61 protein-coding genes and 1 tRNA gene (2 of these 62 only partly in view) are annotated in these 55,127 nt (G+C 65.7%); 30 read left to right on the top strand and 32 right to left on the bottom strand.

Going from position 1 to position 55,127, the window contains the following annotated elements:
• Positions 1-398, bottom strand: partial view of an extensin-like domain-containing protein gene (locus HG718_RS14040; RefSeq protein WP_205345647.1) — the 5' portion only. 349 nt of this gene lie to the left of the window's left edge; the window shows 398 of its 747 coding nt (coding positions 1-398); the start codon lies at positions 396-398; its stop codon lies beyond the left edge, outside the window.
• A 2-nt stretch (positions 399-400) separates the two neighbouring features.
• Positions 401-661: a DUF1674 domain-containing protein gene (locus HG718_RS14035; protein ID WP_160587223.1), complete on the bottom strand. Its 261-nt coding sequence runs from the start codon at positions 659-661 to the stop codon at positions 401-403.
• Positions 662-813: 152 nt separating this feature from the next.
• On the opposite strand from HG718_RS14035, the gene htpX reads away from it, so the two are divergent.
• A complete protein-coding gene (gene htpX, locus HG718_RS14030; RefSeq protein ID WP_280521617.1) occupies positions 814-1,686 on the top strand; it encodes a zinc metalloprotease HtpX in 873 nt (290 codons plus the stop codon).
• 30 nt (positions 1,687-1,716) lie between these two features.
• Here the strand turns inward: htpX and HG718_RS14025 are convergent, their stop codons facing one another.
• A complete protein-coding gene (locus HG718_RS14025; protein ID WP_160587221.1) occupies positions 1,717-2,010 on the bottom strand; it encodes a hypothetical protein in 294 nt (97 codons plus the stop codon).
• Between the two features lie 100 nt (positions 2,011-2,110).
• Here HG718_RS14025 and HG718_RS14020 point away from each other — a divergent pair, with 100 nt between their 5' ends.
• The 5 genes from HG718_RS14020 to HG718_RS14000 all read left to right on the top strand — a co-directional run bounded on the left by HG718_RS14020 (position 2,111) and on the right by HG718_RS14000 (position 8,366).
• Entirely contained in the window at positions 2,111-3,568 is a 1,458-nt protein-coding gene (locus HG718_RS14020) for an RsmB/NOP family class I SAM-dependent RNA methyltransferase (protein WP_160587220.1), read from the top strand.
• A 91-nt stretch (positions 3,569-3,659) separates the two neighbouring features.
• Positions 3,660-4,322: a ribulose-phosphate 3-epimerase gene (rpe, locus tag HG718_RS14015; RefSeq protein ID WP_160587219.1), complete on the top strand. Its 663-nt coding sequence runs from the start codon at positions 3,660-3,662 to the stop codon at positions 4,320-4,322.
• Between the two features lie 50 nt (positions 4,323-4,372).
• A complete protein-coding gene (locus HG718_RS14010; RefSeq protein WP_160587218.1) occupies positions 4,373-6,268 on the top strand; it encodes a heparinase II/III family protein in 1,896 nt (631 codons plus the stop codon).
• A 136-nt stretch (positions 6,269-6,404) separates the two neighbouring features.
• Positions 6,405-8,018 (top strand): bifunctional phosphoribosylaminoimidazolecarboxamide formyltransferase/IMP cyclohydrolase, encoded by a 1,614-nt coding sequence (gene purH / locus HG718_RS14005; RefSeq protein ID WP_160587217.1) that lies wholly within the window; start codon positions 6,405-6,407, stop codon positions 8,016-8,018.
• Positions 8,019-8,045: 27 nt separating this feature from the next.
• Entirely contained in the window at positions 8,046-8,366 is a 321-nt protein-coding gene (locus HG718_RS14000; protein ID WP_027840713.1) for a heavy metal-binding domain-containing protein, read from the top strand.
• 4 nt (positions 8,367-8,370) lie between these two features.
• Here HG718_RS14000 and HG718_RS13995 read toward each other — a convergent pair whose 3' ends face one another.
• From HG718_RS13995 to HG718_RS13980, 4 genes are all read right to left on the bottom strand, one after another.
• Entirely contained in the window at positions 8,371-9,828 is a 1,458-nt protein-coding gene (locus tag HG718_RS13995; protein ID WP_160587216.1) for an MFS transporter, read from the bottom strand.
• A gap of 12 nt (positions 9,829-9,840) precedes the next feature.
• Entirely contained in the window at positions 9,841-11,316 is a 1,476-nt protein-coding gene (locus HG718_RS13990; protein ID WP_160587215.1) for an MFS transporter, read from the bottom strand.
• Positions 11,317-11,411: 95 nt separating this feature from the next.
• Complete coding sequence (locus HG718_RS13985) at positions 11,412-12,836, bottom strand: MFS transporter (protein ID WP_160587214.1); 1,425 nt, start codon at positions 12,834-12,836, stop codon at positions 11,412-11,414.
• A 107-nt stretch (positions 12,837-12,943) separates the two neighbouring features.
• Positions 12,944-13,549, bottom strand: a complete 606-nt coding sequence (locus HG718_RS13980; RefSeq protein WP_160587213.1) for a TetR/AcrR family transcriptional regulator — start codon at positions 13,547-13,549, stop codon at positions 12,944-12,946.
• A gap of 107 nt (positions 13,550-13,656) precedes the next feature.
• On the opposite strand from HG718_RS13980, the gene HG718_RS13975 reads away from it, so the two are divergent.
• Both HG718_RS13975 and bioB read left to right on the top strand, forming a co-directional pair.
• Positions 13,657-15,090 carry an NAD(P)/FAD-dependent oxidoreductase gene (locus tag HG718_RS13975; RefSeq protein WP_160587212.1) on the top strand — a complete coding sequence of 478 codons (1,434 nt, stop codon included), beginning with the start codon at positions 13,657-13,659 and terminating at the stop codon, positions 15,088-15,090.
• Positions 15,091-15,214: 124 nt separating this feature from the next.
• Positions 15,215-16,255: a biotin synthase BioB gene (gene bioB / locus HG718_RS13970; protein ID WP_160587211.1), complete on the top strand. Its 1,041-nt coding sequence runs from the start codon at positions 15,215-15,217 to the stop codon at positions 16,253-16,255.
• A gap of 403 nt (positions 16,256-16,658) precedes the next feature.
• On the opposite strand, the gene HG718_RS13965 is transcribed toward bioB, so the two are convergent.
• From HG718_RS13965 to HG718_RS13950, 4 genes are all read right to left on the bottom strand, one after another.
• The gene (locus tag HG718_RS13965) at positions 16,659-17,426 is read right to left on the bottom strand and encodes a TVP38/TMEM64 family protein (protein WP_160587210.1); all 768 of its coding nucleotides are present in this window, start codon (positions 17,424-17,426) and stop codon (positions 16,659-16,661) included.
• A 14-nt stretch (positions 17,427-17,440) separates the two neighbouring features.
• Entirely contained in the window at positions 17,441-18,175 is a 735-nt protein-coding gene (locus HG718_RS13960) for a glycosyltransferase family 2 protein (RefSeq protein WP_160587209.1), read from the bottom strand.
• A gap of 116 nt (positions 18,176-18,291) precedes the next feature.
• Complete coding sequence (locus HG718_RS13955; RefSeq protein ID WP_160587208.1) at positions 18,292-19,110, bottom strand: FkbM family methyltransferase; 819 nt, start codon at positions 19,108-19,110, stop codon at positions 18,292-18,294.
• On the bottom strand, positions 19,100-20,407 hold the full coding sequence (locus HG718_RS13950) for an MFS transporter (RefSeq protein ID WP_160587207.1): 1,308 nt from the start codon (positions 20,405-20,407) through the stop codon (positions 19,100-19,102). The genes HG718_RS13955 and HG718_RS13950 overlap by 11 nt, the downstream gene beginning before the upstream one ends.
• A 228-nt stretch (positions 20,408-20,635) precedes the next feature.
• Here HG718_RS13950 and HG718_RS13945 point away from each other — a divergent pair, with 228 nt between their 5' ends.
• Positions 20,636-21,895 carry a cytochrome P450 gene (locus HG718_RS13945; RefSeq protein WP_160587206.1) on the top strand — a complete coding sequence of 420 codons (1,260 nt, stop codon included), beginning with the start codon at positions 20,636-20,638 and terminating at the stop codon, positions 21,893-21,895.
• A gap of 109 nt (positions 21,896-22,004) precedes the next feature.
• Here HG718_RS13945 and HG718_RS13940 read toward each other — a convergent pair whose 3' ends face one another.
• Genes HG718_RS13940 through HG718_RS13930 form a run of 3 tightly spaced genes read right to left on the bottom strand, consistent with a single transcriptional unit; the run spans position 22,005 to position 23,711 of the window.
• Positions 22,005-22,799, bottom strand: a complete 795-nt coding sequence (locus HG718_RS13940; protein ID WP_160587205.1) for a sulfite exporter TauE/SafE family protein — start codon at positions 22,797-22,799, stop codon at positions 22,005-22,007.
• Between the two features lie 6 nt (positions 22,800-22,805).
• Positions 22,806-23,330 carry a rhodanese family protein gene (locus HG718_RS13935; RefSeq protein WP_160587204.1) on the bottom strand — a complete coding sequence of 175 codons (525 nt, stop codon included), beginning with the start codon at positions 23,328-23,330 and terminating at the stop codon, positions 22,806-22,808.
• Between the two features lie 33 nt (positions 23,331-23,363).
• On the bottom strand, positions 23,364-23,711 hold the full coding sequence (locus tag HG718_RS13930; RefSeq protein ID WP_244617637.1) for an ArsR/SmtB family transcription factor: 348 nt from the start codon (positions 23,709-23,711) through the stop codon (positions 23,364-23,366).
• Between the two features lie 95 nt (positions 23,712-23,806).
• Here HG718_RS13930 and HG718_RS13925 point away from each other — a divergent pair, with 95 nt between their 5' ends.
• A complete protein-coding gene (locus tag HG718_RS13925) occupies positions 23,807-24,709 on the top strand; it encodes an MBL fold metallo-hydrolase (protein ID WP_160587203.1) in 903 nt (300 codons plus the stop codon).
• On the opposite strand, the gene HG718_RS13920 is transcribed toward HG718_RS13925, so the two are convergent.
• The gene (locus HG718_RS13920; protein ID WP_160587202.1) at positions 24,710-25,300 is read right to left on the bottom strand and encodes a DUF427 domain-containing protein; all 591 of its coding nucleotides are present in this window, start codon (positions 25,298-25,300) and stop codon (positions 24,710-24,712) included.
• Between the two features lie 18 nt (positions 25,301-25,318).
• A complete protein-coding gene (locus HG718_RS13915; protein WP_160587201.1) occupies positions 25,319-26,116 on the bottom strand; it encodes an acyl-CoA thioesterase in 798 nt (265 codons plus the stop codon).
• A gap of 94 nt (positions 26,117-26,210) precedes the next feature.
• On the opposite strand from HG718_RS13915, the gene HG718_RS13910 reads away from it, so the two are divergent.
• The 4 genes from HG718_RS13910 (at position 26,211) to HG718_RS13895 (ending at position 29,262) form a co-directional block, all read left to right on the top strand.
• Complete coding sequence (locus HG718_RS13910; RefSeq protein ID WP_160587200.1) at positions 26,211-27,431, top strand: metal-dependent hydrolase family protein; 1,221 nt, start codon at positions 26,211-26,213, stop codon at positions 27,429-27,431.
• 117 nt (positions 27,432-27,548) lie between these two features.
• Complete coding sequence (locus HG718_RS13905; RefSeq protein ID WP_160587199.1) at positions 27,549-28,163, top strand: TetR/AcrR family transcriptional regulator; 615 nt, start codon at positions 27,549-27,551, stop codon at positions 28,161-28,163.
• A 14-nt stretch (positions 28,164-28,177) separates the two neighbouring features.
• Positions 28,178-28,384, top strand: coding sequence for a hypothetical protein (locus HG718_RS13900; RefSeq protein WP_036264256.1), 207 nt, complete (start codon positions 28,178-28,180; stop codon positions 28,382-28,384).
• Positions 28,381-29,262, top strand: coding sequence for a fatty acid desaturase (locus HG718_RS13895; protein ID WP_160587198.1), 882 nt, complete (start codon positions 28,381-28,383; stop codon positions 29,260-29,262). The genes HG718_RS13900 and HG718_RS13895 overlap by 4 nt, the downstream gene beginning before the upstream one ends.
• Before the next feature lie 12 nt (positions 29,263-29,274).
• On the opposite strand, the gene HG718_RS13890 is transcribed toward HG718_RS13895, so the two are convergent.
• The 3 genes from HG718_RS13890 to HG718_RS13880 form a co-directional block, all read right to left on the bottom strand.
• Positions 29,275-29,745 (bottom strand): group III truncated hemoglobin, encoded by a 471-nt coding sequence (locus HG718_RS13890; RefSeq protein ID WP_160587197.1) that lies wholly within the window; start codon positions 29,743-29,745, stop codon positions 29,275-29,277.
• 64 nt (positions 29,746-29,809) lie between these two features.
• On the bottom strand, positions 29,810-30,649 hold the full coding sequence (locus tag HG718_RS13885; RefSeq protein ID WP_160587196.1) for a class I SAM-dependent methyltransferase: 840 nt from the start codon (positions 30,647-30,649) through the stop codon (positions 29,810-29,812).
• Between the two features lie 36 nt (positions 30,650-30,685).
• Positions 30,686-31,465 carry an SDR family NAD(P)-dependent oxidoreductase gene (locus tag HG718_RS13880; RefSeq protein WP_160587195.1) on the bottom strand — a complete coding sequence of 260 codons (780 nt, stop codon included), beginning with the start codon at positions 31,463-31,465 and terminating at the stop codon, positions 30,686-30,688.
• 243 nt (positions 31,466-31,708) lie between these two features.
• On the opposite strand from HG718_RS13880, the gene HG718_RS13875 reads away from it, so the two are divergent.
• Positions 31,709-32,572: a fatty acid desaturase family protein gene (locus HG718_RS13875; RefSeq protein WP_160587194.1), complete on the top strand. Its 864-nt coding sequence runs from the start codon at positions 31,709-31,711 to the stop codon at positions 32,570-32,572.
• Positions 32,573-32,587: 15 nt separating this feature from the next.
• Here the strand turns inward: HG718_RS13875 and HG718_RS13870 are convergent, their stop codons facing one another.
• Positions 32,588-33,481, bottom strand: coding sequence for a LysR family transcriptional regulator (locus tag HG718_RS13870; RefSeq protein ID WP_160587193.1), 894 nt, complete (start codon positions 33,479-33,481; stop codon positions 32,588-32,590).
• Between the two features lie 140 nt (positions 33,482-33,621).
• Between HG718_RS13870 and HG718_RS13865 the strand changes: the two genes are divergently transcribed.
• The 3 genes from HG718_RS13865 to HG718_RS13855 all read left to right on the top strand — a co-directional run bounded on the left by HG718_RS13865 (position 33,622) and on the right by HG718_RS13855 (position 36,272).
• Positions 33,622-34,233, top strand: coding sequence for a glutathione S-transferase family protein (locus tag HG718_RS13865; protein ID WP_205345754.1), 612 nt, complete (start codon positions 33,622-33,624; stop codon positions 34,231-34,233).
• An 86-nt stretch (positions 34,234-34,319) separates the two neighbouring features.
• Positions 34,320-35,297 (top strand): pyridoxamine 5'-phosphate oxidase family protein, encoded by a 978-nt coding sequence (locus HG718_RS13860; protein ID WP_160587191.1) that lies wholly within the window; start codon positions 34,320-34,322, stop codon positions 35,295-35,297.
• Positions 35,298-35,381: 84 nt separating this feature from the next.
• Complete coding sequence (locus HG718_RS13855; RefSeq protein ID WP_160587190.1) at positions 35,382-36,272, top strand: mechanosensitive ion channel family protein; 891 nt, start codon at positions 35,382-35,384, stop codon at positions 36,270-36,272.
• Here HG718_RS13855 and HG718_RS13850 read toward each other — a convergent pair.
• The 5 genes from HG718_RS13850 to HG718_RS13830 form a co-directional block, all read right to left on the bottom strand.
• Entirely contained in the window at positions 36,269-36,937 is a 669-nt protein-coding gene (locus HG718_RS13850; RefSeq protein WP_160587189.1) for a crotonase/enoyl-CoA hydratase family protein, read from the bottom strand. The genes HG718_RS13855 and HG718_RS13850 overlap by 4 nt on opposite strands.
• A gap of 104 nt (positions 36,938-37,041) precedes the next feature.
• The gene (gene yghU / locus HG718_RS13845; protein ID WP_027840734.1) at positions 37,042-37,914 is read right to left on the bottom strand and encodes a glutathione-dependent disulfide-bond oxidoreductase; all 873 of its coding nucleotides are present in this window, start codon (positions 37,912-37,914) and stop codon (positions 37,042-37,044) included.
• A gap of 186 nt (positions 37,915-38,100) precedes the next feature.
• A complete protein-coding gene (locus tag HG718_RS13840) occupies positions 38,101-38,529 on the bottom strand; it encodes a c-type cytochrome (RefSeq protein ID WP_160587188.1) in 429 nt (142 codons plus the stop codon).
• A gap of 4 nt (positions 38,530-38,533) precedes the next feature.
• On the bottom strand, positions 38,534-39,115 hold the full coding sequence (locus tag HG718_RS13835) for a ferritin-like domain-containing protein (RefSeq protein ID WP_160587187.1): 582 nt from the start codon (positions 39,113-39,115) through the stop codon (positions 38,534-38,536).
• An 86-nt stretch (positions 39,116-39,201) separates the two neighbouring features.
• Positions 39,202-39,888, bottom strand: coding sequence for an RNA polymerase sigma factor (locus HG718_RS13830; RefSeq protein WP_160587186.1), 687 nt, complete (start codon positions 39,886-39,888; stop codon positions 39,202-39,204).
• A gap of 115 nt (positions 39,889-40,003) precedes the next feature.
• Between HG718_RS13830 and HG718_RS13825 the strand changes: the two genes are divergently transcribed.
• From HG718_RS13825 to HG718_RS13800, 6 genes are all read left to right on the top strand, one after another.
• Entirely contained in the window at positions 40,004-40,582 is a 579-nt protein-coding gene (locus tag HG718_RS13825; RefSeq protein WP_160587185.1) for a TetR/AcrR family transcriptional regulator, read from the top strand.
• Positions 40,572-41,426: a sterol desaturase family protein gene (locus tag HG718_RS13820; RefSeq protein ID WP_160587184.1), complete on the top strand. Its 855-nt coding sequence runs from the start codon at positions 40,572-40,574 to the stop codon at positions 41,424-41,426. Before HG718_RS13825 ends, HG718_RS13820 begins: the two co-directional genes overlap by 11 nt.
• Before the next feature lie 97 nt (positions 41,427-41,523).
• A complete protein-coding gene (locus HG718_RS13815; protein ID WP_160587183.1) occupies positions 41,524-41,904 on the top strand; it encodes a hypothetical protein in 381 nt (126 codons plus the stop codon).
• Between the two features lie 26 nt (positions 41,905-41,930).
• Positions 41,931-42,875 carry an XdhC family protein gene (locus tag HG718_RS13810; protein ID WP_160587182.1) on the top strand — a complete coding sequence of 315 codons (945 nt, stop codon included), beginning with the start codon at positions 41,931-41,933 and terminating at the stop codon, positions 42,873-42,875.
• The gene (locus HG718_RS13805; RefSeq protein ID WP_160587181.1) at positions 42,872-43,450 is read left to right on the top strand and encodes a nucleotidyltransferase family protein; all 579 of its coding nucleotides are present in this window, start codon (positions 42,872-42,874) and stop codon (positions 43,448-43,450) included. Before HG718_RS13810 ends, HG718_RS13805 begins: the two co-directional genes overlap by 4 nt.
• 39 nt (positions 43,451-43,489) lie before the next feature.
• Complete coding sequence (locus HG718_RS13800; protein ID WP_160587180.1) at positions 43,490-44,686, top strand: FAD-dependent monooxygenase; 1,197 nt, start codon at positions 43,490-43,492, stop codon at positions 44,684-44,686.
• 68 nt (positions 44,687-44,754) lie between these two features.
• Here the strand turns inward: HG718_RS13800 and HG718_RS13795 are convergent, their stop codons facing one another.
• Genes HG718_RS13795 through HG718_RS13785 form a run of 3 tightly spaced genes read right to left on the bottom strand, consistent with a single transcriptional unit; the run spans position 44,755 to position 46,884 of the window.
• Complete coding sequence (locus tag HG718_RS13795) at positions 44,755-45,198, bottom strand: PaaI family thioesterase (protein WP_027840743.1); 444 nt, start codon at positions 45,196-45,198, stop codon at positions 44,755-44,757.
• Positions 45,199-45,226: 28 nt separating this feature from the next.
• Positions 45,227-45,838 (bottom strand): glutathione S-transferase family protein, encoded by a 612-nt coding sequence (locus HG718_RS13790; RefSeq protein WP_160587179.1) that lies wholly within the window; start codon positions 45,836-45,838, stop codon positions 45,227-45,229.
• Positions 45,835-46,884 carry an alcohol dehydrogenase catalytic domain-containing protein gene (locus HG718_RS13785; RefSeq protein ID WP_160587178.1) on the bottom strand — a complete coding sequence of 350 codons (1,050 nt, stop codon included), beginning with the start codon at positions 46,882-46,884 and terminating at the stop codon, positions 45,835-45,837. Before HG718_RS13785 ends, HG718_RS13790 begins: the two co-directional genes overlap by 4 nt.
• 219 nt (positions 46,885-47,103) lie before the next feature.
• Between HG718_RS13785 and HG718_RS13780 the strand changes: the two genes are divergently transcribed.
• Positions 47,104-47,520, top strand: coding sequence for a winged helix-turn-helix transcriptional regulator (locus tag HG718_RS13780; protein WP_160587177.1), 417 nt, complete (start codon positions 47,104-47,106; stop codon positions 47,518-47,520).
• A gap of 28 nt (positions 47,521-47,548) precedes the next feature.
• Here the strand turns inward: HG718_RS13780 and HG718_RS13775 are convergent, their stop codons facing one another.
• From HG718_RS13775 to HG718_RS13765, 3 genes are read right to left on the bottom strand one after another with little or no spacing between them, the layout of a single operon-like run.
• On the bottom strand, positions 47,549-48,850 hold the full coding sequence (locus HG718_RS13775; protein ID WP_160587176.1) for an autotransporter outer membrane beta-barrel domain-containing protein: 1,302 nt from the start codon (positions 48,848-48,850) through the stop codon (positions 47,549-47,551).
• Between the two features lie 59 nt (positions 48,851-48,909).
• On the bottom strand, positions 48,910-49,728 hold the full coding sequence (locus tag HG718_RS13770) for an outer membrane lipoprotein-sorting protein (RefSeq protein ID WP_160587175.1): 819 nt from the start codon (positions 49,726-49,728) through the stop codon (positions 48,910-48,912).
• Positions 49,703-52,105 carry an efflux RND transporter permease subunit gene (locus HG718_RS13765; protein WP_160587174.1) on the bottom strand — a complete coding sequence of 801 codons (2,403 nt, stop codon included), beginning with the start codon at positions 52,103-52,105 and terminating at the stop codon, positions 49,703-49,705. Before HG718_RS13765 ends, HG718_RS13770 begins: the two co-directional genes overlap by 26 nt.
• An 86-nt stretch (positions 52,106-52,191) precedes the next feature.
• Here HG718_RS13765 and HG718_RS13760 point away from each other — a divergent pair, with 86 nt between their 5' ends.
• Positions 52,192-52,635: a MarR family winged helix-turn-helix transcriptional regulator gene (locus HG718_RS13760; RefSeq protein ID WP_160587173.1), complete on the top strand. Its 444-nt coding sequence runs from the start codon at positions 52,192-52,194 to the stop codon at positions 52,633-52,635.
• Positions 52,636-52,705: 70 nt separating this feature from the next.
• Here the strand turns inward: HG718_RS13760 and HG718_RS13755 are convergent.
• Positions 52,706-52,780 (bottom strand) — tRNA-Gly (locus HG718_RS13755).
• Positions 52,781-53,116: 336 nt separating this feature from the next.
• Here HG718_RS13755 and trxA point away from each other — a divergent pair.
• The 4 genes in view from trxA to HG718_RS13735 are tightly spaced (at most 59 nt apart) and all read left to right on the top strand, a layout consistent with a single transcriptional unit that may run on beyond the window.
• Complete coding sequence (trxA, locus tag HG718_RS13750) at positions 53,117-54,076, top strand: thioredoxin (protein ID WP_160587172.1); 960 nt, start codon at positions 53,117-53,119, stop codon at positions 54,074-54,076.
• 59 nt (positions 54,077-54,135) lie between these two features.
• A complete protein-coding gene (locus tag HG718_RS13745; RefSeq protein ID WP_160587171.1) occupies positions 54,136-54,819 on the top strand; it encodes an LON peptidase substrate-binding domain-containing protein in 684 nt (227 codons plus the stop codon).
• Positions 54,820-54,845: 26 nt separating this feature from the next.
• A complete protein-coding gene (locus tag HG718_RS13740; protein WP_160587170.1) occupies positions 54,846-55,079 on the top strand; it encodes a Trm112 family protein in 234 nt (77 codons plus the stop codon).
• Positions 55,080-55,087: 8 nt separating this feature from the next.
• Positions 55,088-55,127 carry the start of a gamma-butyrobetaine hydroxylase family protein gene (locus HG718_RS13735; RefSeq protein WP_160587169.1) on the top strand. Its footprint extends 338 nt past the window's final position, so the window shows 40 of its 378 coding nt (coding positions 1-40); it begins with the start codon at positions 55,088-55,090; the stop codon falls past the right edge of the window.

The following is a 55,127-nucleotide window of genomic DNA, read 5'->3' as shown; positions in this document are numbered from 1 at the left end:
CACCGCACCAGCGACGCCATGACCGGGCAGGTGAGCCGGATGCTGCCACCGCCCGCATAGACGAAATTGGATTGCTTCAGATGGAGGCCCTGCGCCATGCCGCAGCCCGGGCGGCTGCTGTCGATGGTGTCGGCCTCAACCTTAAAGCCCGCCGCCCGCACCGCGTTGACGCAGGCCGGGTAGGAGCGGTTGATGCGCGCCAGCTTCAGCGGGGTGACGAAGGTTGCTTCGGTGGTGAGGTCGATGGGGGTGGAGGGGTCGTATCGGTCCGGCAGATAGGGAAAGGCGAACACGCTGAGCGCCGCGAAGCCGAACACCAGCACCACCACGCGCCATGTGCGCCACCAGCGGCGCAGGCCACGGCGCAGAGACGCAAGGACCAAAGACCGGTGCGCCACCCTCAGAAGTCCGACACGATGCCGTTGCGTTCCCAATCGCCGAACCGCGTGGGCTCGGCCCCGTCCGGCCCGTTGATCTCGGTGGGCATGTCGCGGGATGTCTCCGCCGCCCGGCGCGCTTCGGCTTCGGCAAGGGCCCGCCGGGCCGCCGGTGTCAGGTCCTTGCGGGGAGCCTCGGCGCCGGCGTCTGCGTCCTTGCCTGCCCCGTTCGGAGCAGCGTTCGGGGCAGCGTTCGGGGCCTCGTTCCGGGTGTCGTCCGCCATGCAGGATCCATGTTCTTGAAGCGTGGGCTGCGCCCCGCCATATCTTGTCCATACGGGGCGGCTATGGGTGAGCATATAAGACGCGCGCGGCGAATGACAAAATGCCGGGTGCGCCGATGGATCAATCTGCGCCTGCACAGGAGAGACTGACAGTGGCCAACAGCTTGCGTACCGGTGTCCTGATCGCCGCCATGACGGCGCTGTTTCTCGGAATCGGCTACCTGATCGGCGGCATTGGCGGGGCGGCCATCGCCTTCGTGATCGCCCTGGGCATGAACGCCTTTGCCTACTGGAACTCCGACAAGATGGTGCTGCGCATGTATGGCGCCCGCCAGGTGGATGAGGCAACCGCCCCCGACCTTGTGCGCATGGTGCGCCAGCTCGCCGACAATGCGGGCCTGCCGATGCCCAAGGTCTTCATCATCGAAAACGACCAGCCCAATGCGTTCGCCACCGGCCGCAACCCGGAAAATGCCGCAGTCGCCGCCACCACCGGCCTGCTGTCGCGGCTGACCCCGCAGGAGGTGGCGGGCGTCATGGCCCATGAGCTGGCGCATGTGAAAAGCCGCGACACGCTGACCATGACCATCACCGCGACCCTTGCCGGGGCGATCTCCATGCTGGCCAATTTCGCGCTGTTCTTCGGCTCGGACCGCAACAACCCGCTGGGCCTTCTGGGTGCCATCGCCATGATGATCCTGGCGCCGATTGCCGCGGGCCTCGTGCAGATGGCGATCAGCCGCGCGCGCGAATACGAAGCCGATCGGATCGGCGCTGAAATCTGCGGCCGCCCCCTGTGGCTCGCATCAGCGCTGGAGAAGATCCAGGGCTTCGCCAGCCGCATCGACAACGACGTGGCCGAGCGTAACCCGGCCTCCGCCCAGCTGTTCATCATCAACCCGCTGCATGCCCACAAGCGCGACGGGCTGTTCACCACCCACCCCAACACCGCCAACCGGGTGGCCCGCCTGCGCGAGATGGCCGGCGAAATGGGCGATACAGCCCAGGCCCGCCCCTGGGGATGATCGGGAAGGGTGCCCGTCAGACGTCAGCCGTCAGCCGTCAGCCGAGATCATCACCATGAACGGCATGGCCGGGCCCGGATTGTCATGCAGGTGCAGCGTGCCCATGGCCGTCACCACCGGGCCCATCGCGGTGTCCCGCTTGAAGGCGGCGTTGATCTCGTAGTCGATATCCGCCTTGGGGATGATGTCGCCCTCCACGGTCTCGAAGAACGCCTTGAGCACCTTGATGGGCGATTTGGACAGAAGGTCATCAGGCCCCTCGAAACTGTATTTTTCCTCGGTTCCCCGGTCTGCTGACATCATGTTGGCGGTAAAGCGGCTCATGTCCCCGTCCCTCTCACTGTCCCCTCGCTGGGCTGCTATGCAGGCTGCAGGCGCGCGCAGCCTTTGCCTTCATTGCAAAGCGCGCTTATAGCTGCGCCGCATGACAGTTCAGAAACGCTCCTCCCGCCCCAAATCCGGCGCCGCATCCGGCAAGATGCCCGGCGGCAAGTCACCCGGTGGCAAATCACCCGGCGGCAAACCCGGCCCGCGCAGGCCCGGCCCGCGCCGCAAGCCTGCCGACCGCACGCCGGGCCTCGGCGCCCGCCGGGCTGCCGTGGCGGTGCTGACCGCCGTCCTGAAGGAGCGCCAGTCCCTCGATGATGCCCTGACCGCCGAGCAGGAGGTGAACGGCACCCTGTCGCGGCTGGCCCCGCGCGACCGCGGCTTCGCCCGCATGATCGCCGCCACCACCCTGCGCCGCCACGGGCAGATCACCGATATTCTCGGCCAGTTCCTCGACAAGCCCCTGCCGGAGAAATCCGGCAACGCCCCCTTCGTGCTGATGGCGGCGGCTGCTGAACTGCTGTTTCTCGAGGTGGCCCCCCACGCCACCGTCAGTGCCTGCGTAGCGCTCGCCAAGTCTGACAAGAATGCCCGCCATTTCGCCGGGCTGATCAACGCCATCCTGCGCCGCATCTCAACCGAGGGCCCGGCCCTGCGCGACGCCCAGGACGCGACCGCCCTCAACACGCCGGCCTGGATGCTGGAGAGCTGGACCTCAGCCTATGGCGAGGAGACCGCCCGCGCCATCGCCGCGGCCCACCTCACCGAGGCCCCGCTCGACCTGTCGGTCATGTCGGAAGCCCAGGGCTGGGCCGAGCGCCTCAGCGGCACGGTGCTGCCCACCGGCAGTGTCCGCCTCACCGAAGGCGGCCGGGTGGATCAGCTTGACGGCTTCAAGGAAGGCCAATGGTGGGTGCAGGATGCCGCCGCGGCTCTCCCCGCCCGCCTGTTCGGCGATGTCGCTGGCAAGCAGGTGCTCGACCTGTGCGCCGCCCCCGGCGGCAAGACCCTGGAACTGGCCGCAGCCGGCGCCGACGTCACAGCGCTCGACCGTTCAGCCCGCCGGCTTGTCCGGGTCACCCACAATCTCAAGCGCATGCAGCTCACCGCCCGCGTCATCACTGCCGACGCGCTGACCTGGAAGCCGGACGAGGCGGCAGCCCCCGCCCCCTTCGTGCTGCTGGACGCGCCCTGCTCGGCCACCGGCACCATCCGCCGCCACCCTGACATCCCCGTCCTCAAGCGCCCGGGCGACCTCGCCAAGCTGGTGGAGCAGCAGGAAAAGCTGCTGGAGCGCGCCGCCTCCCTCACCGCCCCCGGCGGCCTGCTGATCTACTGCACCTGCTCGCTGGAGCCGCAGGAAGGCGAACGCCAGATCGAGAAATTCCTCGCCACCCACCCGGATTTCGCCCGCGCACCGCTCAGCCCCGATGACCTGCCCGGCCTGCCGGAAGCCATCACCGCCAAGGGCGACATGCGCACCCTGCCCACTTTCTGGGCCGACCGGGGCGGCATGGACGGGTTCTTCGCCGCCCGCCTGAAGCGCACCGCCTGAAGCCACCCGGCCGCACCACCCGGCTGCCACATAACCGCCACCTCAAGCGGCTTTCTTGCCGCCCAGCCAGAAGCTCTGCTACGTCAAGACCATGCAACAGACCCGAATCGCCCCCTCCATCCTGTCCGCCGATTTCGCCCGCCTGGGCGAGGAAGTTGCCGCCATCGACAAGGCCGGCGCGGACTTTATCCATGTGGATGTGATGGACGGTCATTTCGTGCCCAACCTCACCATCGGCCCGATGGTGGTGAAGGCGATCCGCGGCTATTCGGACAAGGTCTTCGACGTGCATCTGATGATCGCGCCGGTGGACCCTTACGTGGAAGAATTCGCCGAGGCGGGCGCGGACATCATCACCGTCCATGCCGAGGCCGGCCCCCACATCCACCGCACCCTGCAGCTCATCCGCTCCCTGGGCAAGAAGCCCGGCGTGTCGCTCAACCCGGGCACCCCAGCCGACGCCGTGGACATGATCATCGACGACGTGGACCTGATCCTCGTCATGAGCGTGAACCCGGGCTTCGGCGGCCAGAAATTCATCGAAAGCCAGCTGCGCAAGATCGAAGCGCTGCGCAAGCGCATCAACGCGACCGGCCGGGACATTCACCTGGAAGTGGATGGCGGCATCAATGCGGAGACCGCCCGCCGCGTGGTGGATGCCGGTGCTGACGTGCTGGTCGCAGGCTCGGCCACCTTCAAGGGCGGTCCCGATGCCTATGCGGCCAACATAAAGGCCCTGCGCGGCGAGGCCTGAAGCAGACCGGGACCCCACGGATCTGACGGCAAGAGGAGACTGACAAGCATATGAGCGGCCCCGTCGATCTCACGGGTCAGGCCGCCGCCCGCTCCCTGGGGCTGGCGGGCCGTATGCTTGCCGATCTCGCATTCGCAACCCGGCCCTACCGGATGACCCTGCGCGGGCCCATGCCCGACGGCATCATCCTCAATCCGCAGGATTTGCGCCCCGCCGACCCGCGCATCGGCCAGGCCCTGATAGACGGCAAGATCGAGCTGCCCGGCGGCCACCTGCAGGCGGACCCGGCCCATCTGTTCACCCTCGACATGCCCTCCGCCCTGTTCGCCGAACAGCTGCACGGCTTTGCCTGGCTGCGCCACCTGGCTGCCTGCCCGGATGACGCCCGCACGGAGACCGCCCAGGCGCTGGCCGCGGCCTGGCTCGAGACCTGCAGCCAGTGGCACCGCACCGGCTGGCAGCCCCATGTGCTGGCGCGGCGGCTGATAAGCTGGGCCACCCACGGCCAGCTGCTGCTCGATGGGGCGGACGTCGTCTATCGCTCGGACCTGCTGCGCAACATGGCCGCCCAGGCCCGCCACCTGTCGCGCACCGCCGCCCGCGCCCCGCGCGGCCACAAACGGCTGACGGCGGCCATCGGCCTTGCCATCTCCGGCGTCACCCTCAGCGAGGGCCGTGCCCGGCTGGGCCGCGGCCTTGCGCTCGTCACCCGTGAGCTTGACCGCCAACTGCTGCCCGATGGCGGCCATGTCAGCCGCAACCCGCAGATCCAGCTCGACCTGCTGGCTGACCTTGTCGCCCTGCGCGACGCCCTGATGGCCCGCGACGTGGAAGTGCCCGGCACGATCCTCAATGCCGTGGACCGCGCCATGCCCATGCTCCGCTTCTTCCGCCATGGCGACGGGCGCATGGCCCAGTTCAACGGCGCCGACGAGGGCGCAACGGGCGCGCTGGACGCGGTTCTGGCCCATGACGATGCCAATGGCCGCCCGTTCGGCTTCGCCCCCCATTCAGGCTTCCAGCGCGCAGCCGCGGGCCGCACCCTGGTGGTGGTGGATGCAGGCGCCCCGCCCCAGCCTGCCGATGCGCAGCAGGCCCATGCGGGCTGCCTTTCCTTCGAAATGAGCGCCGGCCGCCACCGGCTGGTGGTCAATTGCGGACCGTCCCATGCAGCGGGCGATACCCCCAACGCCGCCGCCTGGTCGGATGCGGCCCGCGCCACCGCCGCCCATTCCACCGTCACCGTTGCCGACACTTCCTCGGCGCGCATTCTGCAGGCCCGCTGGCTCCGCCGCATTCTCGGCCCGCGCCTCGTGGACGGCCCGCGCCTGGTTGAAAGCCGCCGCACCGAAGAGGAGCGCGGCGTATGGCTTGAAATGCGCCATGACGGCTATGTCCAGCGCTTCGGCCTTGAACATGAGCGGCGGGTGTTCCTGTCCGCCGACGGCGATGACTTCCGCGGCGAAGACACCCTGTTCCGCCTGCGCCCGCCGGCCGCGCCCTGGTGGGACCCGTTCGGCATCACCTCCCGCGAGGAGCCGCAGGAATCCTTCGCCATCCGCTTTCATCTGCACCCGGATGTCCGCGCCTCCCTGGCCCATGACGGCACCACGGTGCTGGCGCTGCTGCCCAATGGCGACGGCTGGCAGTTCCGCGCCAGCGGCAACGCCGACATGACGCTTGAGGAAACGGTCTATATGGGCCAGCCGGGCCCGCCCCGCCGTGCCCGTCAGATCGTCGTGACCCATCACGTTTTCCGTGGCGAAGCGCATGTGAAATGGAGCTTCCGCCGCCTCACCACCCGCAATCTGGGCACCAACAGCGGTGATACCGGCGGCGACGAAGACACCCCCGCCCAGCAGGACGCCTTCGCGCCCGAAGAGCCGGAACCCTCCGTGCCCCCCATCGGCATGTCGCCGCCCCTCGGGGATGACCCGTCCAACTAGGCTGCCTCGCCCGGCCATGCGGTTTTTACCATTCCGCCATGCGGCACGGGGCCGGGGACTTTGTCCACAGGCGCAAACATGCTATCGCGCCCGGCACATTCCTTTTCTCCCTTACGCCGCCCGAGGTTCTCCGCCCATGGCCACCCATCAAGCCCCCCTCCGCCCCGTCCGCCGCGCGCTGATTTCCGTCTCCGACAAGACCGGTCTTGTCGAATTCGGCCAGGCGCTTGCCGCGCGCGGCGTGGAGCTTGTGTCCACCGGGGGCACGGCAAAGGCCCTGCGCGAGGCAGGCCTCGAAGTGGCGGATGTCTCCGACATCACCCAGTTCCCGGAGATGATGGACGGCCGCGTGAAGACGCTTCATCCGGGCGTCCATGGCGGGCTTCTGTTCATGCGCGGCAATGCCGAGCACGAGGAAGCCGCCAACAAGCACAACATCATGCCGATCGACCTTCTGGCGGTGAACCTCTACCCGTTCGAGGAAACGATTGCTGCCCAGGAAAGGGATGGAGGCGCCGACTACGAAACCGCCATCGAGAACATCGACATCGGCGGCCCGGCGATGATCCGCGCCGCCGCCAAGAACCATGACGGCGTCGCCGTGCTGGTGGATGCCGCCGACTATGACGCGGTGCTGGCCGACATGGACGCCAACGCCAACCAGACGAGCTTCGCCCTGCGCCAGCGCCTCGCCGCCAAGGCCTATGCGCGCACCGCCGCCTATGACGCCGCGATCTCCAACTGGTTCGCCCGCGAGCTGGAAGACGAGGCCCCCGCCTACCGCGCCGTCGCCGGCACCCTGGCCCAGACCCTGCGCTACGGCGAAAACCCGCACCAGACAGCCGCCTTCTACACAACGGGCGACGCGCGCCCCGGCGTTGCCACCGCCACCCAGCTGCAGGGCAAGGAGCTGTCCTACAACAACCTGAACGACACCGACGCTGCCTTTGAATGCGTCGCCGAGTTCGGCGCAGACCAGCCCGCCGTCGCCATCATCAAGCATGCCAATCCGTGCGGCGTGGCCCTGGGCGGCTCGCTTGTCGAAGCCTATGAGAAAGCCCTGCGCTGCGACCCCGTCTCGGCCTTCGGCGGCGTCATCGCGCTCAACGGCACGCTGGACGCAGCCACCGCCGAGAAGATCTCCGGCATCTTCACCGAAGTCATCATTGCGCCGGACGCGGACGATGCCGCCCGCGCAATCATCGCCAAGAAGAAGAATTTGCGCCTGCTGGTCACCGGCGGCCTGCCGGACCCCGCAGCCCCCGGACTCACGGCCAAGACGGTGGCCGGCGGCCTTCTCGTGCAGTCGCGTGACGCCGGCCGCGTCATGCCGGCTGACCTCAAGGTCGTCACCAGGCGCGCGCCCAGCGAGCAGGAAATGAGCGACCTCCTGTTCGCCTTCCGCGTCGCCAAGCATGTGAAGTCCAACGCCATCATCTACGCCAAGGACAACGCCACCGTCGGCATCGGCGCAGGCCAGATGAGCCGGGTGGATTCTTCCCGCATCGCCGCCCGCAAGTCGGAAGACGCCGCCAGGGAAGCGGGCCTTACCGAAGCCCTGGCCAAGGGTTCGGTCGTTGCGTCCGACGCCTTCTTCCCCTTTGCCGACGGGCTCCTGAGTGCCGCTGAAGCCGGTGCCACCGCGGTCATCCAGCCCGGCGGTTCCATCCGCGATGATGAAGTGATCGCGGCAGCCGACGAAGCGGGTCTTGCCATGGTGCTCACCGGTATGCGTCACTTCCGGCACTAGGTTCAGCGCCAGCCGGAGACCGCACCCATGCTCGTGACCACCACCAACACCGTCGAAGGACGCCGCATCGTCGAGTATAAGGGCCTCGTCGCGGGCGAAGCCGTGACCGGCGCCAATGTGGTGCGCGACCTGTTCGCCGGCGTGCGGGACTTCTTCGGCGGCCGCTCCGGCGCCTATGAGAAGGTCTTCCGCTCAAGCCGCGAAGCCGCCATCGCCGACATGCAGGCTTCAGCCGCCGCCATGGGGGCCAATGCCGTCGTCGGCGTCGACATCGACTACGAAGTCGTCGGCGCCCGCGGCTCCATCCTCATGGCCACCGCCTGCGGCACCGCCGTGGTGCTGGAATAGTCCCTCACGCATGCACGGCGCGTGAGCGTTCTTCCCGGACGAACAGCATCAGCGCAAGTCCTGCCACCAGGAAGACCAGCACGATCGAAAGCCCCAGCCGCTGGTTGCCGGTGGCCTGTGTGACGATGCCGATTGTGAGCGGGGCAAGGAAGGTCGTTGCCTTGCCTGCCAGCGCATAGAGGCCGAAGAACTCCGCCATCATCTCACGCGGGGCCAGCCGCGCCAGCATGGTCCGGCTCGAAGCGATGACCGGTCCCACTCCGAGCCCGAACAGGCAGGCCACCGTCAGAAAGGCGATCTCGCCGGTGCTTGAAAACGGCGCAGCCCCCTCCGCGCGCGGGGTGATCTCCATCACGAAGAACATCGTGTCCTGATCAACCGACACCAGCGCCAGCGTGGTGAGGATCACCACCATCAGGGCACTGACGATAGTGGGCTTGCTGCCCATGCGCGCGTCCACCACCCCGCCGAGAAACCCGCCCAGGGCGGAAAACAGCGTCACCACGATGCCGAACACCGCAAGCTCCAGCGCCCCCCAGCCGAACAGCGCCCCGGCGATGATGCCGCCAAACATGAACACCGCCGCGCAACCGTCGTAATAGAGCATCCGCGCAATGAGATAGAGCGCGATATTGCGGAAATGCCGGAGCCGCCGGAAGGTGACGCCGAGCTGGCGGATGCCCTGCCGCGCCGCCGCCACCCGGCCCAGTCCGGATTTCGGCTGGTCCGGCGTCAAGAGGAACAGCGGCAGCATGAAGATGAGGAACCACAGCCCCGCCAGCGGCCCGACGATGCGCTCGTCCTCATAGGCCGCCCGGTCGAGCCCGAGAAGCGGCGCATCGGGAATGAAATCCGCCGCCACATTGCCCGGCAGCTGGAATGCGAACAGCACCAGCGCCAGCGCCACGATGCCCGCCACCTGTGCGATGCCGAACCCGGCGCCGGACAGCAGCGCCATCCGCCGCTCGGTGGCAATCGTCGGCAACATGGCGTTGGCGAAGGTGGTGACGAACTCCGCGGAGATCGACGCCAGGATGATCAGCGCCATCACCGGCAGCACCGCGCCCCCCGGCACCGCACTCCACAGGCCGATGCAGGCAAGCGACACGCCGACAAGGAACAGCGCGATGAACGGCTTGCGTGGCCCCGCCGCATCCGCCATCGCCCCCAGCACCGGCGACATCAGCGCAATCGCCACCCCCGCAATCGCCTGAGTGTAGCCCCAATAGGCCTGCCCCGTCGCCTCATCGCCGGGATAGAAGACATTGGCGAAATAATTGGCGAACAGAAAGATCGTGATCAGCGAGAAATAGGGCTGGTTGGCCCACTCATACATCAGCCAGCCGACCTGCCCCGCCCGGTGATTATCCGGCTGGTTGTCCGGCTCCCCATGCGCGCCCCCATCCGGGGCATGCCCCGCAAGGTCCACATCCTCTTCGCCGCGCGGCCAGCCCTCGCTCATGCACTCATCCCCCTACTGATCTTCCGGCGCCCGCTCTGCCCGTACCTCGCGCACATAGAGCATCACCACCATGCCGGCGATCAGCAGCACCAGGATGGACGCAAAGCCCGCCCGCTGACTGTCGAACACATCCGTCGACCAGCCCACCAGGATCGGCGCGACAAAGGCCGTGGCCGTGCCGGACAGGGCATAGAGCCCGAAGAATTCGGTCATCATCGTGGCCGGCGCGATGCGCGCCAGCATGGTGCGCGAATTCGCATACGCCGCTGTGATGAAAATCGCGATCAGCAGCACCACGCCCAGATAAAGCATCTCCGGCAATGTCTGGAAGAAGGGCAGCGACCAGACCGGCTGCGCATCCGGGTAGGGCTGGAAGAAGATTTCTTCCGGCGTGATCGACACGGCCAGCACCAGGCCCAGCGTCGTGCCGCCGATCGAGGTCAGGATCGCCGCCTTGGACCCGAACGTGTCATCCAGCCAGCCACCGAGAAACCCGCCCAGCACAGCAAACACCGACAGCACGATGCCATAGACCAGCATGTCCAGCGCGCCCCAGCCGAACACCCCGGCCGCATACACGCCGCCGAAGATCAGCACCGCCGTCTTACCGTCATTATAGAGCATGCGCGCGCCCAGATAGGTCGCCACGTTCCGGTAGTGCCTGAGCTTGCGCAAGGTCTGCATCACCCGCGCCACACCCTGCCGCATCGCCTCCACCAGCCCCACGGCGTTACGCGCCGCATCCGGCGTGAAGAAGAACAGCGGCAGCGCGAACACTGCCAGCCACAGGCCCGACACCGGCCCCGAGATGCGGCTGTCCTGGAACAGCGACTGGTCGAGCCCGAAAAGCGGCGTGTCCGGAACAAACCCCCAGGGCACATTGCCCGGCAGGGTGAAGAACACCAGCATGAAGATGAGGATCAGCAGCCCGCCGAGATTGCCCAGCGCCAGCCCCAGCCCGGACAAAAACCCGATGCGCGAATGCGGCGCGATCGACGGCAGCATGGAGTTGTGAAACACCGCCGAGAATTCATACGCCACCGCGATGATGATGATCGCCGCGGTCACTCCCGCAATGCCGATGCCCCCGTCATCCGGCAGCGCGAACCACAGCACCACCATCGCCGGCACCATCAGCAGCGTGAACGCGCCAATCCACGGCTTGCGGCTGCCGCCGAGATCAGCGATGGCCCCCAGGAACGGTGCCAGCAGCGCAATCGTCACCCCCGCAAAGCCGTTGATATAGCCCCAGATCGCCTGCCCCTGCACCGGGTCGCCCACCACCTGGTTGGAGAAATAGGGCGCAAACACATAGATCGTGATCAGCAGCACATAGGGGTTGCGGGCCCATTCAAACAGCGCCCAGGCAATCTGCCCGCGCCGGTCCGCCGGCGTGCCGCCATCGGCCGCCACATTGTCCGGACCCGGCTCATCCACACCGGCCGGTGTGGACGGTGTGATCGGTAGTTCGGTGATATCCTGCGACACGCAGCCTGGCCCTCCCCGGCGCAACGCCCATCCCTTGCGCCGGCCTCCCGCGCGGTCACGCAGAAGGTCCGGACCCATCTTGTCGCGATGGTTCTCTAGATGGCGTCTTCCTGGCGTTCCCTGACGCCGAGCAGCAGCATAAAGCCAATCACCAGAAAGGCCACAATCACGATCAGCCCGGCCCGCTGGCTGGCATAGGCAGTGGTCGCCCAGGCAATCGCCAGCGGCGCGAGAAACGCCGTCGCCTTGCCGGACAGGGCGTAAAGACCGAAGAACTCGGTCATCATGGAGGGCGGCGCCATGCGCGCCATCAGCGTGCGGCTTGCCGCCTGCGCCGGCCCCCCGGCCATCCCGATCAATATGCCGAACAGAAGATAGATCTGTTCCCCCACACTGGAGAACGGCGCAGCCCCCACTTCAGGTGGCGCCACCGGCACCACGAAAAACACCGTGTCCGGACCGATGGAGGCCGACCCCACCGTCGCTACCACGAGCCCCGCGACCGCGATCAGGATTGTCGGCTTGGACCCGATCCGGTCATCCAGCCAGCCGCCGATAAACGCGCCCGCCGCGGCGAACACCGACAGGATGATGCCGAACAGCCCCAGCGTCATCAGCTCCCAGCCGAAGATGCCCGCCGCATAGATGCCCCCAAACGCGAAGATTGCCGACAGCCCGTCGAAATAAAGCATCCGCGATACGAGATAGAGCGCCACATTCCGGTAGCGCCTGAGATGCCCCAGCGTGGTCTTGAGCTTGCGGAGCCCTTGCCGCACGGCCCGGCCCGGCGACACGCCCGTGGCGGCCGCATCCGGCGTGAAGACAAACAGCGGGATAACAAACAGCGCAAACCACAGGGCCGCCATCGGCCCGGCAAACCGGTCCGCTTCGTTGAGCGCCGGATCAAGCCCGAACCACGGCGCTGTGCCGATCATCGTAAGGCCCGTCTCGCCGCTCGCCGCCATGAAGAACAGCATCAGGATGAGCGCCACCAGCCCGCCCACATAGCCGATGCCCCAGCCGAATCCCGACAGCGTCCCCATGCGGGTGGACGACACCAGCGACGGCAGCATGGCATTGTTGAAGACCACCGCGAATTCCATGGCGATCGCCGCCATCCCCGCCGCCACCATGATCGGCAGCGGGTTGACCGCGCCTGCCCCCGGCACCGCGAACCACAGCGCCGCCGCCGAAAGACAAAACACCACCGCGCACGCAAACAGCCACGGCTTGCGCCGCCCGGTCTGATCCGCAATCGAGCCAAGGATCGGCGACACAAAGGCGATCACGAGCCCCGCGACCCCCAGCGTCTGCCCCCACAGGGCTTGGCCCAACGTCGGATCGCCCACATAGGTGGCCGCAAAATAGGGGGCGAAGATGAAGGTGGTGATGAGCGTGAAGTAAGGCTGGTTGGCCCAGTCAAACAGCGCCCAGGAGACCTGCCCCGCACGCGACGCCACCGGCCCGCCGGTCGCCGACACAGGCACCGACACCGGCGCGGAAACAGTTTCGGTTGTCATGAACGGCCCCCCGCAGCCTCATCTGCCCACATGCAGCGGCGACCTTAACAGGGGATCAGGAGCCGGACACCACGCAATCGGGCACCCATCCGCACGCAGCGTATCTGCTATTGGCCCGCCAGCTCATCCACCAGCACGGCCAGCACCCGCAGCGCCTTGGCCTTCCACTGGTCCATGTCCACAATGCGCGACACATGGTGCTGCTTGAGGCTCACATAACCATGCAGCAGCGCCCACACCTCAAGCGCTGCATCCTGCTTCCGCTGCCGGTCGGCATCCGGCGGCAACAGCTTGGCCACCTGCCGCGCCATGGTGGCAAAGGCCTGCGCACCCACAGCCTTGGCTTCGTCCGACGGCTCATGCGCCTGCCCGCTCTCTCCGAAGATGAGCCGGTAATGGGCGACATTCCGGTCCGCCATGTCGAGATAGCGCTGCGCGGCCAGCATCACGGCCTCCCGCGGCGGCAGGCCAAGCGCGGAGACATCAATGGCCTCCGACACCCGCTCGAACCCCTCAATGTAAAGCGCGTCCAGAATGCCCTGCTTTCCGTTGAAATGGCTGTAGATGCCAATCGTGGACACGCCGGCCCGGTTGGCCATGGCCCGCACGCTCAGTGCCCGCACCCCGCCCTCGAGAAAGAGCTCGGAGGCCGCCGCCAGAATGCGGCCCTTGGCGGCAGCCGACTGGCCGGAACCGGAAATCACATCACTCACAGCGGCATACTCACTCTCTGCATCAGCACTTGACTCTCATAACATTGTTATGGCTCAGTTCAAACAAAACATAACACCGTTATGAAATTGACCCCGGGAGCCACCCCATGGCCGCCACGCAGCTTGAAACCGATTACCTCATCCTCGGCACCGGCGCTGTCGGCATGGCCTTCGCCGACACCCTTCTCAGCGAGACCGACGCCCGCATCATGATGGTGGACCGCCACCACAAGCCCGGCGGCCACTGGAACGACGCCTATCCCTTCGTCACCCTGCACCAGCCCGCAGCCTTTTACGGCGTCAGCTCGCGCGAGCTGTCAAACGGCCTCAAGGACGAGGTGGGCCTCAACAAGGGCCTTTATGATCTTTCCTCCGGCGCTGACGTGCTGGCCTATTACGACGAGGTGATGCGCCACCGCTTCCTGCCCTCCGGCCGGGTGGACTATTTCCCCATGTGCCTGTGCGATCATCAGGATACGGACGGCACTGCCCGCTTCCACTCGATCCTCAACGGCACCGAATACGAAGTCACCGTCACAAAGAAGATCGTCGACGCCACCTTCCTCAAGACATCGGTCCCCTCCACCCACACGCCGAATTTCACAATCGACGACGGCGTCACCTTTATGCCCCTCAACACCCTGCCCCGGCTCGACACCACGCCCGACGGCTTCGTGGTGATCGGCGGCGGCAAGACCGGCATCGACGCCTGCCTGTGGCTGCTCGAAATGGGCACGGACCCCGACAGGATCACCTGGATCAAGTCGCGCGACGGCTGGCTGCTCGATCGCACCAACACCCAGCCCACGCTGGAATTCTTTGAAAACACCGTCGGCGCCCAGGCCGCCCAGTTCGAATCCATCGCCGCCGCTGACAGCATCGACGACATGTTCGACCGGCTCGAGGCCTCGGGCTACTTCCTGCGCGTGGACACAACTGTCCGCCCCACCATGTTCCACGGCGCCACCATCTCCCCCATGGAGCTTGAGGAGCTGCGCCGCATCAAAAACGTGGTGCGCCTCGGCCGCGTGCAGAAAGTCACCCCCACCGAGATCATCCTGGATGGCGGCACGATCCCCACAACCCCCGGTACCGTCCACGTGGATTGTTCCGCCACCGCCCTGCAGGCGCTGCCTCCCGTTCCCGTCTTCCAGGGCAAGCTGATCACCCCGCAATTCATCCGCTCCTATCAGCCGGTCTTCAGCGCCGCCCTCATCGCCCATGTGGAAGCCGCCTATGGCAATGACGAAGACAAGCAGAACGCCCTGTGCGGCGTCGTTCCCCTGCCCGACACCTGCGAGGATTTCGTCCGCTTCACCCATGCGGCGATGATGAACCAGTACGCCTGGTCTCAGGAGCCCGGACTTGATGAGTGGATGCGCGGCAACCGGCTGGATGCCGTCGGCGGCACCATCGCCGGCCTGTCACCCGATGACCAGCCGAAGATGGAGATCGTCAGGCGCATGCGCACAGCGGCCGTCCCCGCCGTCGTGAAGCTGCAGGAGTTCCTTGCCGCAATCGACGGCGAAAAAGCCGCCTGAAACCCCCGTTCCGCGACGGAAAAACGAGCCCTCAGGCCCCCCGCCTGAGGGCTCTCGCATTTGCGCGCCCGTCCCGGTAGTCTGGCCGCCAATTCCCGCGTACCCGATTAAGAGGTTCCCCGAAATGAGCAGCCACCAGAACGCCGAGCAGCGTGCCGATCTCCGCCACGACTGGACCCGCGACGAGGTCCTCGCCTTGTTCGACAAGCCGTTCAACGACCTGCTCTTCGAGGCCCAGACCGCCCATCGCCGCTATTTCGACCCCAACGAGGTCCAGCAGTCCGAGCTCCTGTCGATCAAAACCGGCGGCTGCCCGGAGGATTGCGGCTATTGCTCCCAGTCCGCCAAGTTCGAAACGGGCCTCAAGGCCTCCAAGCTGATGGAAGTCGAAAAGGTGCTCACTGAGGCGCGCAAGGCCAAGGAGCGCGGCGCCACCCGTTACTGCATGGGCGCTGCCTGGCGCTCGCCCAAGGACCGCGACCTTGATGCCGTCTGTGCCATGATCGAAGGCGTCAAGGAGATGGGCATGGAAGCCTGCGTGACCCTCGGCATGCTCGACGCCGTCCAGGCGAAGCGCCTGCGCGAGGCGGGCCTTGATTACTACAACCACAACATCGACACCGGCCGCGACTACTACACCGACATCATCACCACCCGCACCTTCGATGACCGCATCGACACCCTGTCCCATGTGCGCGAGGCGGGCATCCATGTCTGCTCCGGCGGCATTATCGGCATGGGCGAGCAGCAGAAGGACCGCGCCGACATGCTGATGGAACTCGCCAATCTCGACGAGCATCCGGAGAGCGTGCCCATCAATTCCCTGATGAAGGTCGGCGGCACCCCCCTCGGCGAGGTGGAAGACCTCGACCCGCTCGAATTCGTCCGCGCCATCGCGGTTGCCAAGATCATGATGCCCGCCTCCATGGTGCGTCTGTCCGCCGGCCGCGAGCACATGTCCGACGAGCTTCAGGCCCTCTGCTTCCTCGCCGGCGCCAACTCGATCTTCGTGGGCGACAAACTTCTGACCACGGACAATCCCGGCGAGGACCACGACAAGACCCTGCTCCGCCGCCTCGGCATGAAGCCCATGGCCGCCCACACCGCAGCCCCCGAAGTGAAGCCCGAGAGCACCCCGCAGGTCGCCTCCCACGCGGCGGAATAGAACTCCCAACGCCCGAGGAAAGTCACCTCTCCCCTTGCGGGAGAGGTCGATGCGCAGCACCGGGTGAGGGGGATGACCCTCCCCACCACGACACCGTCAGAGTTCAATCACCACCGCTGCCGCCCCCTCACCCTCCCACACGCTTAACGCGCGCGGGCCCCTCCCTCTCCCGCAAGGGGAGAGGGGCAAAGTGAAAATCGAACACCGCACCCAACTCCGTATCCCTCCGGCTTGACCGGAGGGCCCACTCGCTGTGGCTGTTGGCAACATCACACGCGGTTCAAGCCGTGCCGCCTCCACAATCGCTACGGCAAGAAGCGACGAGAGGAGACCCTCCGGTCAAACCGGAGAGATACAAAGTGGGATAGGAGCCGTGCTGCGGATCAGACCCAGGACGCCAACGCTATTTCGCGTCCGCCTGTGCCTCTTCCGGTGTCTCCACCGCGTCCTCCACGGCCTTCTGCCAGCCGGACCGCTTCATCACCCGGCGCAGCCACCAGGCAAAACCGATCCACAAGAGCAGGATCACCGCCATCAGCGCCAGGTCCATCGGGTCGCGGCTGGCGAGGAAGTCTCCGAGGCTCGCGCCCACATAGGCCACCACCGCCACCTTGGGGATGGTGCCGAGCCCGGTCCCGATCAGGAACTGCACGAAATTCACGTGGCTGGCACCAAACGCCATGTTGAGAATGACGAACGGCATGGTCGGCACCACCCGGCTCACCGCTGTCGCCAGGATGCCGTGCCGCCCCAGCGCTTCGCTGATGGAATTCACGCGCACCCCGGCAAACCGCCGCAGCGCCTGCGCGCCGGAGATGAACCCCGCCCAGTAGAACACCGACGAGCTCACCATGGTCGCGCCCCACGCATAGGCAAAGCCGAGCCACGGCCCGAACACGACGATCGCCGCTGCCTGCAGCAGGAATTGCGGCGCCCCCAGCGCCCCCAGCCCCACATACACAAGAATGACCGCCAGCGGCGCCAGCACCGGGTCATCGACCGCGGCCAGCATCGCCGCCACGTCGCCCTCGCCCTCCACCGCCAGCCACGCGCTGCCGAACAGGATCAGCGTCAGCGCCGTGCCGAAGGCAAAGAACGCGATGCCGATCATGAAGACGGCCCGGCTATCGAGCGACCGCAACCGCGCCTTGATGCGTTCCGCCAGCGGCATGCCCGACCCTCCGGCTATTCGACGTGAATGCTGTCGGGCCGCGACATCCGCCGCTGCAGCCACATGACACCGAAGATATCGAAGATACTCACCGCCAGCCGGTCCAGCGTGCCGTATTTCGACGTGCCGTGCTCGCGGAAGCGGTGCTGCACATCATGATTGGTCACCCGGTAGCCGTGCCGCTGCATCAGCGCCGGCAGGAAGCGGTGCATGTGATTGAAATAGGGCAGCTCCAAAAACGCATGCCGCGGAAACAGCTTGAGCCCGCAGCCCGTATCCGGCGTATCGTCCTGCAGCAGGCGGGCGCGGATGCGGTTCGCCCACCGCGACGACACCCGCTTGATCCAGACATCGCGCCGCTTCATCCGGCGGCCGGCCACCATCAGGTCGTCAGCCCCCTCTAGCTTGGCCCACATGCCGGGAATGTCGCCGGGCACGTTCTGCCCGTCGCCGTCCAGCGTCACGATCATCCGTCCGCGCGCATGTTTCACACCCGTCGCCACCGCCCGGCTCTGGCCGCAGGAATTGGAGTGGGTGACGATGCGCAGCGCCGGAAACGCCGCCTGGGCATCCTTCAGCCGCTGCGGCGTTGCGTCGTCCGAGCCGTCATTCACATAGACGATCTCGTAGGGCGCACCGATCTCCTTCAGCGCGGCATCGATTTCGGTCACAAGCGGCAGGATGTTGTCCGCCTCGTTCTTCACCGGCACAACGGCCGAAATGGCGAGGCTTTCAGGCGTGTCGGCCACGGATACCGGGCTCCCTAAACAAGACGCAGATAGCGCCTCTTAGCATATTCGCAGCCCCCTGCACCTATTTTGCGCCCGACGCGGTAAACGCCTTGTCGGAGAGGCACTTGGTGCCCTCAGCCCACCGGCAGGAAGATGAAATTGAACACATAATCGGCCCGCCCGCCCGTATTGCGGTGATGCGCCTCGGGGTCGAACCGCTCTAGCGAGGTGAGCTGCCCCCGCCGCATGAACAGGCCGCGATAGCCCATCGCCTCGATGTCGGCCAGCATCGCTTCAATCGGCGTGCCTGTATGCGCCTCTTCTAGCTCGATCAGCAGGTTGGGCCGCTCGCGCGCAAGCGTCTCCTGCGCGCCCTTCAGCACCGGGGCCTCGAAACCTTCCACGTCGATCTTGATGAAGCCGATATTGGTGAAATTGTAGCTGTCGAGCGTCCGCGTCTCCACGCGCACTTCCCCATGCGGGATCTCCGCCTTGCGCTCGGACAGCGAGCCGCCCTGGTTGGAGTAGCCCTTGCGCCGCTGCGGGATGAACATGGTCGCGTCCCCCGGCGCGTCCGACAGGCCGACGCCGTAGCTCGTCGCATTGCCCGGAAGCACCCGGTTGAGGATGCCCAGCATCTTCGGGTTCGGCTCAAACGCGTGCACATGCCGCGCCGAGCGCGCCATCCACCACGTATAGACGCCGCGATTGGCACCGATATCAATCGCGTCCTTGTCTGCGGCGCACAGATGCGGCACCAGCGCGAACTCCGCCTCGCCCTTGCGCAGCTCCCGGTTGACGCGGCGGCGGATATCCACCGCCGGCGGCACCAGTGCCTGCTTGATCCGTTCGGTTAGGTCCGTTGGCGGCGTCCAGTCGCCGGATCCGTTACCTGTCCCGTTGCGGGTGCCGTTATCCGCGCCATTGGCCGCAATGCCCGGGTCACGCGCCATCCTGCTGTACCTCGTCAAGCCCGCGGGCGACCACGGCGGCCGCCACGCACATGCCTGCGAATACAGCAATAACGACCCAGGTGCCAGCCAGCGACGCCAGTGCGCCGAAGCCCGCAGCCCCCAGCAGCAGCGCCCCCACCGCCGTGTTCGACAGCGCCGTATAGGCCGCCCGTGTGTCCTGGTCCCCCATGTCCACGATGTGGGTGGAGCGCCCCAGCCGCACGCCCTTATAGGCAATCATCAGCATGAAGAGCACCGCCGACATCACATAGGCCATCAGGCTTGCAGGCACGGTGAAGGTCACAAGCACCGCCACCGCCAGCGCCGCCGCCCCCATCAGCGCCGAATAGATCAGCACCCGCCGCGACGACCGGTCCGACAGCCGCCCCCAGAAGAACGAACTCACCGCCGAGGCTAGCCCCGAGGCCACGATGAACGGCCCGAGCTGCGTCAGCACCGTGCCGCTCGATTGCGCCGCGATGGTCACCAGATAGGGCGGTGCCAGCCCGGTGGCAATCAAGAGCCCGCGCGTGGCGATGAAACGCTGCAGCTGGCCGTCCTCCCGCAGCAGGGAGAATTGGTCCCGCGCCGTCTGGAAGGCGTTGCCGCCGCCCTCGGTCGCCCCCGGCACTTCCTTGAGCGTGGAAAAAACGACAGATGCAACGATCCAGCACGCAGCTCCCAGGAACAACGCCGCCGACACCACCTCAACCGAGCGTTCAATGATGTTGAAGGTGAGCGCCAGCCCGAACGCCAGCACAGCGATGGCCGCCACCGTGTCCGCCGTACCCGTGGTGGTGCCGCGCTTGGACTTGGATACCGTCTTGCCCAGCACGTCCTTGTAGGAGACCGACGCCACCGACCGCGCCAGCGCGAAGACCGTCAGCAGGCCGACAATCGCCCAGCCCGCCTCGGTCCCGTCGAAAATGAGCACTGCCGCGCCCATGCCTCCGACGCACAGCCCCTGCACGAGGCTGGCAATCGCCCATGCCCATTTGCGCACCGGCAGGCTGCGGATCGCCCCCGCCGCAAAAAGCTGCGGCACCAGCGCGCCCGCCTCGCGGATCGGCACCAGGAGGCCGATCAGATAGGCCGGTGCCCCCAGCGCGTTGAGCACCCAGGCAAGGATCAGCTTCGGGTCCGCCAGCCCGTCGCCCGTCTTGGTCGCTGCCAGGCTCACCAGATGCGCGGACACGTTCTCCGGCTGGGCGTTGCACGCGCTTTCGGGAATGTCCTTGCAGACCCGCCCCTCATCATCTCCGAACAGGGCGTCATAGGCGCTTTCTTGCAGGCTCAAGACAGGGTCTCCCGGGGGCTGGAATGGCGAGGATCTGCGCTGAACTTGCACCGCGCTCCGGCCAAATCAACAGCAATCCGCAGTTTACGTAGGGAAAACACCGCTTGCGAACTCCGCAAACGCGGAGTTAAGCTACGCATATATCCGGAGCACGCCAAAGGCGGCCCGGCGACGACGGCCCATGACAAGAAGGGCCATTCCAATGTCCACGGGAGGGGACACGAGCCCATGAGCCAGGCTTTCAAGCAGACGCCGCCGACAACGCGCGATCTCACGCCCAAGACCAACGTTGCTGATCCGGTCTTGTGGGAGAATTACGAGTACCTGCCGATCTTCGCCAAGATGCGCGCCGAGGACCCGGTGCATTACTGCGCCGAGAGCCCCTATGGCGCCTATTGGTCGGTGACCCGCTACGAAGACATCATGGCGGTCGACACCAACCACCATGTCTATTCGTCCGACGCCCATCTCGGCGGCATCATCATCGATGACGCAATCCAGAATGATCCGGACAATGACTTCAAGGCGGTGAACTTCATCGCCATGGATCAGCCGCGCCACGACGAGCAGCGCAAGTCCGTGAACGGCATCACCGACCCCAAGAACCTTGAGCATTTCGGCAAGCTGATCCGCCAGCGGACCTCAGACCTGCTGGACAGCCTGCCCGTCGGCGAGGAATTTGACTGGGTGCCGACCGTCTCCATCGAACTGACGACGCAGATGCTCGCCACCATGTTCGACTTCCCCTTCGAGGACCGCCACAAGCTGGTGCGCTGGTCGGACGTGTCCACCGCCGAACCCGGGTCCGGTGTTGTTGAAAGCCAGCAGCAGCGCATCGAAGAGCTGATGGAAATGGCGGCCTATTTCGCCGACCTGCAGCAGAGCCGCAAGGACAAGCCGGACAATATCGACCTGCTGACCATGATGACCCATCACCCGGCCATGGCGAACATGCCCCCGGAGGAGTTCCTGGGCAATCTGTCCCTGCTCATCGTCGGCGGCAACGACACCACCCGCAACTCCATGACCGGCGGTGTCTTCGGGTTCAATCTGTTCCCGGATGAATTCGACAAGATGGTCGCCGACCCGAAGCTGATCGACAACGCCGTCGCCGAGATCATCCGCTGGCAGACCCCGCTCGCCCATATGCGCCGCACGGCGCTCGAAGACGCGGTGCTCGGCGGCAAGCAGATCCGCAAGGGCGACAAGGTGGTGATGTGGTACGTCTCCGGCAACCGCGATACCGCCATCTTCGATGACCCGGACCGGATCATCATCGACCGCAAGAACGCCCGCCGCCACCTGTCCTTCGGCTTCGGCATCCACCGCTGCATGGGCAACCGCATCGGCGAGCTTCAGCTCCGCATCCTGTGGGAAGAAATCCTCAAGCGCTTCTCGCGCATCGAGGCAATGGGCGATCCCACCCTCACAAAATCCAATTTCGTGAAGGGCTACACCTCCCTGCCGGTCAAGCTGCACAGGCTTTAAGCCGCCCCCCGGCGATCCTGCCTCGTGCAGGAAGCCGTCAGCTGACCCTACCGGCAGCCCCCGACCCCCGGCTCGAGTACAGCCGGGGGTTTTTATGTGCGGAACGACGTTAAATCCCCGTCCAGGCCAGGTAGGCCCCGACACCGATGACCAGGGCCGCGAACACATAGGTCAGCAGCCCATGCCGTGCGGCGGCAGCGCTTGATGCCTTCTGCCCGATCACCCCGCCGGCCACACCGCCCAGGATCATCGCCGCAGCCACCGGCCAGTTGACCAGCGACGACACCGCGTAATTCGCAGCCGTCGTGGCGCCGAAGGCCAGCACCGCCACCAGCGATGTTCCCACCGCCATGCGCAGCGGCATCCGCGTCGCCGCCATCAGCCCCGGCGCGATCAGGAAGCCGCCGCCGATGCCGAAGAACCCGGCCGCCCCGCCTGCCAGAAATCCGAATGGCACGAGCCGCGGCAGCAACTCACCGGCCGAGGACCGCGTCAGCCTTACGTCCGGCCGGTCCTCACCGGCCCGGGGCACCAGCGTCCAGACCCCGATCAGCATCATCGCTACCCCGAAGGCCGCAATCAGCGTCGCCCCGTCCACCGCCTTGCCGAGGCTCGACCCGCCGACCGCACCCAGCACACCGGCGGCACTGAACACCATGGCGCAGGGCCACTTCACCGTGCCTGCCCGCGCATGGGCGGCAAGGCCTGTCAGCGCATTGACCGCCACCCCCACCGCCGCCGTGCCGATGGCCACATGCGGGCTTTCGACACCGACGACATAAAGCAGCAGCGGCACGGCGAGGATCGATCCGCCACCGCCCACAAGCCCTAGCACGAACCCCACAAGGGCCCCGGCCCCAAGGGCGAGGCCGAGCATGGCGGGATCGGCCAGCAGCGCGTCCATGCGCCGCTATCCCAGCAGGGACGGCTGGCGGTTCCACGGCATCAGCGCCAGCAGCTTCGCCATGCCGCACCAGCCCGTGGCACCGGCAAAGAACAGCCCCGCGCCCACGAAAGCCGACAGCGCGAAGAATTCCGGCGCGACGGCGACCCCAAGCACCACCCCGGCTAGCACCAGCCCGCCGGCCGTCATCTGCACCTGGCGCATGATTTCGATCGGTGCCTTTGGTGTGCGCTGGGTTTCAAAGCCCGCCTTCTTCCAGGCCTCAATGCCGCCCGCCAGCACATAGGCCGTACCGCCTGCGGCACCCGCCAGTTGCGGGGCATGCGCGGCCGTCCGCGCGCCCGAGCGGCAATGGAAGATAATCTCGCTGCCTTCCGCATCGAGATCCTGTGGCACCCGTGCCGCCGGCACGCAGGCAGCGCCCGCGATCCGCTCGCGCAGATGTTCGTCGCGCTCGCGCACATCAACGAGGCGCGCCCCGCCGGCAATGCGCAGCTTGGCGTCTTCAGGCGTCAGGGGATGAAGGCTCATGTCAGATACTCCGTACAGGGAGGGGTTAGGGCGTCAGGAGGTCCGGTCACCACAGAACATGTCGTGGAGCAGGTGGACGAGCCGCGCCACGCGGTCATCCGAGATGCGGTAGAGCACCGATTGCGCTTCCCGCCGGGTCGCCACCATCCCCTCGTCCCGCAACAGGGCGAGATGCTGGGACAGGGCGGATTGCGACAGCCCCACATCGGCTGCCAGCGCCCCCACGGGCGCTTCCCCCACCTCGATCAGCCGGCACAGGACAAGCAGGCGTTTTTCATTCGACACCGTCTTGATGAAGGCCGCCGCCTCCGCGGCCTTGGCCGCCATGTCCTGCGCCGCGTCGCCGATATCCGGGCGGCGCATTGTCTTTGCCTGGCTCATCGCATCCTCATAAATTAGATATTGCTAATTTAGTGATAACTAATATATGAGTCAAGCAGCAACCGCATCGCCCTCACATCCGGAGGCACATCCCCATGACGCAAATACCGGACACGCCCCGCCCCGATGTCGAAGCCTTCTTCGACCCGGTCACCAACACGGTCAGCTATCTGGTCAGCGAGCCGGGCCCCGCAGGCACCCGCCGCGCCGCAGCCATCATCGACCCGGTGCTGGACTACGACCACGCCAGCGGCCGCTACCACACGACAAGCGCTGACGCCCTGCTGGACGCCGCCCGCGCGCGCAATCTCGACATCACCTGGATTCTCGAAACCCATGCCCATGCAGACCACCTGTCGGCCGCGCCCTATCTGAAGGACAGGACCGGGGCCCGCGTCGGCATCGGTGAACACATCACCGATGTGCAGACCATCTTCGCCCCAATCTTCGATGCACCCGATGTGAGCCGCACCGGGGCCGAGTTCGACCACCTGTTCACCGACGGCGAGACATTCAACATCGGGGCCCTTGAAGCATCCGTCATCCACACGCCGGGCCACACCCCGGCCTGCGTCTCCTATCTGATCGGCGACGCCGTCTTCGTCGGTGACACGCTGTTCATGCCGGACTACGGCACCGCCCGTGCAGATTTCCCCGGCGGCGACGCACACGCGCTCTACCGCTCAATCCGGCGGCTGCTTGCCCTCCCCGGCGACACGCGCATCTTCGTCTGCCACGATTACCTGCCTGACACGGGCCGCACGGACCATGCCTGGCAGACCACCGTCGACGCCCAGCGCGCGGGCAACATCCATGTGCATGAGGGTGTCGCGGAAGAGTCGTTCGTTGACATGCGCACGGCCCGCGACAGGGGCCTGCCCGCACCGAAGCTTCTTCTGCCGTCCGTGCAGGTCAATATCCGCGCCGGGCACCTGCCGCCGGAGAGTGCCAACGGCACCACCTATCTCAAGATACCGGTACGGCCCGCAGGTGCGTGATCACCAGCCTTCCGTACCCGGATCACCCTTGATTGGCCCCTTGATGGCATCCGTCACCCAGCCTGCGTAATAACCGCCCGGCTGCGGCCGGACCTGCTCGTCGCCGACGAAACACGCGTCCACCCGCGCCGGATAGAACGCGATCCACCCGGCAATCCGCCCATAGCCCTGTCCCAGATCATCCAGCGGGTCCGGATAGGCGAAGGCTGCATCCGCCACCCGCGCGCCCGGCATCACCAAGTCAAAGTGAACCGCCGCCCCCTTCCACTCACACACCGTCACATGGTCATTGGGCACAAGCAGGTCCATCCGCACATCCTCTGGCGGCAGCAGATAAACCGGCGCCCCCGCCGTCTCTACCATCCGTAAGGCGCGATCACTCGACGCAATCTCGCAGCCCCCATGCACCACCCGCACCCGCCCCGGCGCCGGGCGCAGCTCCGGCGGCCGCGGATAATCCCAGACGGATTCGTCCCCCGGCCCCGCAGGCTCGATTCGTGCCGGACGCTGTGCTCTGTCCCACGCAGCCCGCGACGGCCCCACCTGCGCCAGAAGCCAGTTCTTGTCCGGCAGGGGTGGCAAGTCGCTCATCGGGCATGCTCCTTCGGGTTACGGGTAGACGGCCACCGTCTGTTCGCTCAGCGCGGCCACCTCGCCTTCCGGCGTCCATAGCGTCGTCGTGTGATGGCCATAGCCGCCGCGCAGATAGGTGAGGCGCGCATGGATCATCCACCACCCGCTCTCATCCACAGGCCCCTTGGGCTCCAGCAGCGACACGGACCACGCCGTGGTGCTTGATTTAGCGGGCCCGGGCATCAGGGCCAGGGCGGGCGGGGCAATGGCGTCAGAAAACATCACGCTCAGCGCCTCGACGCCGATCTGCCCGTCCTTCGCCCGCAGCCAGTTGACGCTTTCGGTTTCCGTGGAGCCTGAAAACGGCACCCCGCCGCTCACCTTGCGGAAGTCGAAATGCTGCACGAAGGTCGGCATCAGCCCCTCGATAAAGGGCACAGGCTCGATCGTCTCCGGCCCCGGCGCGTCCGGCCGCACCGGCGGCGGCAGCCGGTCCTCGACATCAAGCGGCAGCCCGAAGATCGCCCGCGTGGTCGCCACCCGCTTGCCCTCCTGGAACCCGATGGCCCGCATCTGCGTGAGATTGCGCCCGTCCCGCTCAAGCGACGGCTCGAATGTCAGCGGCCCCGGCACCGCAGGCCTGAGAAACGTCGTCTGCAACGCACGCAGCCGCCGTGAGCCGTCCACCAGGTGCCGCGAGGTCAGAAGCCCCAGCGCCGCCACAAGGCCGCCAAAGGCTGCACGCCCCTGCAGCCAGTCATCGGTGATGGTGAAAGTAGCGGCGTCGCCCTCGCGGGTGACGGTGGAGGTCAGGGCTTCGAGACTTGTTGGCATGTGTGTCTTCAACTAGAGAAAGAAGGGTGCGGACAATCGCGTTCCCCAAAGCGGTAATCCGCCTTGCCGCCACAATCAAGCGAGCGCCGCTCCCATGAAGACCCTGATCCGCAACGGCCACGTCCTCGATACCGCGACCATGACCATGGGCGGCGAGACCAACCTGCTGATCGAGGACGGCAGGATCGCAAGGCTGGATGCGGACGCGGCAACCGACGCCGACCTTGTGATCGACGCTGACGGCCAGTTCGTGCTGCCCGGCCTGATCGACGCCCATGTGCATTTCCGCCTCGCCACGCTGGATTTCAGCCGCCTCGCCGTCTGGACCGAGGTGGAGTACGGCATCGCCATGGCCCGGCTGGCGCGCGAAACCCTGGCCCGCGGCTTTACCACCGTGCGTGACATCGGCGGCGATGTGCGCGGCCTTATGCGGGCCATCCGCACCGGCGCCATTCCCGGCCCGCGCATCTTCCATGCAGGCCGCATGCTGTCGCAGACAGGCGGCCATGCCGACGCCGAAGGCGGCCCGCGCGACGTGCCCACCTGCGCCTGCGAGATGCGCCACACCGCCTTCGGCATCGTCGCCGACGGCGCGGAAGCCGTCCGCAAGGCCGCCCGCCACAATCTCCGCGACGGCGTGGACTTCCTCAAGATCCACGTCTCAGGCGGCGTCGCCACCCCGTCAGACCCGCTGGATTCCGTGCAATACACGGCCGCTGAAATCGCCGCCGCGGTGGAAGAGGCCGCCCACCGCCGTACCTATGTGGCCGCCCACGCCTATATCCCTGAATCCATCTCCATGGCGGTCGCCAACGGCGTCCACTCTATCGAGCACGGCAACATGCTCGATAGTGACAGCGCCGCCGACATGGCCCGCGCCGGTGCGGTGCTGGTGCCCACCCTCGTCACCTATGTGGCCATGCAGGAGGTGGGCAAGCAGCTTGGCCTGCCGCAGACCAATATCGACAAGAACCGCCTTGTCACCGAGGCCGGCATCGCCTCGCTTGAAACCGCGAAGGCCGCTGGCGTCACCATGGGTTTCGGCACCGACCTGATCGGTGAGACCCAGCCCATGCAGAACCGCGAGTTCCTAATCCGCGCCGAAGCGCAGAGCCCGGCAGAGATCCTCCACGCCATGTATGTGGTCAATGCTCGGCTGATGCGCCTTGAGGGTGAGATCGGCGTCATCGCCCCGGGCGCCGCCGGTGACATTGTCATCGCCCACAGCAACCCGCTCGACGACATCAGCGTCCTCGGCGACCCCGCCGCCAATTTCTCCCACATTCTCCAGGCCGGCCGGCCCGTCGCCCGCTAGGCAGCCCCGCAGCCCCTCCGCACATCCCACCCGGCCCATGCGGACCTCACACATGTAGGCATTGACAACATCGCGTCCGCGTTCCATGTTGTCAGCGTCAACATATCGTGAGGCCCCATGTCCTATCACCACGGCAATCTCCGCAAGCAGATCCTCGCCCGCGCGGCGGAAGTCATCGCCCGCGAAGGGATCGAGAAGCTGAGCCTGCGCGCCATTGCCCGGGATCTGGGCGTCTCCCATTCAGCGCCTGCCCGCCATTTCAAGGACAAGACGGCCATCATCGAGGCGCTTGCGACCGAGAGCTTCTCCCTCTTGGTCGCCGCGCTGGACGCGGCAACCGAGGCCGCGGGAGCCGACCCCATGAGCCGCTACAACGCCATCGGCAAGGCGCTGGTCGGCTTCGCGCTCGAGCATCCGGCCTACTACCGCGCCATGAGCCATCCGGAAGTCCGCACCCGGACAAATGCGGCCCTGATGAAAGCCCACACTGACTACATGACCCGCCTGCTGCAGGCAGCCCGCGAGGCCCAGGCCGCCGGATGGCTTCAAGGCCATTCGCCTGAGACCGCGGTCCTGTTCTCCACAGCCGCAGCCCAGGGCGTGGCACAAATTCTGGCCGACCCCTTTGACGGACGCCTGTTCGCCGGCCGCACCCCAAAGGAAATCGGCGATGAAGTGATCGACATCGTCATCGCCCCCCAAAGCCCCGCCCCCGTCAAGACGCGGGCCTGACACTGGAGGAAACCATGCCAACGGCCATCCAGAGTACACTGAAAGCACTCTTTGCCATCGGCCCCATCCTGTTCGGCATCGCCTTTATGGCCCCGGTCCTGGCCGAGCTGATGGTGGCCGCGGACATCACCCGGCCCTTCGGCTTGGCACCCATCACCCTCGGCCTCGCCATTGGCGGCGCGTGGGGCACCTACGCCGTTCTGAAAGGGAGCTGGCTATGAGCACGACCCTCACCCGTGAACGCGACATCGAGCTGCGCAAGCTCGAGTTCGAGATCGCCAAGAAATATATCGGCGGCACGCCCTGGCGCATCGTCGCCTGGGGCCTCGGCAATTTCGCCGTCTGGGTCGCCCTCTGGCCGCTGGTGATCACAGGCATGCTGCCGCTCTGGGCCGGCTTCCTGCTTGCCACCCTGTCGATCACCCTGTCCTACCTGCCGTCCCACGAAGCCCAGCACAGCAACATCGCCCGCCCCGGCAGCAGGCTGCGCTGGCTCAACGAGCTTGTCGGCCACGTCTCCACCATTCACCTGGTGTTCCCCTACAAGGTCGGTCGCCTCACCCACCTTGAGCACCACGCCCACACCAACAATCCCGAGCTCGACCCGGATTACAGCGTCACCGCCGAGACATGGTGGAAGTCGGTTCTCAATTCCGTCCGTAGCCGGATCAACCGCGACAAGGTGGGCGGCAACGCCGCCTATGGCAAGGCGGTGGACCGCATCGGCGGCAAGGCCGCGTCCGACGCCAAGCTCGAGGCCCTGGCCCTCAACCTGTTCTACTGGGGCTTTCTCGCCGTCATGGCATGGAGCGGCTACGCGCTGGAGGCACTGCTCCTGTGGTGGCTGCCGCGCCATATCGGCCTTACCTATATCCAGCTCCTGCTGAGCTGGGCCCCGCACCACCCCGGCGACAAGACCGGCCGCTACAAGGACACCCGCGCCTTCAAGTACTTCCTCGGCAATTACGGCGCACTGGGGATGGAGTATCACATCATCCACCACCTGCACCCGTCGATCCCGCTGCACAAGAACATGCCCGCCTATCGCGAGATGAAGCCCATCCTCGAAGAGCGCGGCTGCGACCTGGGCGGGCTCTGACCCTTACACCGTCTACTGCCGGGCGGCGGGGGCTTTCTCCCCAAGCCCCGGCAGGCCGAACATCGCCAGCTGCAGGCTCTGGGCAATGCGCTCCGCCCGCTCCATGAAATAGGCGACCGTCAGCGGCGACGGGGAAATCTCCTCGAGCACCTCCCGGAACAGCCCCAGCCACACCGCGAAATGCTCCTTGCGGATGGTCTTGTGCTTAAGATGCGCCGGCACCGGGCGGCCGGAATAGCGCCCGGCGTTATATGCAACCGACGCCCAGAAATCCTTCATGGTCGCCAGGTGCGGATCCCAGTCTGAAATCGCGTTGTTGAAGATCGGCCCCAGCGTCGCGTCCTCACGGATGCGGCCATAAAAGGTCTCGACCAGCCGGTCGACGAACGCGTCGTCGATCCCCAGCTGCCTGGCCTTGGCTTCAATATCCGCCCGGCGCTCTGCAGCGCTGCGGATATGGGTTTCGGGCACGGGTCTGGTCATATGTGGGCCTCCTTTCCCGGCGCGGCAGCACCGGTCACATTGGCAGGCCCCCACCATGCACCCGTCAGGCGTCGGCGGAAACGATCCAGATTGCCGCATCCAGACGTACCGCCCCGTCAATGATCTTGGCCTCCAGTGCCTCGGTCAGATCATGCAGCACGGCGGCCTTCTGCGCCTCGCTCGCCTCTGCCAGCGCCCGCGAAATCGGGCCGCGCAGCATCAGCCCCTCAGCCCCGTCCCGCGCCGTCTCGCCCTGGTTGAGCTTGGCCGCAAACGGGCTGGCCTTGGCATTCCGCCAGCCTGCCTCCGTCAGCAGGCCCAGCGTCCGCTCAATGTCGGCAAAGGCAAACGGCCCCGGCGCATAGGGGTCCGGCGGCGGTGGGAATTCCACGTGCTTCTTGGCAATGCCGAGACCCACATGCACCCACTCATTCTCCCGCACCGGCTGCCAGCAGGCGAACACCATCCGCCCGCCCGGCCGCACATGCGCGCGGATATTTCCAAAGGCGGTCACAGGGTTCTCGAAGAACATCACCCCGAAGCGGGAGATCACGAGATCAACAGGCTCACCCAGCGCGTCGGACTGCGCGTCCCCGACGCTGAAGCGCGCCTGGGACAGACCGGCTGCCGCCGCCCGCGCCTTGGCCAGTTCCAGCATCGGCACGGAAATATCCACCCCGTGCACGGCACCGTCAGCACCGACAGCTTCTGCCGCCCGCAGCGATGTCTCACCGGTCCCGCAGCCGATATCGAGGACGTGCTCTCCGGCTTGGGGCGCGGCATGCACCATCAATTCATCCGAGAACGGAGCAAGAAAGCGGTCCATCTCCTCCTGGCCGGAGACCCATGTCTCGCCGCCCTGCCCGTTCCAGAACGTCTTCTGATCTTCATTGATGGCCGTCACAACGCGCCCCCCTTGTCACCTCAGGCCGAACACGCCTCAGCGCGCGCCCTGCCCGTCATCCACCGTAATCACCGTGCCGGTCACGCATTCAGAGGACGGCGACAGCAGAAACAGAAGCGTTGAATCCATCTGTTCCGCCGTGCAGATCCGCTTGCGCGGGAACCGTTCGGAGAAATCCCCCATCCGCTCCAGCATGCCTTCCAGCATCTCGGTCATGAAGGCCCCCGGCGCGATGCCGTTCACATTGATGTGGTAGCGCGCCCACTCCACCGCAAGCGCTTCGGACATCCGCGCAATCGCCCGCTTGGTGATCGAGTAAAGCGCAGCCCCATGCCCGTCATAGCGATAGGCCGCCACCGACGCGATATTGATGATCCGGCCCGGCTTCTTTTCCGCAATCAACCGCTTGGCCACTTCAGCCGCCAGGATGTAGGGCCCGCGCAGATTGGTGTCGATCACCCGGTCGATGAGATCGACCTCCATCTTGTGCGCCCGCTGCGCGTCCGGGACGCCCGCATTGTTGATGAGGATATCGACGGTGCCGAACTCAGCTTCCGCATCCGCAACCACCTTCTTGATGGCATCCGCGTCGGTCATGTCCAGGGGCAGCGCGATCGCCGTTCCGCCCAGGCCTTCGATCTCCGCCTTCACCTCTTCCAGCCGTTCCACCCGGCGCCCGGTGAGCACCACCTTGGCGCCGCACTGGGCCAGTACCTGCGCAAAGCGGCGGCCAAGTCCTGACGTCGTGCCGGTGACAAGCGCCACCCGGCCCGTCAGGTCGGTTGAAAACTGCGGCGGCTGAATGCTGTCGGTCATCGTGAAGTCTCCCTGGAATGCGTGCGGGTCTTGAGCCCGGCTGTTGTGTTCCCCTTGTCCTTAGCGGCCCCAAGCCCCCGTCGGCAAACGGAAATGGCCATGACACGGCCTGTATCGCGTAGTAAAACTCCGTACAATAATTTGATCCCGACGCCCCGCGCGCCAGATATCCTTCCAGGCGCTACGTCACCCCGCCCGCCGGGGCATCAGGAAGAAATCGAGCCGGGATTTTGGGAGGCACTCATGCTGCCGGAACATCGCGCGCATTCACACGACATGGCCGCAACGGCCACCGCCATGATCCGCGGTATCGTCTGGCAGACGGTTGCCCTGTCGCTCGGCTGCGCGGCAATCATCATCGCCGTCATGACCCTGGGCGCGCTCGGGCTCATGCCGCTCTGGGCCGTCGCCCTCGTCAATTTCATCTGCGTCTATCTCAGCTACACGGCCCTGCACGAGGCGGTGCACCAGAACATCAGCGGCACCCGGCAGGATCTCGCCTGGATCAACAAGGCCATCGGCATGCTGTCGGCCTTCTTCCTCAGCCATTCCTATGAGATGCACCGCACGATCCATCTCACCCACCACCGCAACACCAATGACCCCGCCCACGACCCGGACCACTGGGTAAAGGGCAGCAACATCGTCACCACGCTTTTGCGCTGTCTCAGCATCTTCCACGGCTATTTCATCTATTGCCGCCGCCACTGGGACGACAAGCGCATGCGCCGCGCCTATTGGGTCGGCCTGCGCGATACGCTGATCTCAACGGCAGCGCTCATCGCGGTCGCCGTGTTCGTCGACTGGAAGCTCGCCCTGTTCGGCTATGCGATCCCCGCAGCACTTGCCGCCATGGCCTTGGGCTTCCTGTTCGATTATGTGGTCCACACCCCGCATAAGGCCCGCGCCCGGTTTGAAAACACCCGTGTCATCGTGCTCCCCGGCGCGCTCGATACGCTGGTGACCTGGGCCTACATGCAGCAGAACTATCACGGCGTGCACCACGCCTTCCCGCGCATCCCCTTCATCCGCTACCGCGAATTCTACCGCGCCACGGAGCCGGACATCACCACAGCCGGCCTGCCCTCAGCCCGCCCCTTGGGCTGATCCGGTCTTCAGGGCCTAAGCCGCGCCTTCCCGGCAATGCTCGATCAGATGCTCCACGAAGGCCCGCACCTTGCCTGACAGGTGACGGCTGTGCGGATAGGCGGCATAGATCGCCCGCTCATAGCCATTGTATTCAGCCAGCACCTCCACAAGGCGGCCCGCCTTCAGGTCCTCGCGGATGCTGGACCACAAACACAGCCCGATGCCCATCCCCTGGCGCACCAGCGTTGCCACGCCCCGCGCCGTGTTGATCCGCACCCGCGACGGCACGGTCACTCGCTTCACCTCCCCCTCAACGCGAAACTGCCATTGCGCCGTCGGGCTGATCGCCGGCAGTACGATACAGGTATGGTTCACGAGATCATCCGGGTGCTGAGGAAGTCCCGCTTTTTCGAGATAGGCCGGTGACGCGCAGATCTTGTAGGGAAAATCCGTGATCTTGCGGATGATCAGGCTCGAGTCAGGCATGTCATCCACCCGCACCGCCACATCATATCCCTCACCGATGATGTCCACCCGCCGCTCATCCAGCGTGATCTCCACCGTGATGTCCGGATAGCGCGCGAGGAACGAGGCCAGTGCCGGCGTCAGCACGTCCTCGCCGAATGCCCGCGGCGCCGCCACGCGCAACACCCCGCGCGGCGCCCCATGGCGGCTGCGCACCATGTCATGGGCTTCGTCCACCTCCGCCACCAGCGCCGCGCAGCGCTCCCGGTAGGCCGCGCCGATCTCCGTCAGCCCCACATGCCGCGTGGTGCGGTTGAGCAGGCGGACGCCGAGCTGCTCCTCCAACTGCCCCACCTTCTTGCTCGCCAGCGCCTTGGACATGCCCAGCCGCCGCGCCGCACCGGAAAAGCTGCCCTCTTCCGCTACCGCCGCGAACACCCGCATGGCTTCCAGCGTATCCATGGTGTCCCTGCCTCACTGTCAACGAAATGAGGACAGTCTTTCGCAAAACATCCGGATTATCAACGCGCGGACCATGCGCCATTTTCTCCCCACACGCCGCCCACCCTGGCTTCCCGGCGTGCCCAGGAGAGAATTCCATGATCAAGCTGTACCGCCACGAACTGTCCGGCCACGCCCACCGCGTCGAGCTGTTCCTGTCCCTACTCGGCCTCGACCACGAGCTGGTGGATGTCGATCTCGTCAACGGCGAGCACAAGCAGGAGGCGTTCCGCGCGCTCAACCCCTTCGGCCAGGTGCCGGTGATCGACGATGACGGCACCATCGTGTCGGATTCAAACGCGATCCTCGTCTACCTCGCCAAGAAATACGGCACCGCCACCTGGCTACCTGAAGACGCCGAGGGCGCCGCCCGCGTCACCCGCTGGCTGTCCGTCGCCGCAGGTCCTGTTGCCTTCGGCCCCGCGACCGCCCGTCTCATCACCATCTTCGGCGCTCCCTTGGATGCCGAGCGCGCCAAGACCATCGCCTATGGCCTGTTCGACGTGATGGAACAGGAACTCGCCGGCCGCGACTGGCTGGCCGGTACCGCCGCCACCATCGCTGACATTGCGGGCTACAGCTACATCGCCCACGCGCCCGAGGGCGATGTCTCCCTTGAGCCCTATCCGCATATCCGCGCCTGGCTCAAGCGGATCGAAGGCCTTGATGGCTTCGTGCCGATGAAGGCGACCAAGGTGGCGCTGGCTGCGTAACGGCCACCGCCAGCCGACGGCGGGTCCGGAAAGCTCCATCCCCCATCCTTTCCGGGCCCGTCACCCCCTCTCAAGGAGACACAACCATGGCCGTGATCACCGAAGGCCCCGCGCCGTTCCACGAAGGCGAGATCGAAATCCAGCGCCGCGTCGGCGTCGCCGACAAGATGGCGGTCATCGGCCGCAACTTCATCCGCGATCACATGCCCGATCAGCATCGGGAGTTCTTCGAAAGCCTCCCCTTCATGGTGCTCGGCACCCAGGACGCGGGCGGCCAGCCCTGGGCCACCATTCTGGCGGGCGGCGCGGGCTTTGTCACAAGCCCCGACGACACCCACCTCACGCTTTCAGCCGCCCTGCCCTCGGCTGACCCGGCCCTCGCCGCCCTGCATGCCGGTGCCCCGGTCGGCGGCCTCGGCATTGAGCTCGACACTCGCCGCCGCAACCGCTTCACCGCCCACGTGGAACGTCAGACACGGTCAGCGCTCGAACTGAAGATCGACCTGTCCTTCGGCAACTGCCCGCAATTCATCCAGACCCGCGAAGTGATAGAGACCCGCGACCCGAAAGCACCTCATGCCGAAACGCCGGACACCTTCACCCGCTTCGATGAAAAAATCCGTACCCTGATTGAAAAGGCTGACACGTTCTTCATTGCGTCCGCTACCGAGAGCCGCGAGCCGGGCAAACCCGAAAGCGGCGTCGATGTCTCCCATCGCGGCGGCGCGGCCGGTTTCATCAAGGTCGAGGATGACCGCACCTTCCTGGTGCCTGACTATGCAGGCAATTTCTTCTTCAACACCCTCGGCAATCTGCTGGTGAACCCGCGCGCCGGCATCCTGTTTCCCGATTTCGACACCGGCGGTCTCGTCCACCTCGCCGGCACGGTCGAGATCATCTGGAGCGGTGCGGAGGTGGATCAGCTCCCCGGTGCCCAGCGCGCCTGGCGTTTCACCCTGGATCACGGCATCACCCGCCCCGATGCCCTGCCCATGCGCTTTGCCTTCGGTGAATTCTCTCCCCGCTCGCTCAAGACCGGCACCTGGCACCAGCACCCGGCCTGATCTCGGGCGCCCGGAGACAGCGGCACGGGAACAATCGCCAACGCCCGCGGTTTCCCTCCTTGGGGACGCTGCGGGCGCAAGACAATGGACGACATTCAGCCGATCGAGATCATTCTCACCAATCTGACCGACATGCTCCGGGGACTGATCGCGCTCCTGCCGCAGATCGGCCTGGCCGTGGTGATCCTCATCATCACCTGGGCCGTCTCGAAACTCGCAAGCTCGCTGGTTCACCGGCTCCTGCCGCAGAACCGCATGCGCGCCTCGCTCGTCGAACTGATGAGCAACCTTCTCAGCATCGGCATCTGGCTCGGCGGCATCGTCATCGCCGCCATTGTCGTCTTCCCCACCATCACCCCCGGCGACATGATCGCAGCGCTGGGCATCGGCTCGCTCGCCATCGGTTTTGCGTTCAAGGATGTGTTCGAGAATTTCATGGCGGGCATCCTCATCCTCTACCGCCGCCCCATGCGCATCGGCGACTACATCGAGTGCGACGGCGTGGAAGGCAAGGTGGAGAAAATCTCGATCCGCGACACCCATGTGCGCCGCACCGATGGTCAGCTGGTGGTGATGCCCAACGGCATGCTGTTCCGCAACCCGGTGGAAATCCGCACCGACCGCGACATCCGCCGCGTCACCATCACGGCCGGCGTTGCCTATGACGAGGATGTGGATACCTCGCGCGACGTGATCAGCGACGCCGTGAAGGGCTGCGACACCGTGCGCGGCGATCAGCCGGTACAGATTTTCGCCCAGGCCTTCGGTGCCTCCAGCATCGACTTTGAAGTCACTTGGTGGACCGGCTCGACGCCGCTGGATGTGCGCCGCTCGCGCGACGAAGTGGTGGCCGCCGTCAAGCGTGCGCTGGACGAGGCGGGGATCGAAATCCCCTTCCCCTACCGCACGCTCACCTTCAAGGAACCGCTGCCCCTCGCCCGTGCGGGGGCAACGGGCTCCGGCGACGGCAACTAGCCCGCGAGGCTCGCCTCGATCGCGGCCAGCGTCTCTGCCCGCAGCAGCTTCTTGTTACCCGCATAGGCCTGGCCGGGCAGCTGCGCCAGCTGGGCCGCCACGCCGGTCGCCGTCTCGACCACCTTCTCCGGTGCCACCACCTGATCCAGGTAGCCGACAGTGGTTGCGGCCACCGGGTCATACATCTTGGCCTGGATCACCGCCTCGGTAAGATATTGCGGGTTCAGCCGAGCCTTCGGCAACTCGATGCCGAACTGCGGCAGCACCATGTTGTTGATCGTCTCATTCGCGCCAATGGCGAACTCGCCCGCCGCACCGATACGGGTGTCACACCCCAGCAGCAGGAAAACGCCCATGGCAATCGCATGTCCGGTGCAGGCCGCCACCACCGGCAGCTTGTTGCCGTAAAGCCGCGCCGCAAAAGCCCCGCCCCGCATCACAAGCGTCTTCACCTCGTCAGGCGACGCGCCCTGCATGAGCTTGAGGTCGAACCCGGCCGAGAAAAGCCCTGGCTTGCCCGCAAGCACGATCGCCTTGGCCTCGGCTTCCGCCTTGTCCATGGCTGCTTCCAGCGCATCGAGCAGGGTGGGGTTCACGGCGTTGGCCTTGCCGTCATTCATGGTGATGACGGCAACATCGCCGTCCATCTCAAGCGAAACGCTCATCTGAAGTCTCCCGGTTGTCCAGTGCCCCCAACGAATAAGGGGCCACGGCGATGAACGCCAGTGGCCCCTTTGCGCAATCCGTTTTGCAGGATCAGTCGCGCCGCCTATTCCGCAGCGGCAATCTTGTCCTGGGTCTTGGTATCGAAATCGCTGGCGTCATGACGCTCATGCAGCTGCATGGCCGGATCACCAAACACGCGGTTGACCATGCGGCCCCGCTGCACAGCGGGCCGCGCACCCACCAGATCCATCCACCGCTTCACGTTCTTGTAGGTGTGCGTCTCGAGGAATTCCGCCGCGTCATAGGCCGCATTGGCCACCACCGCGCCGTACCACGGCCAGATAGCAATATCGGCGATGGTGTATTCGTCACCCGCCATGTATTCACGCTCGGCGAGGTTGCGGTCGAGCACATCCAGCTGGCGCTTCACTTCCATGGCAAAACGGTCGATCGCATATTCGATCTTGATCGGCGCATAGGCATAGAAGTGACCAAACCCGCCACCGAGATAGGGCGCGCTGCCCATCTGCCAGAACAGCCAGTTCAGCGTTTCGGTCCGCGCCGCCGGGTCCGTCGGCAGGAACTCACCGAACTTCTCAGCCAGATAGAGAAGGATCGAGCCGGATTCAAACACCCGCGTCGGCGGCGTGGTGCTGTGATCCATCATCGCCGGAATCTTCGAGTTCGGATTGGCGGAGACAAAGCCCGACGAGAATTGGTCACCCTCGCCGATATTCACCAGCCACGCATCATACTCGGCGCCCGCATGGCCCTTCGCCAGAAGCTCTTCCAGCATCACCGTCACCTTCACACCATTGGGCGTGCCCAGGGAATAAAGCTGGATCGGATGCTTGCCGACCTGCAGGTCCTTGTCATGGGTCGGCCCGGCGATCGGCCGGTTGATACTGGCAAAACGGCCGCCGTTTTCCTTGTTCCACGTCCAGACTTTCGGAGGGGTGTATTCGGTGTCGCTCATCGTGGCGCTCCTCTTTCGCTCTCAGCGCCGTGCTTCGGGCACCCTCGGGCAGCCCCGCGCCGATGTTTCGCCCTACAAGGTGGCACCGCCCCCCCGCCGTTTCAACATTCAGGATCAGGGCAGCCCGGTCCGAAACCGCACTACACGGGATTGTGAGAAAGGGCGCGCTCAGCCAACAGGAGCGCCTCAGCGCCCCGCCACGCTCAGGGAGCGCAGAAAGGCAATCAGCGCCCGCCGCCTATCCGGGTCCGGGACGCTGACCCCCATGGAGGTACCCGGCGCCATGGCTGCTGGCGCCGCAAGCCAGCGATCAAGGGTTTCCTCGTCCCACACGACATCGAGCGACTGCAATGCAGGCGTGTAGGAAAACCCGTCTACCGATCCCGCCCGGCTGCCGAACACCTCCCGGTGCGCGGGACCGATGCGGTTGGCATCCGGTGCATGGCATGCCGCACACAATGCCTCATACAGCGCCTCACCCTCTGCCACCTGCGCGGCATCGCTGGTGACAGGCTCCGCTGCAAGTGCAGGCACCGTCGCAAGAACAGCACCTGCACCCAGCACAGCCCGCAGAACCCGCTTAATCGTCCTTCGAGATGAAATATGCCGGTTCATGAGATCAGCCGAAGATCAGCGCGTCAGCGGGCAGCGGCTCACCCAGCGCGTTGGCAAGAATAGCCGCATGGAAGGCTTCATCCCCTGCCATCTGCGCTGCAACCTTGTGATAGTCCGCACCAAGGCTCGGGATCAGGCTCAGATAGGCATTGGCCGCCCCCCGCTCCAGTTTGAGCGCAAGACGCAGCACGTCTTCCTGTGTGGCCAGCCCGCCCGCTCCCAGCTGTTCCGCATAGGCATCAAGAGACTCTTCCGCAACCGGCTCGCCACCAAGGTCACGTACGGCCGACACAAGGATGTCCCGATGCCCCTTGTGATGGCCCTGGAAGGTTAGCCCGATCTCGACGACCGCCGGATCAAGCAGTCCGCTGGTGGCACCGATCTGGTAGGCAGCGATGCCCTCATGCTCGAGCGCAATCGCAGCATTCAGTATACTGACGTCCTGCGCCACCGACGCATCATCCGCTGCATAGGCTGCCGTAGAAAACCCATTGAGCGCCATGGCCGCCCCGGCCAGGGTCATTGTCTTGCCCGCACCTGTCAGCACGGAGCGCCTGGTGGAAGAATGCGTTTTGATGGTCGGCATCTGAGAATCTCCAGTCTCTTGTTGAATGATTTGTACGTCGCACTGCACTCAGGCCCTGACCCGGGCCCTTGAGCCGAAGCCCGTTGCTAGAGCTCAAGCGCCGCAAGCACCCGCGCGGTCATGCGCTCGCAATCCGCCCCGGCGAAGGGCAGCGTTTCCTGGAACAGGCCGCCAATCTCCGGCAGCAGAATCCTGCGCAGCTGCCGCCGCGCCCGTGACAAGCGGGTCTTCACCACGTCCTCGCTGACCCCCAGCACCTCGGCGGTCTCCCGCACGCTCATGCCCTCGATGTCCCGCAGCACCACCACGCTGCTATAGTCATCCGCGAGCTGAGCAATGGCGCTCTTCAGGCTGTCGGCAAGCTGTTTGCGCATCAGCGCATCCTCCGGGGTCGCATCGGCCGGGCTATGCCGCCGCCGATAGGCATCGAGCACCGCCACGTCCTGCTCCAGCAGGTCCGTGCGCCGGCGCTCCTTCCTGCGGCCCCGGTCCACGGCCGCGTTGAGAACAATCCGCACCAGCCATGTCGACAGGCTCGACTGGCCGGCAAATCCATCAAGCCCGCGAAAGGCCTTCAGATAGGCTTCCTGCACCACCTCCTCGGCATCCGCCTGGTCGCGCAGCACGCTCCACGCCGTGCGGAAGAGCCGCTGGTTGTAGCGCGTGGTGATCTCCCGCACCGCCCGGGCATCGCGCAGCGCGGCACGCGCCACCAGCCCCGCATCATCCAGGGCGGCATAGTCGATGGGGTGTGCGGCAGTCGGCCCAGGCATGGCAGGTCTCCTTTGCCCTATTGGACGCCGGTGCCGGGAAAAGGTGACACCATCGGGTTTGCCCGGCCACAGTCGACAGTTGACAAACATACCTCAAATGAGACATATATGTCTCATGACCATACCCAAACGGCTTCCCGCCCGGCAGGCCATCGCAGAAGCGGGCTTCGAACTCCTGAGCCGCAATCCCGGCGCCTCGCTCAGCGAGATTGCCGAGCACGCCGGCGTCGGCCGCGCCACCCTGCACCGGCATTTCGCCAGCCGCGAGGACTTGCTGATCGCGCTGGCGCACCAGGCCATCGCCGAAATGGACCACGCCGCCGAGGTCGCCTGCCATGGTGCCCCCAGCCACACGGACGCGCTCAAGCGGTGCATGGAGGCACTGGTGCCCCTCGGCGACCGCCACAGCTTTCTCGCCCATATACCGCTGGACGATGACCCCGCCATCACCGCCGCCTTCGAACGCCAGGCAGGCGAGACCCGCGACCTTGTCGATGCGGCCAGGCAGGAAGGCACCTTTGCCGCGACAGTCCCCACCGCATGGATCGTCCAGGCCTTCGACCACCTTCTTTATGCCGGATGGGAATCCGTCCGCAGCGGCGAAACCACTCCCGCCCAGGCCGCCGCGCTGGCATGGCGGACCCTGACCCACGGGCTCGGCACCACAAGGGATGCAGACGGCAATGACCTATGAACAGGTGGAACGTCTCGCCACATCTGTCGACGAAGTGTTCTTCATCTTCGGCGCCGCCATCCTCGCCATCGAGATCATCAAGGGCGTCCTGACCCGCCGGATGACCGGGCGCACTTTACTCGACATGCTGGCCAGCATCTCCACGCAACTGCCCTTCCTCGCCGTCGAGACAGTCCTGCTGGTCACCGGCTATGTCGCCTATGAGGTCATCAGCGAAACATACATCACCTGGGCGCTGCCAATATCCGCAGCCACCCTCGTGCTTGGTGTCGTCCTCGCGGACTTCACCTATTACTGGGAACACCGGCTCGCCCATGAAGTACGGCTTCTATGGACACAGCACGCCGTGCACCATTCCTCCCGCCACATGAACATCGTCACCGGCGTGCGCTTCGGCCCGGCCGAGGGCGTGTGGAGCTTCATCTGCCACATCCCGCTGCTGCTCACCGGCCTGCCTGCGGAAGTCATCTTTTTCGGCATACTGACGGTCCAGGCCTACCAGACCTGGATCCATACGGAGCTTGTCGGCAGGCTCGGCCCCCTCGACGGCATCCTCAACACCCCGTCCAACCACCGCGTCCATCACGGCTGCGACGATCTTTACCTCGACAAGAACTATGGCGGCATCCTGATCATCTGGGACCGCATCTTCGGCACCTATCAGCGTGAGGAGCATACGCCCCGCTATGGACTTGTAAGAGACTTCGACAGCGTCAATCCGCTCAGGGTATGGGTCTCGGAACTGCCCGCCCTGATGCGCGACATCACATCCGCACGGACGGCAGCGGACCTCCGGGCAAGCCTGTTCGGACGCCCCGGCACAAAACACACCACCGGCGGCTGATCCGCCCCTCGCCCCCGCACGCCTGCGGTCCCATATGGCCAACCGGCACAGGCACTCTTAAGCTGCGCCAAACAATTGCCAGACCGAGGGGAAACACATGCTCTGGATTGCCCGTATCACCGTCACGCTCGCCCTGCTCTTTTCGCTGCTGATGGGTGTGCAGACCTTCTTCATGCCCGAGCAGGCTGCGCTTGCCCTTGGATTCGGCACCGACCTGACCGATATGGGATGGAACACCTTCCGGGGAGATATCGGCGCCTTCTTCCTGGCCGCCGCCATCTTCACGGCCCTCGGCCTTTTCGCCGGCCGCCCCTCCGCTCTTTACGGCGCGGCCCTGCTCTACGGGCTGGCTCTCACCGGGCGGGTTCTGGGCATTATCATGGCCGGCGCACCGGAAGGCATCGCCACGCCGCTTGTCGTTGAAGCCGTGATGGTGGTGATCCTCGTCTTCGGCGCGCGGACACTGGCGCGCGCCTGAACAACCGCAAAAAGGCCGCCCGCCCCGTGTCGAGTTACAGCCACGCCGAAGACGTCCTGGGTTTCGCCCGCACCCGCCTCGCGGCAGGCGAGGCCTGCGCCCTGGCCGTGGTCAGCCACACCCAGGGCGGCGGCCTGCGCTGGCCCGGCGCCATGATGGCCGTCACGCGCGACGGCACGGCAGCGGGCTACGTCTCCAATGGCTGTGTGGACGCGGATGTCATCGGACACGCCCTCGCCGCCATCGAAACCGGCAAGGCCGCCTATCTCGTCTATGGCGCAGGCTCGCCCTTCATGGATATCCGCCTGCCCTGCGGCGGGCAGATGGATGTGCTGGTCGCGCCCCTCACCGATCCGGACGCGGTGGCCCGTACCCATGACGCCCTCACCGCCCGCACCGAAACCGGCCTGACCATAACCCGCGACGGCACGTTTACAGCGGGGCCCGTTCCCGCTGACCGCACCACCTCATGGGATGGTGACAAATTGAGCCTGCACCTGACCCCGAAGCTGGCCCTGCGCGTCGCCGGCCGGGGCGAGGAAGCCATCGCCCTGGCCCGCCTCGCAGCCGCCGGTGACTTTGACACCACCCTTCAGTCGCCCGACGAGCATACCCTCGCCCGCGCCCGGGCCGAGGGGCTTACGGCGATCAGCCTCACCACGGCGCAATCCCTGCCCGGCCTGACCGATGATCCGTGGACGGCATTTGCCCTGCTGTTCCATGACCAGGACTGGGAAATCCCGCTCCTGCTGCAGACCTTCGACGGCCCCGCCTTCTGGATCGGGGCCGTTGGCAGCCGGCGCACCCACCAGCTGCGCTGCGAGGCCCTGACCGCAAACGGTGCCCGGCGCGATCAGATCGCCCGCCTGCAAGGCCCCATCGGCCTCATCCCGCGCACCCGCGACGCCTCGATGCTTGCCGTGTCCACCCTGGCGGAGATCGCCTCCGCCTATAAGGACCTGACGGCGTGACACCCGCGCGCCTGGGCGTCCTGATCCTCGCAGCCGGTGCCTCCCGCCGTTTCGGCCCGGACGACAAGCTCCTGCATGAGGTCGGGGGCCTGCCGCTGGCCGCCCATAGCGCCCGCCTCGCAGCCGCGCTGAACGCAGCGGCCACCCTCGCCATCATTCCCGAACACGCACCGGCCCGCGCATCCCTGTTCAGCGACAACGGCATAGATACCCAGATCAATCCGCATGCGGATCAGGGGCAAGGCTCATCGCTGGCCCACGGCATCAGGCACCTGTCGGACACCCGCGTCGAGGCAGCGCTCATTCTGCTGGCCGATATGCCCCATGTGCCCCTGTCTCACCTGACGTCCATGCTGGCCCGCCTGACTGAAGGCGTCGACGCCGTGGCAAGCACGGCCGGAGCCACGCCGCTGCCGCCCATGCTGTTCCGCCGCACCGCCTTCCCGCACCTTGCCCGGCTGGAGGGAGACCAGGGCGGCAAACGCGTCTTTCTCGACCTGCCGCACACGGCAACAGTCCCGCTCACCCCCCGCCAGGCCATCGACATCGACACAAGGGATGATATGTCGGAGTAGTCTGCGGTGCGGATCGCGAAGAGGGAGCACGAAGACCAGATGCCAGAAGCGCTCATTGCCGGTGGCGGCATTGGCGGGCTGACAGCAGCCCTGTGCCTGCGCGCCCATGGCTGGGACGTCACCGTGCTGGAAAAGGCGCCTGACCTCGCCGAAGTCGGGGCGGGCCTGCAGCTCAGCCCCAACGCCATGAAGGTGTTCGAGGCCCTGGGTCTGGACGGGACGCTGGCCGCAACGGGGTTTACGCCGGACGGCATCGAGATCCGCATGGGCGAAAGCGGCATGCGCCTTCTCCACGCGCCACTGGGCAAAACCGCGGTGGACCGGTGGGGCTCCCCCTATCTCCATATCCACCGCGCCGACCTGTTGGATTGTCTCGCCCAGCAGCTCGACAGCCGCGCCCCCGGTGCACTCCGCCTCGGCACGGCTGTTACACGCTACGGGCAGGACGGCGCGGGCGTGACGGCAGTGCTTGAAACCGGGGAGACACTCAGCGGCGATGTCCTTATCGGTGCCGACGGCATTCACTCCGCCATCCGCACCTGCATGCTCGGGCCGGACAAACCCGCCTTCACCGGCAACGTCGCCTGGCGCGCCGTGGTGCCGGTTGACCGGCTTGGTGCGGACACCCCCCCGCCCGTCGCCTGTGCCTGGATGGGACGCGGCAAGCACGCCGTCACCTATCGCCTGCGCGGCGGTGCGCTGGCCAATCTCGTGGCCGTCGTGGAGCGGGACGACTGGACAACCGAAAGCTGGACCGAAGCCGGCACGCGCGAGGAGGCCCTGGCCGACTTCACCGGCTGGCACCCCATCATTACCCGGCTGATCGAGGAAGCCGACGGCCTGTTCCGCTGGGCCCTGTTCGACCGCCCGCCCCTCACCACCTGGACCGATGGCCGCGTGGCCCTGATGGGCGATGCCGCCCACCCCATGCTGCCTTTCATGGCCCAGGGTGCGGCCATGGCCATCGAAGACGCCTGGGCCCTGGCGGCCTGCCTCTCTGGCGACACTGACGTGCCCGGCGCCCTCACGGCCTATCAGGCAAGGCGCCAAGCCCGCGCCACCGCCGTCCAGGCCGGCTCCCGCGCCAACGCGAAAACCTTCCACCAGCGCACTGCCCTCGGCAGGCTCAAGACCTACGGCCCCATGTGGCTCGCCGGCCGTATCGCCCCCTCCATTGGCCTTATGCGCCAGGACTGGGTCTACGGCTACGACGTCGTCGCAGACACCCGACCCTGACACCGCCCCGGCTTCTGCGTCCCGGGCAGCAGAGCACCGACGAACGGGCTTTGCGGGATCGTTCCGGCCTACGACGGGGTGATGATCCGGCACGTGGCCGACGCATGGGCGAAGATCTTTCCGTCCATATCCGTCAGCGTCGCCTCCGAGATGGCAAGCGACCGCGTCCGGTCGATGACCTCGCCCACCGCCCGCATCTGCTGCTCGAAAGGAACCGGCCGGATCATCTTGACGTTGAGATCGACCGTCCCGAAACCCACGCCCGCAGGCAGCAGCGTGTGAACCGCGCAGCCCGTTGCCGAATCCAGGACGGTTGCCGCAAATCCTCCGTGTACGGATCCAAGCGGGTTCGTATGGCGGGCGTCGGCGGTGGCGAGAAACACCACCCGCCCCTCATCCGCTTCGATGATCTTCATGGGAATGACGCTGGCAATGCCCTGGTCACCCATATTGCCCGGCAGGCTCACGCCCAGCCGCATCAGGTCAAGGCCGCTCATTTCAGCCAGGTTCATGGTCCATCTCCTGTTGGTGTGATGTTGGTCAGAGTGTTGGTGCTGTTGATTGCATCGATGGCCGGGCGGCAAAGCTGTCGAACCACGCCGCCAGCGCAGCCTGCCCGCGGCGCCATGCAATCTCTTCAAAGCGCAGGTCGAGATAGCCAAGCGCCGAGGCAACGGAGAGCTCCCCGATGGTGGGAGCGGGCGCGAAATCCGCCACGGCCCGCGCCATCGCGTCCACGGCGGAAGTGAGGCGTGCCGTCTGGCGCACGACCCACGGATCATCGCCGGACCCGTTGCCCCGGAATACAGCCTCATAGCGGAGGGCGACGGCTGTCTCCATTGCCCCGTCCGCCAGGGCCTGAAGGGCCAGGGCACGCCATCGCGCCTCGCCGTCTGCAGGAAACAGGCTGCCCTGCCACACCGCATCAAGGTATTCGCAGATCACCGGTGAGTCGTAGAGCGCCGCCTGCCCCGGCCGTACCAGCACCGGGATTTTGCCCAGCGGCGCCTGCGCGCTGGCGGCTGCATTCGCTGCAAGCGGGCTGACCGCCCCAACGTCTCGCAGGGCAATGTCCTGCCCAGCACCCAGCTCCGCGATGCACAGTCGGCATTTGCGGGCGAACGGGGACGCCTCCGTGTAGAGCAGGATCAAGACGCAGGCTCCGCACGCAGGCTTTCATCGAACAGCAGGATCGGCTTGTGGCTCTGCTCGAGGAGACGGTCCGGGGCGTCATCCAGGGTGAAGATTTCTGACTCGACAACGCGCGGATCAATCGTGCCCGCCTCCAGTTCCGAGATCACCTCGGGCAGATAGAGCCGTGTGGCACAGAAGGACGAGCGGAAGGTCACGCCGGAGAAGTGCATCTGGAACAGCGGAAACGGCACGTCCTCCAGATAGATGACGACATTCTCGACAACAGCCCCATGCGCGGCCGCCAGCAGGCAGAACCGCAGTGCCTCGGCCCCCTGGCGCTCATTGACGATCACATTGTAGACCGGCGGCACCTCCAGCCCCTCTTCCCACTGCAGCGTCGTCGCGCCAATCTTCTTGGCCACCGCCATGCGCGTCGGGTCGTCATCCACATAAAGGACTTCGACCGCGCCCGCCGCCAGCGCCCATTGCGCCGCATAAAGCCCGTAGCCCGCATTGCTGGTGATCAGCACCCGCGCCTCCGGCGTCTTGCGGATATGCGGCACCGTCGCCTGCCATGCATCGGTCAGCGTGTCACCGGCCGCCACCGCCGCCAGCGGGTCAATCGTATCGGGAACCTTCACCAGCGCATGCGACGCAAACGGCACCCGGAACGCTTCGCTGAACATGCCGCCAAACCCATAGGCATCCGGCGTGCCATAGGCAGGCAGCAGCGGAAACGGCGCGTCTTCCTGCTCGCAATGCAGAGGGTCGTGGTTTTTGCAGGACCGGCAGCTGCCGCAGGTCCGGTGATTGGGGATCGACACCACGTCGCCGATTGCAAGCCCGGTCACAGCGTCACCCATGTCAATGACCCGGCCCACCGCCTCATGGCCGAGTGCGAAAGGCGGCTCCATGGGCGTCACCCCCTTGATCACCATGTTGTCGACCACGCAGGCCGTCGCCGCAATTGTCTGCACAACGGCCTCATGGTCCGCCTGCGGCCGCGGCATCGGCATGTCCCGCCACCCAAGCCGGTTCACGTCTTCAAAAAACAAGCTGCGCATAAGGCCCTCCATGGACGCCCCGAAGGCATCGCGGTACGGTGCTCGACAAGGCGACTTGTAAATCGCAAGCGAGTCACTTTAAAAACACAAGCGACCTAGCATGGAGGTTTTCGGATGCACAAGACTTTTCTGGTCGGGCGGCTGAAAATCCGCACAATCCACCCGCCCCGGCAGCGCCGCAGCACTTGATTTGGAACGAAGAAAACGCAGCTAAGCCCCATGACCGAGCCCAGCACTCTCAAGCAAAGATCGTCCTGCCCGCTCGCCAGCTCGCTGGACCTGCTAGGCGACAAGTGGACCCTCCTGATCGTGCGCGACCTGATCTATTTCGGCCCCAGCACCTTCAAGAAGTTCACCCAGTCCGCCGAACACATTCAGACCAACACGCTGACCGACCGCCTGAAGAAGCTGGAAGATCATGGCATCATCGAAAAGCGGCCTTATCAGGAGCGTCCGGTGCGCTACGAATATGCGCTTACCGACAAGGGCCTCTCCCTCATCCCGGTCATGAAGGCGCTCACCCTCTGGGGCCAGAAACACATCGATGCGACGGAAACAATCGTCGCCACCGAAAACGGCGTCGAGAAAATGACCCGCCCCGTTTCCGTCGACCCTGCCCTGCTGCTCGACAGCTAGAGGCGGCGCGTAGCGCTAAAACCCGGCTTTAAAATCCATAGGTCACAGCCAGGGTCACCCGGTCTGCCTCACCGAACTGGCCGAATAGGCCCTGCCGGTTGCCATAAAAGACATCCGCGCCCGCAGCCAGTGTCACAGCGTCTGTGAGCTTGTACGTCGCGCCGAGCTGCACCAGCCCGTCTCCCTGGTTCAGGCTCTGCAGCAACAGCCCCTCCACCTCCACGGTGTCATTGAGGAACTCCTGCCGCACCAGCAGGCTCGCGGTGCCCGTCACCTGATCGCGCACAAGCCCCGGCGCATCATCGGTCAGCACACCCGCAAAGACCTGCCCGCTCACCAGCAGGTCCGCGTCCACCTGATAATCAAGACCGATGACACCACTGGCCTCACCTGTCTCGAAAATACCATCCGTGTCCTGAGGATCATTTGTAAGGACAAACCTGTCCGTCACATAGCCGATTTCGGCCCGCACCGTCGCCTTGCCGAAGGCATTCGAGACAGACCCGCCGGTCAGCAAGGTGCGTTCATAGTCCGGCGTCACCGTCACGGCCTGCGGCGTCCGCGCCTGCCGCAGCACCTGCCCGTCGCCATAGGCATAAAGCGCGTTGACCGACCAGTCCCAGCCATCGCTGAACCCCGTCAGACGCACCCCGTAATCATCATCCACGATCAGCCTGTCCGGCCTGTCCGCCTCGGCAAACCGCACAGCCTGCCCCGGCTGGGGCCTGATCTGCGGCCGCAGCAGCGGCGAGGTCACGGCATAGGTGCCGTCCGCCGGCACCTCGTCATAGCTGTGGTCGGGGATCCATAGGAACTGCGCCGTCACACCGCCGAAACTGCGCTCCGCATTGACCATCCACAGCGGGATGCGGCGGTCTTCGAAGTCCCCCATGATGAACTCGCGGAAGCTCAGCGGGTTGACCTGGTCGAGCACCCGCAACCCGTCGGCCTGGCCCCACACCACCTGCTGCTTGCCGGCCCGGACAAACCACTGACCCGCGTAAATATCCGCATAGGCCTCCCGCAACTCGAGATCCGTCGTGTCACCGATGAACAGCCGCCGATTGACCGGCGACCGGAACCCGTCCTGCGGGCCGGGGTCGCCCGGCTCCAGCTCATCGGCTGCGTCAATCCGCAGCCGGCCAATCACCGTCCAGCTGATCTCGGGTGTCACCTCGCCGGAAAGCTCCGGCTCCACCAGAAGCTCACCAAGCTGAACATCGCCGTCTTCAATCTCGATGGCCGTCCGCAGGGTGGCTTCCCCCCGCAGCTCAAGCCCGGAAGATGCCGCGCGCGCCACACCGCCCGGCAGGGCGGCAGCGGCAATCACCGCCCCCGCCCAGGCCACGCAAGCAGCACTGGCCCCTGGTGAATGTGGGAAACGCCGGGTCATAGGCCGCGCCGCAACCGGGCCTGGCTGAACAGGCTCTCCGGGACGTCCGCCTCATAGTCGGTCCCGGAGAAGCTGATCCGCGAGCTGTGACCCGTCTTGTGGTTTTCCGCCAGAAGCTGCGTTGTGGTGATGAAACCGTCGATGATCTCAACCCCTTCAATCGTCACCGTGCGGGCCAGATTGCCGTTCTGGTCATAATAAACCGTCTTGCGGCTGAGCTGCATCTCAGGGTCGACACGCCAGACCACGCGGCTTACCCCCAGCTCACGGGCCACAGCATCTGTGGACGGCACGCCTTCCACCACAAGCAGCTCCCGCCCGTCGACCATCTCCGTGCCCTTCGCGGTAAAGACATAGTCGGATGCCTCCACCTTCTGCTCCTTCTTGATTTCTTCATAGGTGAAGTCCGTACCCAGAAAGAAATCACCCCGGTCTGATGCCGAGATTCGCCGCACCTTGCGCAGCGCCGGCAGATAGAGCCACTGGTCGTCATCGATGGACGGGTCCGGATAGTCGAAGGTCAGAAACCCCGTCCCGCGCACCCGCGTCGGCTCCGTATAGAAAATGATCGTCCGTTTCTCCTCGCCGAAATAGCGCCGGTAGGCGTGTGTTTCCTCCCGCCGCGTATCGCCCTGGCGGTTGGTGAGTTCCAGCGTGAAGTTGCGCGTGACTTGCACACCATCGGGACGCGCATTGACCATGGCAATGATCTCATCCCCGGTCATGGCGTCCTGTGCACCGGCCTGCAGGCCAGGGGCAGACGATGCCGTGGCAGCGATGACGGCAGCACTAAGCAGTTTGAGGGCAGGACGCATGGGCGGCCTCCTTCGGTTCGGGCGCAAGCAGCGCTTTCGGTTTCAGAAGAGTGACAAGAGCCGGCAGCAGCGTGACGGAAGCGATGAACGCGACGCTGACAGCAACAGCAACCAGGCTGCCGAACTTGATCAGCGGCGGCACGTCCGACGTCATCAGGACACCGAAGCCGCCGGCAACGGCAATGAAGTTGAAAAACAGCGCCCGGCCCGTCTCCGGATAAAGCGCCATCAGCGCCTGCGGCCCGAGACCTTCGCTGCGGCCGATATCCCTGATCCGGTCCAGCGCGTGGATCGCAAAGTCGATGGAGAGGCCGATGGCGATCGCCGCAAACATCGACGTGCCGACCCCAAGCGGGATCCCCGCAAACCCCATGACCGCATAGACCAGCAGCACCGACAGCCCCACCGGCATCGCCGCGAGAAGCCCCGCCGTCAGCGACCGGAACACGATGATGGCCGCAACGGTAACAGCCACAAAGGCCAGCAGCACCGACAGCAATGTCGACTGGTCGATCCCGCGCACCCAGTAATAGTTCACCGTGATCCGGCCCGTGGCTGTCGCCGTGGCAGCCTCGTCGTTGAAGGTCGTGCGCAGATAGTCCTCGAGCGCCGGAACGATCTCTTTATTGTTCGTATACTGACCGGTTGACACCTGAGCCCGCACCAGCGCGCGCTGATAGTCAAAGTCCACTTCCTCTTCAAAGTCGGTCGGGTCAGCGCTGGCGCCATAGAGGAAGAACAGCTGCGCCACGAGATCCGCATCATCCGGAATGGTGTAGAAATCAGGCCGGCCTTCATTCACGGCCCGGTGCAGCTGCTTCACATAATCCACAATGGACGTGGTGCCGCCGACGCCTTCAAGGCTTTCCATGAAGACCTGCAGCGCCTCGATCCGCCGCAGCATCTCCGGGTCATAAAGCCCGCCCGGCCGCGACGTCTCTATCAGCACGTCGAGATTGTAGATCCCGTCCGTATCCGCATTGATTGCCTTGTCAGCCATATAGACCGGTTCGGACGGCTTGAAGTTTTCGATGCGGTCCTCATTGACGACCAGCTGCGAGGCCCCCGCCAGGGCAACCAAGGTGAGCACCCCGCCTGCGGCCACCACGGGCTTGGGTGATGCCAGGACCACGCGCCCCAGCGCCGTCATCAGCCGCTCTGCAGCGTTACGCCGCTGCGTCCCGTCCTTGCGCTGCCCGAACGGATAGGGGATCCGCCGCGTCGGCCACACCGTCAGAAGCGCCGGCAGGAGCGTCATCGAATAAAGCCAGGCCAGCGCCACACCCAGCGCGCCGAACAGGCCGAACGCGCTGATCGGCGGCATGACGGAGCTGGCGGACAACGCCAGAAAGCCCGCAACCGTGGTGATGGTGGTCAGCGTCACCGGACGCCACATCTGCGCCATCGCCCGCGCCACCGCATTGCGTTTGCTGATCGCCGGATCATCCCGCAGCACGGTGTAATAGGCCGACAGGATATGGATCGAATCCGCAACCGCGATGCCGATCAGATTGACCACCAGCCCGTTGGTGATGACAAAGAAGGACGTGCCCGACGCCGCCATCAGGCCGAAACTGCCAAGCACCGTCGCCAGCACGATGATGTTGGGAAGAATGGCCGCCCGCAGGCTCACAAAAGCAACCAGCAGCACAATGGTGATGATGAGCCCCGCCATCGGGTTGAGCCGGCTGGCATCATTGTCGATATAGGTCGACAGATACCCCGCCACGGCACCTTCCCCGGCCACATGCACCTGCGTGCCCTCGGGAATGGTCTCAGCCGCCACAAGCGCCATCACCGCGTCATAAGCAGCGGTTGCCAGGTCATCATCAAGGATCTCGGCGATGATCAGGGTCGCTGTGCCGCGCCGACCCACAAGCCCGCCCTGATAAAGCGGAAAATCGGCAATCGCTGCGCTGACTTCCTCGGCCCGCGCCCGGGTTCCCAGCGGTGCTTGAAAGCCTTCCGTATCCGGATCAAGAAACCCCTCAACGATCAGCCCGTCTTCGGTGCCGACGATGTTGTTTTCGGTCGCCAGGCTCACCACCCGGTCAGGGTCCACCTGCGGCAGCCGCTCCACCGCCCGCGTCAGGCGCTCCACCAGCGCCAGATTGTCCGGCGTGAACACCCCGTCCTCGCCGCGATTGATCACCGCGATCACAATCGGGTCCGTCAGCCCGAAGATCTCTTCAACCCGCTCCTTGTAGACAAGCGCCGGCTCATCCGCGTCGATGAACGCGTCCGCCGACGTGTCCTTGGTGAGCATGGGCAGCGACATCGCCGTGGCTGCGATCAGCGCAACGCCTGCTAGCAGCACCAGCCACCAATAGCGCAGCGCGCCCTCAAAAAATCTCTCTGCTCTCGATATGCCGGTCATGCCGCCCCGATCCCAACTGCGTGATACTGTGTCATGAAGTGTATATACACGTTGTGAGACGACCTTCAAGCGTGTATTTACACTTAATGGACACCGAACAGATCATCGAGGATGTGGGCGACCGCTGCCTGGCCCTGCGCGCGCTGAGCACCGCCCGCGCCGTTACCCGGCGCTATGACACAGCGCTCAGGCAGAGCGGTCTCACCATCACCCAGTTCACCCTGCTGATCTCGATCGCCCGGCTGAAGCCTGTCGCCATCTCGGCGCTGGCGGACGTCCTGTCGATGGAACGCACGTCTTTGTCCCGCAACCTGAAACCGCTTGAGGCCGCGGGCCTGGTTGAACGCATGACCGAGACCTCTGGCCGCGCCAAACCGATCCGCATCACCGATGCCGGCCGCAAAAAGCTCGAAGAGGCCTACCCCATGTGGATCAAGGCCCAGCAGGCAACCGAGGAAAAACTGACAGACTCGGCTCAAAGCGTCAGCGACACGCTCTACACCTTGCGTGGTGAAGGGCCGCGCTACTAGACACGCAGGGTCTGGCGCACATCCGCAGCTATACCTGCGAATGTGAAACGAATACCGGTTGTAGGAGAATTGGAGCGGGCGATGAGATTCGAACTCACGACCCCAACCTTGGCAAGGTTGTGCTCTACCCCTGAGCTACGCCCGCTCTGACGCTGGCCTGAAAGGCCGGACGGGCAGCAAGGCCCGTCTCAAGGGAGCGGTGTTATTGCGCAAGATGTGCGCGAATGCAAGTGGCTCAATGCACCGGAACTGCGAAAAAGTGCGCCCTCCCGGCCTCCGGGCGAGCCGTTCCCCGTCCCTCAGCGCTCTGGTGCGCGCCCCGTGCCGTGCTAGGGTAGCCAAAAGGGTCCCCATGCCCATATCTAGGGTCCGGAAAGGGCCGCCTTCCGGCGAAATTCGCGCCGGATATGGCCCCATCGACCGACAAGCACACCGACAGGACAGCCGGGCACACCCGACAGGCCCGGCAGGAGCAGTTTGAATGAGTGACAGTCTCGGCGCCACCGGCCCCCAGGGCCTTCAGGGCAGCGCACAGGGCGCAGGCAGCGCGGCACCGGCCGCCGGCGACCTGATCAAGGACACAACGACCCAGACCTTCGCCGCCGACGTGCTGGAAGCCAGCATGCAGACGCCGGTCATCGTCGACTTCTGGGCGCCCTGGTGCGGCCCGTGCAAGCAGCTCACCCCGATCATCGAAAAGGTGGTGCAGCAGGCACAGGGCGCCGTGAAGCTCGTGAAGATGAATATCGACGAGCACCCGGAAGTGGCCCAGCAGCTGCGCGTGCAGTCGATCCCCGCCGTCTTCGCCTTCAAGAACGGCCAGCCGGTGGACGGCTTCATGGGTGCCCTGCCGGAAAGCCAGGTAAAGCGCTTCGTCGAGGCGCTTGCCGGCGGCGCGCTGGCCCCCACCCAGGCCGAACAGATGCTCGAGGCCGGCCAGGCCGCGCTGGATGCAGGCGACATCGGCGCAGCCGCCCAGGCCTTTGCCGCCGTCCTGCAGGAAGACCGCGAAAACCCCAAGGCCATCGCCGGCCTCGCCCGCTGCTACATCGAAAGCGGCGACCATGACCGGGCGGCCGAAGTGCTCGGCCTTGCCGAGGGCAAGCTTGCCGAAGACCCGGATGTGAAGGGCGCCGCAGCCGCCCTAGAGGTGGCCCGCTCAGGTGCTGCAACCGCGAATGACGATCTCGCCCCGCTCCAGGCCGCCGTCGAGGCGGATCCCGCCAACCACCAGGCCCGCTTTGACCTCGCCGTGGCGCTGAACGCCGCCGGCGACCGGGAAGGCGCGACCGACCACCTGGTGGAAATCGTCCGCCGGGAACGTAAATGGAATGACGAAGCGGCCCGCGAGCAGCTCGTGCAGTTCTTCGAAGCCTGGGGCCCGATGGACGACGCCACCAAGGCCGGCCGGCGCAAGCTGTCCGCCGTCCTGTTCAGCTGACCGCACCCGATTGAAGCCGCCCGCCACGCGGGCGCAGCAAGAGCGACCAGAAAGGCATTATGGCCTCCCGTTACCAGACCCTCACGGACCTGCCGGCAACCCTGCCGGTCTTTCCCCTGGGCGGCGCCCTGCTGCTGCCCCGTGGCGTGCTGCCGCTCAACATCTTCGAGCCCCGCTACCTCGCCATGGTGGATGCGGCCCTGAGGTCCGGCGACCGGCTGATCGGCATGGTGCAGCCGAAAAGCCCCGGTGCCATGTTCGGCGAGGGAGATGCGAGCGCCAGCCCGGACATCCACGACGTCGGCTGCGCGGGCCGCATCACCGCCTTCAACGAGACCGATGACGGCCGCATCCTGATGACGCTGACCGGCATCTGCCGCTTCCGGGTGGTGGAGGAACTCAACGCGGTAACGCCCTTCCGCCAGGTCCGCGCCGATTTCACCCCCTTCGCCAATGATCTAGCCGCAGGGTCCGGCGAGCTGGACGTGGACCGCGACGGCTTGCTCGATATCCTGCGCCGCTATCTTGATGCCAACGGCCTGCAGGCCGATTGGGACGCCATCGACCGCTCCTCCAACGAAGCGCTGGTTAACTCCCTGTGCATGATTTCGCCCTTTGGCCCGCAGGAAAAGCAGGCCATGCTGGAGGCGGAGACGCTCGAGCACCGCAACCAGATTTTGATTGCCCTGGCCGAGATGGCGCTGGCACAAACCCAGACTGACGACGAAACACCGCTGCAATAAAGCGCGGCCCTTCAAGGAACCGACCCATGTCCGACACCACCGCAGCTGACAGCACCCTGCACGCCGCAGCCGGCGAAGTGGATCCCAAGCTCCTGGAAATCCTGGTGTGCCCGGTCACCCGCGACACCCTGGCCTTCGACAAGGACAAGCAGGAACTCATCAGCAAGGCAGCCCGCCTGGCCTATCCGGTCCGCGACGGCATCCCCATCATGCTGCCGGAAGAAGCCCGCGAGCTGACCGACGAAGAAGCAGGCGCCTGAGGCCCGCGATGAGCGGCACCGGCCGATCAGGAGCGCGCCCCTGGCCCA

The sequence above is a fragment of the Pyruvatibacter mobilis genome, assembly GCF_012848855.1.
GTDB lineage: Bacteria > Pseudomonadota > Alphaproteobacteria > CGMCC-115125 > CGMCC-115125 > Pyruvatibacter > Pyruvatibacter mobilis.
This window is presented reverse-complemented; position numbering and strand designations above follow the sequence as displayed.

Coding starts and splice junctions, on each gene's coding strand:
- HG718_RS14035 (WP_160587223.1), bottom strand. CDS start 661: ATGGCGGACGACACCCGGAACGAGGCCCCGAACGCTGCCCCGAACGCT.
- HG718_RS14025 (WP_160587221.1), bottom strand. CDS start 2,010: ATGAGCCGCTTTACCGCCAACATGATGTCAGCAGACCGGGGAACCGAG.
- HG718_RS14020 (WP_160587220.1), top strand. CDS start 2,111: ATGACAGTTCAGAAACGCTCCTCCCGCCCCAAATCCGGCGCCGCATCC.
- rpe (WP_160587219.1), top strand. CDS start 3,660: ATGCAACAGACCCGAATCGCCCCCTCCATCCTGTCCGCCGATTTCGCC.
- HG718_RS14010 (WP_160587218.1), top strand. CDS start 4,373: ATGAGCGGCCCCGTCGATCTCACGGGTCAGGCCGCCGCCCGCTCCCTG.
- purH (WP_160587217.1), top strand. CDS start 6,405: ATGGCCACCCATCAAGCCCCCCTCCGCCCCGTCCGCCGCGCGCTGATT.
- HG718_RS14000 (WP_027840713.1), top strand. CDS start 8,046: ATGCTCGTGACCACCACCAACACCGTCGAAGGACGCCGCATCGTCGAG.
- HG718_RS13995 (WP_160587216.1), bottom strand. CDS start 9,828: ATGAGCGAGGGCTGGCCGCGCGGCGAAGAGGATGTGGACCTTGCGGGG.
- HG718_RS13985 (WP_160587214.1), bottom strand. CDS start 12,836: ATGACAACCGAAACTGTTTCCGCGCCGGTGTCGGTGCCTGTGTCGGCG.
- HG718_RS13975 (WP_160587212.1), top strand. CDS start 13,657: ATGGCCGCCACGCAGCTTGAAACCGATTACCTCATCCTCGGCACCGGC.
- bioB (WP_160587211.1), top strand. CDS start 15,215: ATGAGCAGCCACCAGAACGCCGAGCAGCGTGCCGATCTCCGCCACGAC.
- HG718_RS13965 (WP_160587210.1), bottom strand. CDS start 17,426: ATGCCGCTGGCGGAACGCATCAAGGCGCGGTTGCGGTCGCTCGATAGC.
- HG718_RS13955 (WP_160587208.1), bottom strand. CDS start 19,110: ATGGCGCGTGACCCGGGCATTGCGGCCAATGGCGCGGATAACGGCACC.
- HG718_RS13945 (WP_160587206.1), top strand. CDS start 20,636: ATGAGCCAGGCTTTCAAGCAGACGCCGCCGACAACGCGCGATCTCACG.
- HG718_RS13940 (WP_160587205.1), bottom strand. CDS start 22,799: ATGGACGCGCTGCTGGCCGATCCCGCCATGCTCGGCCTCGCCCTTGGG.
- HG718_RS13935 (WP_160587204.1), bottom strand. CDS start 23,330: ATGAGCCTTCATCCCCTGACGCCTGAAGACGCCAAGCTGCGCATTGCC.
- HG718_RS13930 (WP_244617637.1), bottom strand. CDS start 23,711: ATGAGCCAGGCAAAGACAATGCGCCGCCCGGATATCGGCGACGCGGCG.
- HG718_RS13925 (WP_160587203.1), top strand. CDS start 23,807: ATGACGCAAATACCGGACACGCCCCGCCCCGATGTCGAAGCCTTCTTC.
- HG718_RS13920 (WP_160587202.1), bottom strand. CDS start 25,300: ATGAGCGACTTGCCACCCCTGCCGGACAAGAACTGGCTTCTGGCGCAG.
- HG718_RS13915 (WP_160587201.1), bottom strand. CDS start 26,116: ATGCCAACAAGTCTCGAAGCCCTGACCTCCACCGTCACCCGCGAGGGC.
- HG718_RS13910 (WP_160587200.1), top strand. CDS start 26,211: ATGAAGACCCTGATCCGCAACGGCCACGTCCTCGATACCGCGACCATG.
- HG718_RS13905 (WP_160587199.1), top strand. CDS start 27,549: ATGTCCTATCACCACGGCAATCTCCGCAAGCAGATCCTCGCCCGCGCG.
- HG718_RS13900 (WP_036264256.1), top strand. CDS start 28,178: ATGCCAACGGCCATCCAGAGTACACTGAAAGCACTCTTTGCCATCGGC.
- HG718_RS13895 (WP_160587198.1), top strand. CDS start 28,381: ATGAGCACGACCCTCACCCGTGAACGCGACATCGAGCTGCGCAAGCTC.
- HG718_RS13890 (WP_160587197.1), bottom strand. CDS start 29,745: ATGACCAGACCCGTGCCCGAAACCCATATCCGCAGCGCTGCAGAGCGC.
- HG718_RS13880 (WP_160587195.1), bottom strand. CDS start 31,465: ATGACCGACAGCATTCAGCCGCCGCAGTTTTCAACCGACCTGACGGGC.
- HG718_RS13875 (WP_160587194.1), top strand. CDS start 31,709: ATGCTGCCGGAACATCGCGCGCATTCACACGACATGGCCGCAACGGCC.
- HG718_RS13870 (WP_160587193.1), bottom strand. CDS start 33,481: ATGGATACGCTGGAAGCCATGCGGGTGTTCGCGGCGGTAGCGGAAGAG.
- HG718_RS13860 (WP_160587191.1), top strand. CDS start 34,320: ATGGCCGTGATCACCGAAGGCCCCGCGCCGTTCCACGAAGGCGAGATC.
- HG718_RS13855 (WP_160587190.1), top strand. CDS start 35,382: ATGGACGACATTCAGCCGATCGAGATCATTCTCACCAATCTGACCGAC.
- HG718_RS13850 (WP_160587189.1), bottom strand. CDS start 36,937: ATGAGCGTTTCGCTTGAGATGGACGGCGATGTTGCCGTCATCACCATG.
- yghU (WP_027840734.1), bottom strand. CDS start 37,914: ATGAGCGACACCGAATACACCCCTCCGAAAGTCTGGACGTGGAACAAG.
- HG718_RS13840 (WP_160587188.1), bottom strand. CDS start 38,529: ATGAACCGGCATATTTCATCTCGAAGGACGATTAAGCGGGTTCTGCGG.
- HG718_RS13835 (WP_160587187.1), bottom strand. CDS start 39,115: ATGCCGACCATCAAAACGCATTCTTCCACCAGGCGCTCCGTGCTGACA.
- HG718_RS13830 (WP_160587186.1), bottom strand. CDS start 39,888: ATGCCTGGGCCGACTGCCGCACACCCCATCGACTATGCCGCCCTGGAT.
- HG718_RS13825 (WP_160587185.1), top strand. CDS start 40,004: ATGACCATACCCAAACGGCTTCCCGCCCGGCAGGCCATCGCAGAAGCG.
- HG718_RS13820 (WP_160587184.1), top strand. CDS start 40,572: ATGACCTATGAACAGGTGGAACGTCTCGCCACATCTGTCGACGAAGTG.
- HG718_RS13815 (WP_160587183.1), top strand. CDS start 41,524: ATGCTCTGGATTGCCCGTATCACCGTCACGCTCGCCCTGCTCTTTTCG.
- HG718_RS13800 (WP_160587180.1), top strand. CDS start 43,490: ATGCCAGAAGCGCTCATTGCCGGTGGCGGCATTGGCGGGCTGACAGCA.
- HG718_RS13795 (WP_027840743.1), bottom strand. CDS start 45,198: ATGAACCTGGCTGAAATGAGCGGCCTTGACCTGATGCGGCTGGGCGTG.
- HG718_RS13785 (WP_160587178.1), bottom strand. CDS start 46,884: ATGCGCAGCTTGTTTTTTGAAGACGTGAACCGGCTTGGGTGGCGGGAC.
- HG718_RS13780 (WP_160587177.1), top strand. CDS start 47,104: ATGACCGAGCCCAGCACTCTCAAGCAAAGATCGTCCTGCCCGCTCGCC.
- HG718_RS13770 (WP_160587175.1), bottom strand. CDS start 49,728: ATGCGTCCTGCCCTCAAACTGCTTAGTGCTGCCGTCATCGCTGCCACG.
- HG718_RS13765 (WP_160587174.1), bottom strand. CDS start 52,105: ATGACCGGCATATCGAGAGCAGAGAGATTTTTTGAGGGCGCGCTGCGC.
- HG718_RS13760 (WP_160587173.1), top strand. CDS start 52,192: ATGGACACCGAACAGATCATCGAGGATGTGGGCGACCGCTGCCTGGCC.
- trxA (WP_160587172.1), top strand. CDS start 53,117: ATGAGTGACAGTCTCGGCGCCACCGGCCCCCAGGGCCTTCAGGGCAGC.
- HG718_RS13745 (WP_160587171.1), top strand. CDS start 54,136: ATGGCCTCCCGTTACCAGACCCTCACGGACCTGCCGGCAACCCTGCCG.
- HG718_RS13740 (WP_160587170.1), top strand. CDS start 54,846: ATGTCCGACACCACCGCAGCTGACAGCACCCTGCACGCCGCAGCCGGC.